50 protein-coding genes (1 of these 50 running past the window's edge) are annotated in these 57671 nt (G+C 58.3%); 45 read left to right on the top strand and 5 right to left on the bottom strand.

Annotation, left to right across the window (positions count from 1 at the left end; translation table 11 throughout):
* A protein-coding gene (locus FJD38_RS20780; RefSeq protein ID WP_146387262.1) for a TrbL/VirB6 family protein crosses the window boundary here: on the bottom strand, nt 1–2629 show its 5' end (the start). Its footprint begins 4868 nt before the window's first position; the window shows 2629 of its 7497 coding nt (coding positions 1–2629); it begins with the start codon at nt 2627–2629; its stop codon lies off the left edge, out of view.
* 131 nt (nt 2630–2760) lie between these two features.
* Entirely contained in the window at nt 2761–3546 is a 786-nt protein-coding gene (locus tag FJD38_RS20775; RefSeq protein WP_208727534.1) for an enoyl-CoA hydratase, read from the bottom strand.
* A gap of 145 nt (nt 3547–3691) precedes the next feature.
* Here FJD38_RS20775 and FJD38_RS20770 point away from each other — a divergent pair, with 145 nt between their 5' ends.
* The 18 genes from FJD38_RS20770 to FJD38_RS20685 all read left to right on the top strand — a co-directional run bounded on the left by FJD38_RS20770 (nt 3692) and on the right by FJD38_RS20685 (nt 21663).
* Nucleotides 3692–4477, top strand: coding sequence for an SDR family oxidoreductase (locus FJD38_RS20770; RefSeq protein ID WP_122784351.1), 786 nt, complete (start codon nt 3692–3694; stop codon nt 4475–4477).
* 54 nt (nt 4478–4531) lie between these two features.
* Nucleotides 4532–5518: a bifunctional MaoC family dehydratase N-terminal/OB-fold nucleic acid binding domain-containing protein gene (locus tag FJD38_RS20765; RefSeq protein ID WP_146387258.1), complete on the top strand. Its 987-nt coding sequence runs from the start codon at nt 4532–4534 to the stop codon at nt 5516–5518.
* Between the two features lies 1 nt (nt 5519).
* Entirely contained in the window at nt 5520–6653 is a 1134-nt protein-coding gene (locus tag FJD38_RS20760; RefSeq protein WP_146387256.1) for an acyl-CoA dehydrogenase family protein, read from the top strand.
* Nucleotides 6625–7044 carry a MaoC family dehydratase gene (locus FJD38_RS20755; RefSeq protein WP_122784354.1) on the top strand — a complete coding sequence of 140 codons (420 nt, stop codon included), beginning with the start codon at nt 6625–6627 and terminating at the stop codon, nt 7042–7044. The genes FJD38_RS20760 and FJD38_RS20755 overlap by 29 nt, the downstream gene beginning before the upstream one ends.
* A gap of 18 nt (nt 7045–7062) precedes the next feature.
* Nucleotides 7063–8241, top strand: coding sequence for a lipid-transfer protein (locus tag FJD38_RS20750; RefSeq protein ID WP_122784355.1), 1179 nt, complete (start codon nt 7063–7065; stop codon nt 8239–8241).
* On the top strand, nt 8242–9411 hold the full coding sequence (locus FJD38_RS20745; RefSeq protein WP_146387254.1) for an acyl-CoA dehydrogenase family protein: 1170 nt from the start codon (nt 8242–8244) through the stop codon (nt 9409–9411).
* Between the two features lie 188 nt (nt 9412–9599).
* On the top strand, nt 9600–10790 hold the full coding sequence (locus tag FJD38_RS20740; RefSeq protein WP_146387252.1) for an acyl-CoA dehydrogenase family protein: 1191 nt from the start codon (nt 9600–9602) through the stop codon (nt 10788–10790).
* Between the two features lie 11 nt (nt 10791–10801).
* Nucleotides 10802–11929: an acyl-CoA dehydrogenase family protein gene (locus FJD38_RS20735; RefSeq protein WP_146387250.1), complete on the top strand. Its 1128-nt coding sequence runs from the start codon at nt 10802–10804 to the stop codon at nt 11927–11929.
* A 37-nt stretch (nt 11930–11966) separates the two neighbouring features.
* Nucleotides 11967–13655: a class I adenylate-forming enzyme family protein gene (locus FJD38_RS20730; RefSeq protein ID WP_146387248.1), complete on the top strand. Its 1689-nt coding sequence runs from the start codon at nt 11967–11969 to the stop codon at nt 13653–13655.
* 86 nt (nt 13656–13741) lie between these two features.
* A complete protein-coding gene (locus FJD38_RS20725) occupies nt 13742–15124 on the top strand; it encodes a DUF1329 domain-containing protein (RefSeq protein ID WP_208727533.1) in 1383 nt (460 codons plus the stop codon).
* A gap of 388 nt (nt 15125–15512) precedes the next feature.
* Nucleotides 15513–16838, top strand: coding sequence for a flagellar filament capping protein FliD (fliD, locus tag FJD38_RS20720; RefSeq protein ID WP_122784361.1), 1326 nt, complete (start codon nt 15513–15515; stop codon nt 16836–16838).
* A gap of 8 nt (nt 16839–16846) precedes the next feature.
* On the top strand, nt 16847–17230 hold the full coding sequence (fliS, locus tag FJD38_RS20715; RefSeq protein WP_122784362.1) for a flagellar export chaperone FliS: 384 nt from the start codon (nt 16847–16849) through the stop codon (nt 17228–17230).
* Nucleotides 17214–17531 carry a hypothetical protein gene (locus FJD38_RS20710; protein ID WP_146387246.1) on the top strand — a complete coding sequence of 106 codons (318 nt, stop codon included), beginning with the start codon at nt 17214–17216 and terminating at the stop codon, nt 17529–17531. The genes fliS and FJD38_RS20710 overlap by 17 nt, the downstream gene beginning before the upstream one ends.
* A 3-nt stretch (nt 17532–17534) precedes the next feature.
* Nucleotides 17535–18614 (top strand): flagellar hook-length control protein FliK, encoded by a 1080-nt coding sequence (locus FJD38_RS20705; protein WP_146387244.1) that lies wholly within the window; start codon nt 17535–17537, stop codon nt 18612–18614.
* A gap of 60 nt (nt 18615–18674) precedes the next feature.
* A complete protein-coding gene (locus FJD38_RS20700; RefSeq protein ID WP_122784365.1) occupies nt 18675–19145 on the top strand; it encodes a flagellar basal body-associated FliL family protein in 471 nt (156 codons plus the stop codon).
* 8 nt (nt 19146–19153) lie between these two features.
* On the top strand, nt 19154–19888 hold the full coding sequence (locus FJD38_RS20695) for a FliA/WhiG family RNA polymerase sigma factor (protein WP_146387242.1): 735 nt from the start codon (nt 19154–19156) through the stop codon (nt 19886–19888).
* A gap of 1 nt (nt 19889) precedes the next feature.
* A complete protein-coding gene (gene motA, locus FJD38_RS20690) occupies nt 19890–20765 on the top strand; it encodes a flagellar motor stator protein MotA (protein ID WP_122784367.1) in 876 nt (291 codons plus the stop codon).
* Entirely contained in the window at nt 20752–21663 is a 912-nt protein-coding gene (locus tag FJD38_RS20685; RefSeq protein WP_122784368.1) for an OmpA family protein, read from the top strand. Before motA ends, FJD38_RS20685 begins: the two co-directional genes overlap by 14 nt.
* A 57-nt stretch (nt 21664–21720) precedes the next feature.
* On the opposite strand, the gene FJD38_RS20680 is transcribed toward FJD38_RS20685, so the two are convergent.
* The gene (locus tag FJD38_RS20680) at nt 21721–22515 is read right to left on the bottom strand and encodes a winged helix-turn-helix domain-containing protein (RefSeq protein WP_122784369.1); all 795 of its coding nucleotides are present in this window, start codon (nt 22513–22515) and stop codon (nt 21721–21723) included.
* 151 nt (nt 22516–22666) lie between these two features.
* Nucleotides 22667–23542, bottom strand: coding sequence for a lateral flagellin LafA (gene lafA, locus FJD38_RS20675; RefSeq protein WP_146387240.1), 876 nt, complete (start codon nt 23540–23542; stop codon nt 22667–22669).
* 407 nt (nt 23543–23949) lie between these two features.
* Here lafA and FJD38_RS20670 point away from each other — a divergent pair, with 407 nt between their 5' ends.
* The 6 genes from FJD38_RS20670 (at nt 23950) to FJD38_RS20645 (ending at nt 32059) form a co-directional block, all read left to right on the top strand.
* Nucleotides 23950–25110, top strand: a complete 1161-nt coding sequence (locus tag FJD38_RS20670) for a DegT/DnrJ/EryC1/StrS family aminotransferase (RefSeq protein ID WP_146387238.1) — start codon at nt 23950–23952, stop codon at nt 25108–25110.
* Entirely contained in the window at nt 25107–25328 is a 222-nt protein-coding gene (locus tag FJD38_RS20665; protein WP_146387236.1) for an acyl carrier protein, read from the top strand. The genes FJD38_RS20670 and FJD38_RS20665 overlap by 4 nt, the downstream gene beginning before the upstream one ends.
* A 3-nt stretch (nt 25329–25331) precedes the next feature.
* On the top strand, nt 25332–26372 hold the full coding sequence (locus FJD38_RS20660; protein ID WP_122784373.1) for a ketoacyl-ACP synthase III: 1041 nt from the start codon (nt 25332–25334) through the stop codon (nt 26370–26372).
* Nucleotides 26369–27124, top strand: coding sequence for an SDR family NAD(P)-dependent oxidoreductase (locus FJD38_RS20655; RefSeq protein ID WP_146387235.1), 756 nt, complete (start codon nt 26369–26371; stop codon nt 27122–27124). The genes FJD38_RS20660 and FJD38_RS20655 overlap by 4 nt, the downstream gene beginning before the upstream one ends.
* A gap of 775 nt (nt 27125–27899) precedes the next feature.
* The gene (locus FJD38_RS20650) at nt 27900–28544 is read left to right on the top strand and encodes a PglD-related sugar-binding protein (protein WP_146387233.1); all 645 of its coding nucleotides are present in this window, start codon (nt 27900–27902) and stop codon (nt 28542–28544) included.
* Entirely contained in the window at nt 28544–32059 is a 3516-nt protein-coding gene (locus FJD38_RS20645) for a glycosyltransferase (RefSeq protein ID WP_146387231.1), read from the top strand. Before FJD38_RS20650 ends, FJD38_RS20645 begins: the two co-directional genes overlap by 1 nt.
* Before the next feature lie 3044 nt (nt 32060–35103).
* On the opposite strand, the gene flgA is transcribed toward FJD38_RS20645, so the two are convergent.
* Nucleotides 35104–35769, bottom strand: a complete 666-nt coding sequence (gene flgA, locus FJD38_RS20640) for a flagellar basal body P-ring formation chaperone FlgA (protein ID WP_244302780.1) — start codon at nt 35767–35769, stop codon at nt 35104–35106.
* Nucleotides 35770–35999: 230 nt separating this feature from the next.
* On the opposite strand from flgA, the gene flgB reads away from it, so the two are divergent.
* The 21 genes from flgB to FJD38_RS20535 all read left to right on the top strand — a co-directional run bounded on the left by flgB (nt 36000) and on the right by FJD38_RS20535 (nt 56995).
* Nucleotides 36000–36356, top strand: a complete 357-nt coding sequence (flgB, locus tag FJD38_RS20635) for a flagellar basal body rod protein FlgB (protein ID WP_122785906.1) — start codon at nt 36000–36002, stop codon at nt 36354–36356.
* Between the two features lie 5 nt (nt 36357–36361).
* On the top strand, nt 36362–36790 hold the full coding sequence (gene flgC, locus FJD38_RS20630) for a flagellar basal body rod protein FlgC (RefSeq protein ID WP_122785905.1): 429 nt from the start codon (nt 36362–36364) through the stop codon (nt 36788–36790).
* Complete coding sequence (locus tag FJD38_RS20625) at nt 36790–37521, top strand: flagellar hook capping FlgD N-terminal domain-containing protein (protein WP_122785904.1); 732 nt, start codon at nt 36790–36792, stop codon at nt 37519–37521. The genes flgC and FJD38_RS20625 overlap by 1 nt, the downstream gene beginning before the upstream one ends.
* Nucleotides 37511–38698: a flagellar hook protein FlgE gene (gene flgE, locus FJD38_RS20620; RefSeq protein WP_122785903.1), complete on the top strand. Its 1188-nt coding sequence runs from the start codon at nt 37511–37513 to the stop codon at nt 38696–38698. Before FJD38_RS20625 ends, flgE begins: the two co-directional genes overlap by 11 nt.
* Nucleotides 38699–38707: 9 nt before the next feature.
* Nucleotides 38708–39433: a flagellar basal body rod protein FlgF gene (locus FJD38_RS20615; protein ID WP_146387227.1), complete on the top strand. Its 726-nt coding sequence runs from the start codon at nt 38708–38710 to the stop codon at nt 39431–39433.
* A gap of 19 nt (nt 39434–39452) precedes the next feature.
* A complete protein-coding gene (flgG, locus tag FJD38_RS20610; protein ID WP_122785901.1) occupies nt 39453–40238 on the top strand; it encodes a flagellar basal-body rod protein FlgG in 786 nt (261 codons plus the stop codon).
* Nucleotides 40239–40246: 8 nt separating this feature from the next.
* Nucleotides 40247–40909, top strand: a complete 663-nt coding sequence (gene flgH / locus FJD38_RS20605; RefSeq protein ID WP_122785900.1) for a flagellar basal body L-ring protein FlgH — start codon at nt 40247–40249, stop codon at nt 40907–40909.
* Nucleotides 40910–40975: 66 nt separating this feature from the next.
* The gene (locus FJD38_RS20600) at nt 40976–42028 is read left to right on the top strand and encodes a flagellar basal body P-ring protein FlgI (RefSeq protein WP_244302781.1); all 1053 of its coding nucleotides are present in this window, start codon (nt 40976–40978) and stop codon (nt 42026–42028) included.
* A 12-nt stretch (nt 42029–42040) separates the two neighbouring features.
* Complete coding sequence (locus FJD38_RS20595) at nt 42041–43087, top strand: lytic transglycosylase domain-containing protein (protein ID WP_146387224.1); 1047 nt, start codon at nt 42041–42043, stop codon at nt 43085–43087.
* On the top strand, nt 43084–44448 hold the full coding sequence (gene flgK, locus FJD38_RS20590) for a flagellar hook-associated protein FlgK (protein ID WP_146387222.1): 1365 nt from the start codon (nt 43084–43086) through the stop codon (nt 44446–44448). The genes FJD38_RS20595 and flgK overlap by 4 nt, the downstream gene beginning before the upstream one ends.
* A 23-nt stretch (nt 44449–44471) precedes the next feature.
* Nucleotides 44472–45377, top strand: coding sequence for a flagellar hook-associated protein FlgL (gene flgL / locus FJD38_RS20585; protein ID WP_122785896.1), 906 nt, complete (start codon nt 44472–44474; stop codon nt 45375–45377).
* 15 nt (nt 45378–45392) lie between these two features.
* Nucleotides 45393–46439: a hypothetical protein gene (locus tag FJD38_RS20580; protein WP_146387220.1), complete on the top strand. Its 1047-nt coding sequence runs from the start codon at nt 45393–45395 to the stop codon at nt 46437–46439.
* A gap of 249 nt (nt 46440–46688) precedes the next feature.
* Nucleotides 46689–47423 carry an SDR family NAD(P)-dependent oxidoreductase gene (locus tag FJD38_RS20575; RefSeq protein ID WP_122785894.1) on the top strand — a complete coding sequence of 245 codons (735 nt, stop codon included), beginning with the start codon at nt 46689–46691 and terminating at the stop codon, nt 47421–47423.
* A 27-nt stretch (nt 47424–47450) separates the two neighbouring features.
* Nucleotides 47451–48224, top strand: coding sequence for an SDR family NAD(P)-dependent oxidoreductase (locus FJD38_RS20570; protein WP_146387218.1), 774 nt, complete (start codon nt 47451–47453; stop codon nt 48222–48224).
* Between the two features lie 40 nt (nt 48225–48264).
* Complete coding sequence (locus FJD38_RS20565; protein ID WP_146387216.1) at nt 48265–48894, top strand: nuclear transport factor 2 family protein; 630 nt, start codon at nt 48265–48267, stop codon at nt 48892–48894.
* Between the two features lie 9 nt (nt 48895–48903).
* The gene (locus FJD38_RS20560; RefSeq protein ID WP_146387214.1) at nt 48904–49977 is read left to right on the top strand and encodes an alkene reductase; all 1074 of its coding nucleotides are present in this window, start codon (nt 48904–48906) and stop codon (nt 49975–49977) included.
* Nucleotides 49974–51836 (top strand): long-chain-acyl-CoA synthetase, encoded by a 1863-nt coding sequence (locus FJD38_RS20555; protein WP_146387212.1) that lies wholly within the window; start codon nt 49974–49976, stop codon nt 51834–51836. The genes FJD38_RS20560 and FJD38_RS20555 overlap by 4 nt, the downstream gene beginning before the upstream one ends.
* Entirely contained in the window at nt 51829–52914 is a 1086-nt protein-coding gene (locus FJD38_RS20550) for an MBL fold metallo-hydrolase (RefSeq protein WP_146387210.1), read from the top strand. The genes FJD38_RS20555 and FJD38_RS20550 overlap by 8 nt, the downstream gene beginning before the upstream one ends.
* Before the next feature lie 80 nt (nt 52915–52994).
* Nucleotides 52995–54644, top strand: coding sequence for a DUF1302 domain-containing protein (locus FJD38_RS20545; protein WP_146387208.1), 1650 nt, complete (start codon nt 52995–52997; stop codon nt 54642–54644).
* A 195-nt stretch (nt 54645–54839) separates the two neighbouring features.
* Nucleotides 54840–56051 (top strand): thiolase family protein, encoded by a 1212-nt coding sequence (locus FJD38_RS20540; RefSeq protein ID WP_122785887.1) that lies wholly within the window; start codon nt 54840–54842, stop codon nt 56049–56051.
* Nucleotides 56052–56056: 5 nt separating this feature from the next.
* The gene (locus tag FJD38_RS20535; RefSeq protein WP_146387206.1) at nt 56057–56995 is read left to right on the top strand and encodes a bifunctional OB-fold nucleic acid binding domain-containing protein/MaoC family dehydratase; all 939 of its coding nucleotides are present in this window, start codon (nt 56057–56059) and stop codon (nt 56993–56995) included.
* Nucleotides 56996–57671: the final 676 nt, after the last annotated feature.

The raw sequence follows: 57671 nt of genomic DNA, 5'->3' as shown, positions 1-57671 counted from the left end.
GTAACATCGTTGCCGGCTGCTCATGCTGTCGAAGGGATTTAGACAAGCCTGTATTTAAAGCGATGTGTTCTCTATCACTTTCTTCATTGCCGAGATCAATTGCACTGTCCGCTATAGAGTGTTCATCGAGGTTGACCGCAGCGTAAGCTTCTTCATGAGGTGCTGCCTCTAAACGTTGTTTTCTGCTCTGGTGTGCCTTCCAGGCAAACAGGATGCCTAGCCCTAGCGAACCCGTGGCGGAAGCGCCCCATGCTATGGGCACCACTTTAGAGGGCTGCGCATTGGAACCGGCGGCCAAACCGTAAATAGCACCTGCCACGGAGACTGTGGCCGCGGCTCCGATTGTTAGACCTGTTGCAGTGACCGCTCCAATCACAGGTGCAGCACCAACGGTGCCGATACTTGCAGCCCCTACACCCAAAAACAGTAATTGTTGGGCTGGCGTCAAGCGCATTTCGCCCATACCACCGCGCATACTGTTTTGCAGTGAGCGGGTAACGCTGCCTATGAATGGGCTGATGTAGGTTGCCGTGGCCGCTGTCATTCTTAGCCCAACGAAAAACGCTTTTGCTATTGCGCTGGGTTGTGCCTTGAGTTCTTCAAGGACGGCGGGGCCGAGCATTGCAACGGGTATACCGGCCAGCCACTGTTGCGCGACATGTTCTACTTTTTCGCATAGGTCGATGGTTTCGCCCGACTCAATGGCCCGCAGGCTATAGAGGCGGATTAAAAGGTTGATCAGCCACTTGATCTGCTGCCCGGGCTCAATCGGTGGCAGGGTTTTCAATAATCTGTACAGCGGTGGCATAAGCGGGAGCCAGGGCAACGCCTGATCGAAAGCCCAGAGTGCACGTTCCCCTGCAAAACGATTGATGTGATGGCGTATTTCCTCGATCGCCATTTGACCTAACACTTCTTTGCCCGAACGCAGGTTCCACAGAGTGCGAAGCATCATCAGGTGCGAAATCATTCGCGCCAGCCAAAGACCTATATCGACTGCTTTCTGTACTTTGTTCGGCAAAAAGCGGCCGGATTGATGCAATACCTTTATGAGACTTGTCATTGCCAACTGGGTTTCGCTTATAAAAGCCGCCCAATCGTCGTCCTTCCATGACAGCGCGATGCGTGTGACTTGATCGAGCACTTGCTGGATCAGACCCTCTGGTAAATCCGCTGCTGTGTTCAGGGCCAGTGCCAATTGTGAAGGCTTTTTTTGCATATCCCTTTTAACCGCGTTCGCAATCAAGACGGGCAGTTGGTGCCAACCGCTCGCTTTTAATTCCTGCCAGAGTTGTTGGTCCGGCACGCGGGACAGCGCGCGCGCTATTTTTAATTGGCCCACGATGTGACTGATCATCCCGACCAGTACATCCGATGCACTGGGCAACGCAAGGAGCTCCAGAGCACTTTTTTCAGCAAAATCCAGCCAGCTCATGTGCGGGTCAGTCAGGCGCATAAGCATGTTGAACCCTGCTTCCTGACTGGCGGAGCCGCGTAGCACGGCTCTGATTCTGGTCAGAGGCTCGGCCACGCTCTCGCCCAGAACGCCGCCTTCAGATTTGAGTTGATCGACAAATACCTGACTGGTGAAGTGATCAATGCTCAGTAAGGCTTTTCGCAGGCCAGAAGGATCGGCTTGACCTTCTTCTGGTGTGTCCGCTCTGAACTGAGCGGGCTGCACCATCGCATACACTTTAAATAGCCCTTGAAGGGCTGACGGCACGTAGTGCTCGATAAGTGCGAGGGCTTGATCATCTGCCAACACGTTCATGAGAATGGCGAATTTTGTCTCGACCGCGTCAGCCTCCTTGAACTGGATGAGATGATGTTTCAGGCGCCGCTGCGTTTCACTGTGTGTGGGGTCTGCGGGATCTGCGGAGCTCTCGAAGTAGAGCTGCAACTGCGCGTACAACGCTTGCCCCTGAACCACAAAGTTATTCATCCAGTCGGGAAGGAAATCGCCTTCCACAAGATCCTTGACTATGGCTTCAGGTGATTGCCATGACACTTTGGATAAGCGCTCTATCCAGAGAGTCCAGTCCTTAAGTGATGCAATCAACGTGCGTAACGGGCTGATAGAACTCGGGTCGGCCAATGCTTGAACAGCTGGGTTGTTGAGCAGGTGTTCTAGATGCTCGAGCGTGAGGACGCTGCGTTTGAATACAGTGCTGCCCGCTCCACCCAGATCAGTGACGATGCGCAGTAAAATTTGGACAAGCGCAATCTCATCTTTTATCTGGGGAATTTTATTTTTTTGAATTTCAAGAAAGGCAACGATCCGGGCGCACTTATCGATCATCGACAGCGTTGCGTCGAGCAAAACCCCTGACAGTTCAGTGGCGTCACTCAGTAATTCAAACTCCTTGGCGTATCGCTCTTTGATGGCGGCCCATAGGCTCTCCAGCATGACTTGAAAGGCGTGTTCAAGCATGTGTGACGAGATTGATTGCCAAAAGGCTTCGTCTTGACCGTTGATGCCCTCGCTGTGGGTGCCAGAGGTGAGGGGGGCACCCATGAATACAACGGGCGCTCTCGATTGCTGTGTGTGTTCACTAACCGGCTGCGCGGCTGTTGTAGCCTGTGCGGCAGTATTCGAGGGCTGCTTTGTTTCATGGGTAACCGCTGGCATGTCGTTCAACCCTGAAGGCTTACAGGTCTGAATCAATACACAAAAGCGTAGGACATTTATTATGTTTTATTGAGCGAATATGAACCTTTTTGAATCTATATGACCGCTGGTAGTCTGGAATATTACCCAGGTCAGTTCCCGTTAAACTTGGCGGTACGCTTTTCAATAAAGGCCTGCATCCCTTCCTTCTGGTCGCGCGAGGCAAACAACAGCGCGTTGGCCTTGCGTTCCAATGCCAGGCCAGTCTCCAGCGGTGCATCCACACCGGCCAGGATCACTTCCTTGATTTGCTCAGCGGCCAAAGGCGGCATGGCGGCGATCAAGGTCGCCAATTTCAGCGCATGGGCTTGTACCTGCCCATCCTCGACCACATCACTGACCAACCCTGATATCCAGGCTTCTTCAGCGGTGATGGGTTGCCCGGTCAAGGCCATGCGCATGGCTTTCGCTTTACCCACTGCCCGCACTAAACGTTGGGTGCCGCCAATGCCGGGCATGATGCCGATGCGGATCTCCGGCTGGCTAAACTTCGCGCTGGTACCCGCCACAATAATGTCCGCCAGCATGGCCAATTCGCAGCCGCCGCCATAGGCATAACCACAGACCGCCGCGATCACCGGTTTGGGGCAGTGCTGAATCGGCGCCCAGACCCGTTCGGTATGACGTTGGTAAATGTCGATTGGCCCCACACCGGCCATGCTGTTGATGTCGCCTCCTGCGGCAAACACGCTGTCCCCACCGGTCAGCAGGATGCAGCGCACCTCGGGGTTTTCGGCCAACTCGGTGAAGTAGCGAGAGAGCAAGGCTTGCAGCTCAAGGCTCAGGGCATTGGTGGCCTGCGGGCGGTTAAGGCGCAGCAGGGCTACGCCCAGGGCCGGAAACTCCAGTAGTACCGGCGCAGCAGTCGGGTCAGACATGTGGGTCCTCATTGAGCAGGGGGCTGTCAGCACAGCCTGTGCTGGAGTGTTGCGTTCACACGCGCGCGCTTCATCGTCCGTTCAGACGACGAGCACCCTGAGCGTAGCCCCTAGAGTGGCTCTATCAGTAGAAGAGGAGCGTGTCATGGGCCAACTCTCAGGGCTGGACTACAGCGGTAAGGTGGTGCTGGTTACCGGCGGAACCAAAGGTATCGGGGCAGGGATCGCCAGCAGTTTTCTCCAGGCCGGCGCGCAGGTGATTGTGTGTGGCAGGGCGGCTCCTGAAGTGTTGCCTCGGGGCGGCGCCGCGCAGGCGATTTTCATGGCGTGTGACGTGCGTGATCTGGATTCGCTCAAGGCATTGTTTGACGGTATTCGCGCTGATTTCGGCCGTCTTGATGTGGTCATCAACAACGCGGGTGGCAGCCCGGCGGCCGAGGCTGCGACTGCTTCGCCGCGCTTTCACGAAGGCATTATCCGTCTCAATCTGATCGCCCCCCTGAATGTCGCGCAGCAAGCTAACGCCCTGATGCAGCAGCAGGCCAGCGGCGGTTGCATTGTGTTTATCGGCAGTATCAGCGCTTTGCGCGCATCGCCCGGCACAGCCGCTTATGGCGCGGCCAAGGCCGGTGTGCTGGCCCTTGTACAGTCACTGGCGGTGGAATGGGCACCCAAGGTGCGAGTGGTCGCGGTCAGTCCGGGGCTGGTTCAAACCGAGCAATCACACCTGCACTACGGCGATGAGCACGGCGTTGCCGCGGTCAGTGCCGGGATTCCCGCCGGGCGCATGGCGCTGCCCGAAGACATTGGTAACGCTTGCCTGTTTATCGCTTCGCCCATGGCCGGATATGCCAGTGGCTGCAATCTTTTGTTGCACGGGGGCGGTGAACGTCCGGCTTTTCTGGGTGCCGCGCAGAGCGCAGTGCATTGATCGACCTTAAGCGGCGACCAGTGGGTTGCCGTTCTCTACACGCAGGAGACGAACGTGGCTGATTCTCAATTGCTAACCGACGTGCGCGCCCTGGTGGGGCGTGAATATGGTCGCGTCTACGCCTGGGACGAGGTCAACGCCCCGATGATTCGCCAATGGTGCGAGATCATGGGCGTCGACAACCCGCTGTACACCGATGCGGTCACGGCCGCTAACAGTGAACAGGACGGGCTGGTTGCACCACCGGCAATGTTGCAGGTCTGGTGCCTGGAAGGCTTTCATGCCAACAACTACCCGCCGGGCTCGACCACGGAAAATCCGTATGAAGTGCTCAAGCTGATCGAGAGTTACGGCTATCCGTCTGTGGTGGCGGTCAACTCTGAGCTGACTTTCAACCGCAACTTGCGTCCGGGCGAAAAGCTCTACTACACGACGCGTCTGGACTCGGTGGGCGACGAGAAAACCACGGGGCTGGGCACCGGCTTTTTTGTCACCCTGGTGATGAGTTATTTCGTCGAGCACAAAAGTGGCGACGAGGCGGTGGGCGAGTTGCTGTTCCGCGTCTTCAAGTTCCGCCCGGCCAAGGATCACAGTGTCAAGGCTGAGCCGGCCAAGGCGGATGCCGCGCCCGTGATCAAGCGTCCTAAACCGGGCATGAGCGATGACACGCGGTTTTTCTGGGAAGGCTGCGATGCGGGCAAGTTGCTGATTCAGCGCTGCACCCAATGCCAGACCCTGCGTCATCCGCCCGCACCGGTGTGTATCGAATGTCACTCCTTTGATTGGGACAGCGTTGAGGCCAGTGGCCGCGCCAGCCTGTATTCATTTGTGATCATGCATTACCCCGAAGTAGCGCCGTTCGATCATCCCAATCCCATTGGCTTGATCGAGCTTGAGGAGGGCGTGCGTCTGGTGGCGGGGCTGGCGGGTGTAACCCGTGAGGACCTGCGTATCGGTCAGGCCTTGCAGCTTGAGTTCCAGACCTTTGACGGTGAAATGACCTTGCCGATGTTCCGGCCAGTCGCCGAGCAGGGGGCATAGCATGGATTTTGAATTAACCGAAGAGCAGCTCGCGATTGCCGAAATGGCTCAAAGCGTGTTTGCCGACTATTGCACCGATGACCGTTTGCGTCAGTACGACACGCGCGATCAAGCCTATATGGAACCGTTGTGGCAATTGTGCGTGGAGACCGGTTTGCAGGCCTTGGCCATCCCGGAGCAGCAGGGTGGCAGCGGGCTGGGCATGACCGAGTTGATGTGCGTGCTGGAGGCGCAAGGGCGTGCACTGGGGCAGGTGCCGTTGTGGCGCCATCAGTTGACCGCCGCAACCTTGGCACAGTTCGCAGACCCGGCCTTGCAAGCATGGGCTGATGACGCGGCGGCGGGACGTACCCTGCTGACCCTGGACTTGAGCGGGCTCAACACTGCTCACGGAATGACACTGCACGCTCAGCCGGTTGAGGGCGGATGGCGTCTGAGTGGGCGAGTCGGTGCCTTGGCACTGGCGCAACAGTCTCAGGCTGCTTTGCTGCTGGTCAACGCTGAAGGTCAGCCGCGTCTGGCGTTTGTCGAACTGGCCGCGAAAGGGATCACCCATATACCTGGGCGTTTGACCCACGGCGAAGGGATTGCCGATCTGCATATTGACGGGCTGCCCATTACTGCCCAGCAGTTGCTCCCGGTAGCCGCACTGGACTGGCTGGAGCCGCGCAGCACGGCGGCTTTGGCGGCATTGCAGCTGGGCGTCAGCGCCGAACAGATTCGCCGCACGGTGGAGTACGTCACCGACCGCCGCCAGTTCGACCGCAGCATTGGCAGTTTTCAGGCGGTGCAAATGAGCATGGCCAACGCCCATATCGCCCTTGAAGCGTTGCGCAGTTGCTTGTGGCAATTGTGCTATCGGCTCGACGCCGGTTTGCCTGCGCCGAGCGAAGCACTGGCCACCGCTTGGCAGGCCTGTGAAGCGGGCCATGTGATCGGGCATAACGCTCAGCACGTACATGGCGGTATCGGCGTCGACCTGACGTACCCGATGCACCGTTTTCTCTACTGGAGCCGCGCGCTGGGCAGTGCCCTGGGCGGATCGGCAGCAAGCCTTGAACGCCTCGGCGATTGGCTGAGCCATAACGACAAGCTGGGATGGAAATATGACCTTGAAGAACACCAAGCGCTTTGATGACGTACGCCCCGGCGAAGCACTGCCGCCTCTGGCGATCCCGATCACCGTGGGGCTGGTAACGGGCGGCGCGATTGCGACCCGCGACTATTTCCCTGGTCACCATGACCTCAACGCCGCACAAGCGCTGGGTTCACCGCATATCTTTATGAACATCCTGACCACCAACGGTCTGGTGCAACGCTTTGTCGAAGAGTGGGCCGGCCCGGCAGCGCGTTTTACGTCGCTGAAAATCAAGCTCGGTGCACCTAACTACCCCGGCGATTGTATGACCTTCAACGGCGCCGTGACGGGCCAGGATGCCGCCACCCGCACGGTGGAAATCACCCTCAGCGGCAAAAATTCCATGGGCAACCACGTGACCGGTACGGTCGCGCTGGTTCTGCCTTGATAGCGGGAGACAGCACACATGACGCAATCGTCACTTTCCGGTAGCGCCGCCATTGTTGGTTTGGGTGCCACTGAATTTTCCAAGAACTCTGGCCGCACCGAGCTGCGCCTGGCCATGGAAGCCACCCTGGCAGCGCTTAAAGACGCCGGCATTGATCCCAGTGAAGTTGAAGGGTTCAGCTCGTACTCCGTGGACAAAGTTCCGGAATACGAAATTGCCCGCCTGCTGGGTTGCAAAGACGTCAAGTTTTTCTCCCAGGTGCCCCATGGCGGAGGTGCCGCCTGTGCGCCGATCATGCATGCCGCGATGGCCGTGGCGACCGGCGTGGCCAAGGTGGTGGTGGTCTATCGCGCCATGAACGAGCGTTCGTGGTATCGCTTCGGCAGCGGCAGTTACGGCTTTGCCTCCACCCCGATTTTTGAAAACGTCAATTACGGCTGGTACATGCCCCACGGCTTGCATACACCCGCGTCCTGGGTCGGCATGTTTGCCCAGCGATATATGCACACCTATGGCGCGACATCAGAAGATTTTGGCCGCGTGGCCGTGGCCGTTCGAGATTTTGCCGCGACTAACCCGGCGGCGTTCTTTTATGGCAAGCCCATCACTCTGGAAGAGCATCAGGCGTCACGCTGGATCTGCGAGCCGCTGCACTTGCTTGATTGCTGCCAGGAATCGGATGGCGCGGTGGCGATGGTGATCACCTCGGCCGAGCGCGCCAAAGATCTGCGCCAAAAGCCGGTGATGATCAAGGCCGGTTCTCAGGGGATTACCTCTGGCCAGCAAATCATGACCTCGTTCTACCGCGATGACATTACCGGGCTGCCAGAAATGGGCGTAGTGGCCAAAGAGTTGTATCGCCAGTCAGGCCTCGGCCCAGAAGCCTTGCAGACGGCGGTGATCTACGACCACTTCACTCCGTTTGTATTGCCCCAGCTTGAAGAGTTCGGCTTGTGCGAGCGGGGCGAAGCCAAGGAATTTATTCGCGCGGGGCACCATGCCCGAGGTGGCAAGTTCCCGATCAACACCCACGGCGGGCAGTTGGGCGAGGCCTACATCCACGGCATGAACGGCGTGGCCGAAGCCGTACGGCAAGTGCGTGGCAGTGCCGTCAACCAGGTGGACAGTGTCGAAAACGTACTGGTCACGGCCGGTACAGGCGTACCCACCAGCGGTCTGATTTTGGGAGCAGCCTGAATGTACGTCGACCTCACGCCCGAGCAACACGCCCTGCGCCATAAAGTGCGCGACTACTTCCAAAACCTGATGACCCCTGAACTGCGTGATCAATTGCGCGGCAAGGAGGGCGGCGAACTGTACCGCGACACCATCCGCCAGATGGGCCGTGACGGCTGGCTGGCCGTGGGCTGGCCCAAGGAGCACGGCGGTCAGGGTTACGGCCCTACCGAGCAATTTATCTTCTTTGAAGAGGCCAATATTGCCGGGGCACCGCTGCCGTTTGTGACCATCAGCACCGTGGGGCCGGCCTTGATGGCCCACGGCACCCAGGCACAGAAAGCCAAATTCTTGCCGGGCATTGCGGCAGGCGAAATCATTTTTGCCATCGGTTATTCCGAGCCGGATGCGGGCAGCGATCTGGCGGTGCTGAAAACCACCGCCCGGCTTGAGGGCGACACCTTCGTGGTGAATGGCAACAAACTCTGGACGTCGGGTGCCGAGTCGGCCGATTACATCTGGCTGGCTGCGCGTACCGATCCGGAACGGCCTCGGCACAAGGGCGTGTCGATCCTGATTCTGGATACGCGCGCCGAGGGCTTCTCGACCACCGTTATCCCGACCACCAGCAATCCGACAGCGGCCACCTATTACGACAACGTGCGGGTGCCCTGCGACATGCTGGTGGGTGAGTTGCACGGCGGCTGGAAGCTGATAACTGCGCAACTGAACCACGAGCGTCTAGGGTTGGGCGCCTGGTCCGACAAAGTGGTCGGATTGTTTCGCCGGGTCTTGATGTGGGCGCGCGAAGCCGACGAAAACGGTGTCAAGGCGACTGACAAAGCGTGGGTTCGGGCGGGTTTGGCGCAGTGCTATGCCCGACTCGAAGCGATGCGCCTGATCAATCTGCGCATCGCCGCCGACCTGGAACATGACCGCATGGACGTGGCGCTGGCGTCGACCACCAAGGTGTATGGCTCGGAATCGGCTATCGAGATCCTGCGTGTGCTGAGCAACATCGTCGGTGCCAACGGGCTGGTGCGCGGTGGTTCGCCTGCTTCGCTCATGCAGGGCGAACTGGAGTACGAAGTACGTGCCTCAGTGACCTTGACCTTTGGGGGTGGCACCAACGAAATCCAGCGTGAGCTGATTGCCCAGTTCGGCCTGGGCATGCCGCGAACCCAGCGCTGAGCGATACCGTCTTTAGCCCCGTAGCAGCGGTCGAGTAGAACGAGGCCGCGTCCGACTGCTCAGCAGTCGCAGACTGAGGCTCCATGGTGGTTCAGGCATACCGAATAGTCAGGGTTTGCGAGGACTTCGTCCCCGGACGCAGCCTCGTAAAACTCGGCAGCTGCTACGACTTCATCACAGGTAATTACATGAGCGCGATTGAACAGTTCAGAGAGCAGACCCGCAGTTGGCTTGAGGCCAATTGCCCGCCATCGCAGCGTAAAGCCATCCCTGAAGGGGAGTTGGTCTGGGGAGGCAGTGACGTCGAGTTTCCCAATGCTGACGCCCGGCTGTGGTTCGAGCGCATGCGTGACAAAGGCTGGTTCTGCCCAGACTGGCCGCAAGCCTACGGCGGTGGCGGCCTGAGTGCAGAATATAACGCCGTGCTTGAAAGCGAGCTGCGGCGCCTTAAATGCCGCCCGCCGCAAATCAATCTGGGCATCTGGATGTTGGGACCCGTGTTGCTGGAATTCGGCACCGAAGAGCAAAAACTCAACCTGTTGGCCCCGATGACCCGTGGTGAAGTGCGATGGTGCCAAGGGTTTTCCGAACCCAATGCGGGTTCTGATCTGGCCAGCCTGAAAACCACTGCCCGGGATGAGGGCGATCACTTTGTGGTGGATGGCAGCAAGATCTGGACCTCTTACGGTGACAAGTCGGACTGGATGTACGCATTGGTCAGGACCGATGGCAGCGCCAGTAAGCACGCGGGCATTAGCCTGATTGTGCTGGACATGAAAAGCCCCGGTGTGAGTGTCGCGCCGATTGATTTGATCAGTGGTAAATCGGCGTTTTGCCAGGTGTTCTTTGACGGCGTGAAAGTGCCAAAAAGCCAGTTGATTGGCCCCTTGCACGGCGGCTGGAACCTGGCCAAGCGCCTGTTGCAGCACGAGCGCAAAGCCATGTCCAAGTTCGGCGAGTTCAGCTTGCCGACGCATTTTCACCTGCTGCCGCTGGTGCAGGAATACCTGCCCGAACCCGCCGGGTTAAGCGAGTCGGCATTGGCAGCGCGGGCGGTGGCCTGCGCGATGAACGAGCACAGCTACAACCTGACAGTGCAGCGCATGGGTGAAGAAGCCCGCGCCGGGCAAGACGTCAGTGGGCTGATGTCGATCATGAAGCTGGTGCACACCGAACAGGAACGCGACAAGTTTGAGGTGCTGCTGGATGTCATGGGGGTGAATGCGCTGGGCTGGGACAAGGCGGCGTTTACTCCACAAGAACAGGCGATTACCCGCGGTTGGTTAAACAGTTTCGCCCTGACGATTTCTGGCGGCGCGTCGGAAATTCAGCTCAATGTGATCGCCAAGCGGGTCTTGGGCCTGCCTGAAGTCAAGTAAGGATCCAGACCATGAACCTGCTTTATAGCGAAGATCATCGGCTGTTGGCCGACAGCGCCCGCGAGTTTCTGGCGGCGCGCAGTCCCGTATCCCGCCAGCGTGCCTTGCGTGACGAGGGCAGTGAACTCGGCTTCGACAGCCAGCTGTGGCAAGAGGCGGTAGCACTGGGCTGGAGTGCGATCCCATTCCCCGAAAACCTCGGCGGACTGGATTTCGGCTGTATGGGCCTGGGCCCGATTTTTGAATCCATCGGCAGCAACCTCAGTGCTTCACCGTTGCTTTCAAGCGTGGTGCTGTGCGGTTCGCTGTTGCACTTGCAAGGCAATGCGCAACAGCAAGATCGCTGGCTGTCGGCCACCATCAGCGGCGAGCAACGCCTGGCCCTGGCACTGGACGAGCGCCCACGGCACAGCCCCGCGCAGTTGGCGGTGCAGGTTGTAGCCAATGCGCAGGGGTTCTGTCTGAACGGGCAAAAAACGTTCGTCATAGACGGGGTAGGGGCTGATGGCTATCTCGTTGTTGCGGGCAATGCGCAGCAGGGTGTCAGCCTGTTTCTGGTGCCAGCCGATGCGCCGGGTTTAAGTGTCGAACCCTTGTCGCTGATTGACTCGCGTAACCACGCGCACTTGCAACTGAATCAGGTGCAGGTCGGGCCGGATGCCCTGTTGGGCGATCCTGGCTCAGCCAGTGCAGCATTGACCATCGCACTGGATCGCGGCCGTGTGTGTCTGGCTGCCGAGATGCTGGGCATGGCTGAAAAGCTGTTCGCCTTGACCCTCGACTACCTGAAAACCCGTGTGCAATTTGACGTCGCCATTGGTTCTTTTCAGTCCCTGCAACATCGTTCGGCCCAGCTCTATGTGGAGCTGGCGCTGGCCCGTAGCGCAGTGATGGCTGGCTTGGCAGCGCTGGACGATGCCGACTTGAGCGAGGTAGAGCGTCAGCGGCTGGTCAGCTTGGCCAAGTGGAAGGCCGGGCTGATGGCCGTGAAAGTAGCCAATGAGGCCGTACAAATGCACGGCGGTATTGGCGTCACCGACGAGCTGGATGTCGGTTTGTTTCTCAAGCGCATCCGTGTCGCACAAGCGTGCCTGGGGGATGCCGAATATCACTGCGAGCGCTATGGCGCACTCGCTTAAACCTGTGGGCATTGGTTCGAGTCAGGAGAATAACAAGATGAAACTTGAACAATGGCAGAGCGCCTGGGATCAACTGATTGGTCCCGGCTCGCCCTATGAAGTACTGACACCTGTGGCCGGCGGCCCCAAGCACTTTCGCCACAGCGCTCCAAACCTCTGGGCTGCAATGGACGCTGGCCGGGCCCACGCGGATCGCGAATTTCTGGTGTGGGAGCAACAACGCCTGACCTTCCGACAGTTTTTTGATCAGGTCGATCGTCTGGCGGGCCAACTGGTGCACCGCTTTGGCGTGCGCAAGGGCGACCGTGTGGCAATCGCCATGCGTAACCAACCGGCCTGGCTGGTGGCGTTTGCTGCGATCCAGCGCTGCGCCGGTGTGTGTGTGCCCTTGAACAGCTGGGGCCTGCGCGACGAGTTGTTCCATGGGTTGCAGGACAGCGGGACGCAACTTTTACTGTGCGACGAGCCGCGTCTGCAACTGCTCAAAGATGACCTGCGCGAACAAGGTTTGGCGACGGTTGTGGTGGGCATGGATGCCAACCAGCCCCGTGACGAGCACTGCCAGCGTCTGGAGGACCTGCTGGCCGAGCCGCTGCAGGATGCGCCGGTACCGACCATCAGTGCCGATGACCCGGCGATGATCCTCTACACCTCGGGTACCACCAGCCTGGCCAAAGGCGTGCTGTCGACCCATGGCGCGGTGTGTCAGGCCTTGGTGGCGCTGGAATTTCAGGGCGTTTTTTGCGCGGTCAGCTCGCCTGAGCGCATCAGCGTCGTGATCAACAGCGGTTATGCCCCCACGACTTTGATGGCGGTGCCGCTGTTTCATGTCAGTGGTCTGCACGCCCAGTTTTTGCTGGCCTTGCGCGGTGGTCGCCGTCTGGTGCTGATGTACAAGTGGGACGTGGAAAAAGCCTTCGACCTGATCCGCGACGAACACTGCACCCAGTTCAACGGTGCGCCGGTCATGATGCAGCAACTGCTGACCTCGCCACGCTTCGGCAGTGCCGATACCCAAAGCCTGTTCGGCCTGGGTCTGGGTGGGGCTGCCCCCTCGGCCAGTCTGTTGGCGCACTTGACCCAACGCAAACCCGAAGCCGTCGGTGGCAGTGGTTACGGCCTGACCGAAAGCAACGGCATTTGCGCAGCCATTGGTGGAGATCAGTTTGTCTATAAACCGGCGTCGGCGGGCTGGCCGTTGCCGATTGTCGATGTGCGCATTGGTGAAAGCCCGCAGCGTGCACTGCCTGCAGGCGTCAGCGGGCTGATTTGGGTGCGCTCGCCGACCCTGATGAACGCCTACTGGAACTTGCCTGAAGCCAGTGCCCAGACACTCAATGACGGTTGGCTCGACACCGGCGATATCGGTCATCTTGACGAGGAAGGTTTTCTTTACATCACTGACCGCGCCAAGGATTTGATCAACCGTGGCGGCGAGAAAATCTCCGCAGCCGAGATTGAGTCCTGCGCGTGTGAAATGCCCGGCGTGATTGAAGCGGCAGCCTTTGCCGTACCGGACGATGTACTGGGCGAAGTGGTGTTTGTGGTGGTGCGCGGCAACCCAGGCGACTGCCCCGACCGCGAGGCCGTGCGTGGTTATTTTGCCCAGCGTCTGGCGAGCTACAAGGTGCCAGCACAGATTCATGTGCAACACACCCCGTTCGCCCGTAATGCGTCGGGCAAGATGCTCAAAGGTTTGCTCAAAGAAGTGCTGGTAACGGCCTGATTAGTCTTTGTGGACGATGTGCTCGCCGGTGGATGGCGAAGAATGAACCCATACCCAGCAAGCCTTATTCGCGTAGGAGGCAATACATGAAAATAACAAGAACAGGCGTAGTGCTCGCAGCCACCCTGGCCGTCAATGGACTGGTCATGGGGTCGGCATTCGCTCAGGTATCGCCCGCTGAAGCGGCCAAACTGGGTAAAGAGCTGACCTGTGTGGGGGCTGAACAGGCCGGTAACGCGGCGGGCACCATCCCGCCTTACACCGGTAAATACCTGGGCGAAGTGCCGGGTTGGAACCACGTCAAATTCTCCGGTGACCAGCCGGTTGATCCCTATGCCGCTGAAAAGCCCATTTTGGTGATCACCGCGCAGAACATGGACCAATACGCCGACAAGCTGACAGAAGGCCAGAAAGCACTGTTCAAGCGTTATCCGGCCACCTACAAGATGAATATCTACCCCGGCCACCGTGATTTCCGCTACCCGGATTATGTGTGCAAACGGGCGATGAGCAACGCCTTGAATGCCAAGCTGGTGAACGATGGCATGGGTTTCGAAGGGTTGGGCCAAGTGCCGTTCCCGATTCCGAAAAACGGCATGGAATTGCTGTGGAACCATCAATTGCCTGCGCGTGCCTGGACCGAAGAAAAAACCAGCGATCTGGCCTCTGTCTTGCCTAACGGCAGCATTGGCTGGGGCCGTGCATACGCCCGTAACTTGTCCCAGGCCAACTCGCCAGAAGTTGAGCCCGTGACCTCGGGCAAGATTCAGGCAATGAGTAACAACATGACCCTCAAGCCTGCGCGTGACAACGGCACGCTGAACATCGCCCACGAACCCTACAACTTTTCCACGGACCCGCGTCAGGCCTGGACCTACAGCCCTTCAACCCGGCGCGTGCGCCAATTGCCGGGTTACGGGTATGACCAGCCGATGATCGGCACCAACGGCACCATGACCGTCGACGAAGACCGTTTGTACAACGGCTCGCCGGAGCGCTTTAACTGGAAATTGGTGGGCAAGCGCGAAATCTACATTCCGGCCAATGCCTATAAGCCGAACGCAGGTACGGTCAAATATGCCGACATGCTGACGCCTAACCACCCCAATCCGGATTTGATGCGTTATGAACTTCGTCGTGTCTGGGTGCTTGAAGCGGATCTGAAAGAAGGCTACCGCCATGTGTATGGCAAGCGTGTGCTGTTTCTCGACGAAGACACGTGGAACTCGGTACTGGCTGACAACTACGACGCCCGCGGCCAGTTGTGGAAGCACGCGATGATCAACTATTACTACCACCCGGACATGAGTGCCTGGCAGGCCGGCTCGCAGTTCTTTATCGATTTGAACTCGGGTCAATACACCGGCTACGGCATGACCAACGAAGCGAAGAAGGGCCCGATTCTCAATGAGGGTAAATTCACTGCCGATCAGTACACCGCCGACGCTGCACGGGCGATGGGGCGCTAAGGCAAGGCCACGCTGCAAACGGTAAGCTGCAAGCAAGATCAAAAGCCCTGTCGGTTAGACGGGGCTTTTGCGTTTTCAGGGGTGAACCGCAACCCCTGAAAAGTCTGCGCTCTACGCCCGAGCTCGCCTGGGCCCACTCTGCCTCCTCTGGGGGCCCTCAATTTCCCCTCTTCAAACTTCTGCCCTTAATCAATCCCCGCTTTATGTCGCCTTTGAATCCTACTGAACTTTTGAGCTGAATAATCCGGAAACAACCTTTCCGGCCCACTCAAGCCCTCTGCGTGAAAACGGAAATCCTGCTTCACAAGAACAAAAAATACTTCATATAAAACAACACGTTATCTATTGGCACCGGTTTTGCTAAATAGCAATTAAGGAGAGCACGTACATGGCTATCGATACCGACTACATCCAGGCTCAGGCAAAACTTCTCGCTGAATATGAAGTTCAGCGCGAATTAGCGCAGGCCCAGCGTAACGAGACCAAATACAAGGCCCAGCTGGAAGCAGTCACCGCCCTGGATGCAGCGCTCAAAGCCTTGGGCAATGCGATCAAAAGTTTCAAGGGCACCGACAAAAGCATGCTGATCAATGCGGCGACCTTCAGCGCTGAAGGCATCGCCAGTGCCACGGTTGGTGCCAGTGCCAAAGAAGGCAGCTATCAGTTCTTTGTTGAACAACTGGCGAGTCGGCATCAGGTCGCCGTCAGTGGTCTGGGTAATGATGCTGCCGACTCGGGCAACTTGTATATCAAGCAGGATGGCGTCGAGTTTGCCGTCGATCTCGCCGCTGCGGACAGTAACGGCGATGGCGCACTGTCCCAGGAGGAGCTGGCTTCGGCGATTAACAATCACCCGGATAACGAGGGGGTCAAAGCCACGCTGGTTCGCAGCGGCGGTGAGGTGACCATGGTTTTGAGCGCCGAAGAAACAGGCGAGCAGTACGCCATTGAAATGCGCACAGATGCCGCAGGCAGCCCGCTGGAAACCAGCCTGGGAAACACCAAGGAATTGTCCAAAGCCCAGGACGCCATTGTCTATCTGGGCGCAGACGCCAGCGGCATGAAGCTGCAGCAAAGTTCCAACACCTTCAAGGACATGATCGAAGGCGTCAGCCTGACGTTCAGCAAAGTGCATGAGGCGGGGGACGAGCCGCTGACCGTCAATATCAGCCGTGACCAAACAGCGACCAATGACAAGCTCAATGAGTTTGTCACTGCGATCAACACGATGTTGAGCACCTTCGATGATTTGACCGGTTCGGGAGGTGAGAACGGCGAACGCGGTGCGCTGGCGGGTGACTCCAGCATCCGTGCCATTGAGGCCATGCTCAACTCGGTACTGCGCACGCCGTTTGGCGGCGTCACGTTGATGGAGTTTGGTGTGGTGGCAGGGGCGGACGGCAAGCTCAAGGTGGATACCAAAGCCTTCGAGAAAATGCTGGATGCAAACCCGGACGGTTTCGAAAAACTCTTTTCAGGCGCGGGAAATCTGCTGGAAAGCCTCGATAAAAGGCTCGGCACTTATACCAGCGGCAGCACCGGGGCCATGAAGGCGCGCAAGGATAATCTCAATAACCTGCTGCAACGGGTCGACGAGAAATACGAGGATCTGGATATCAAATACCAGAATCACTATCAGCGCTATCTCAAACAGTACACCCAGTTGGCGCAGGTTATGGCGGCGATGGAACAAACCTTCAGCATGTTCGGATGATCTGAAAAATGAATGACGGCTATGACAGCTACCGCGCAATCGACCTCGACACTCAAGTGTCTTGCGCTTCGCCTTATCAATTGGTGCTGGTGCTGTTCGATGGGCTGCTGGATGAGTTGTCTCGCGCCCGTGGACACATTGAAACCCGGCATTACGATCTCAAAGGGCAGTCGCTGGAGAAGTGCATGAACATCATCAACGCGCTCAATAGCACGCTCGATCATGAGCAGGGCGGGGAGCTGGTGATCAGTCTGTCGCGTCTTTACGACTATTGCCTGCATCGGCTGGTGGAGGTCAGCGCCTCGTTGTCCATCTCCGGGATCGATGAAGTGATGCACCTTCTGGAGCAGATTCGCGAAGGCTGGGAGGGTGTCAATGTTGCTCGAAGCTGAATTCAATCGTCTGGCCCATCTGCAAAAGCTCCTCGCCGAAGGCCTGGCTAAGGAAGACTGGGTGCGCATCGGGGAGGTCGACGGGTTGATCAGGCAATGCCTTGAGCGCTTGCAAAACGCCCAGCCCTTCAACGATGAAACTCGACGCAAACTGGCTCCGCTCAAGGCGTTGCACGGTCATGCCTTGCAGGCTTGCGCGCGCGAATGTGCGCGCTTGAGCCAGATGCTGGCAAACCACACCGAATATGCAGAAGCACGTCACGCCTATTCATTGGCAGACAGCCTGCAAGGAGTGAACTAGGCCATGTCCGCATCGCTTTCTTTACTCGGTGGTTTCAGCCCGCTGGCGGCGCAACTCGGGCCTGACGCTGGGGTGGAAGGTGCTAGTGAGGCGCTGGCGCAGTGGGTCGATGTCATACAAGCGCCCGAGCTTGAGCTGCCATTACCCTTGATTGAAATGCCAGCCGGGCAAGCGCAGGCACCCGATCAAGCGGAGCAAGCGCCCGCTGTCGAGCTGCTGGCGGATCCTCAGCAATGGCTGCTTATGATGCTCAATCAGCAAGCAGTCAACGTGCAGGCCCGCGACTCAAACGCAGCGGCTGCACCGCCGCTGTCTTCTGCGCGTGTGTTGACGCGACTGGCAGCAGGTGCCGGTGTGATGCAGGGGTTAAACGAACCGTTGCCACTGCCTGATGCGCCCTTGATGCCGGGTCGCGCAAAACAGGCTGAGGGTGAGCGTATGGCGTTATCGCTTGATAGCCACGTTTTGACAGCAGGACGAGGGGGCGCGCCAGCGCCCGTCATGACTGCTGCAACCGCCGTAATCAACGCACTCGCAGAGGGGCAGGGGGCAGGCTTGTCGAATGCAGGGGCCGTGAGTGCCGAGCAGGTTGATGCGACGGTGACACAACCCGTCCTGACAGGCTCGACCGCCACATCGGAGCCTGTTCTTGAGCGTGGGCTCAAGTTGGTCGCCCCTCAAGCACGCTGGGGTGAACAGATGCTCAATGCCTTGCGTGAAACCGTTGAAATCCAGGTTCAGCAGCGCTTTCAGCAGGCCACTATTCGTCTGGATCCGCCAGAGCTGGGCAGCCTTGAAATTTTTATCAGTCATGAGTCAGGTCGCTTGAGTGTCCATATTTCGGCCGCCCAGACCGAAGTTGCCCGCTTGCTCGCGCATTCCAGTGAGCGCATGCGTCAAGAATTGGTGCAGCAGAATTTGCTTCACGTTGACGTGCAGGTTTCGAGCGACTCTCGAGGGCAGTCGTCCCGAGAGCAGGCGCGCCAGCAGCATGAACCCGCCATTGCTCAGGCAATAGAAGACGCACAGATGCCTGACAGTGTGCCCAAAGGATATGGCAGTGACGTGCTTGTCACGGTTTAGCCGAAGAAGTGGCGTTTGCACCCCGCCCAAATTGAACTTCATGTGGAGTGAGAGACTGCTATGTGGATGCCGCGTGTCATTTTATTAATCGTGGGGCTGAACACGGTCATCACTCTTGGGAGTGTGGTGTTTGGCTATCTGTACTTGCGCCCTGACAAGTCTGCGGGTGTTGAGCATGAGCAACAGGCGGGTGAGGCTCCGCTTGTTCAAGATCCGGAGAACTACGTGTTTTATCCGGTAGAAAAAATTGTCGTGAATCTGCGAGGTGAGGACCGTGAGCACTACTTTGTGCTCGACCTTGCATTGCAAGGGGATGCCAAACAGTCAGTGAGCGCTTTTAAGCAGGCCGACCTGCTGGTACGCAACGCAGTGGTCGGCTCATTGTCGACGCTGCCGTTCATTCAGTTGCGGGCTTTGTCGCTCATCGATTTGCAGTCACGTCTTGAGGCCGATCTGCGCAAGAGTTTCAGTGCCAAAGGGCTGGACATACCGTTCACGTCGGTGTTGGTCAGCAAGATGCTGGTGCAGTAATTGCCCTCATGAATAGCGAACGTTTGGCTGATTACGGCCCCGATGCAGGCGACTCTTGCTCGGTGGTGATGGCGCCTGAAGCAGAACAGCAGTGGCTGGTGAATTACCTTCCGCTGGTCAAGCGGATCGTCAATCAATTGTCTCTGCAAACCAGTCAGGTACTGGATCGAGAAGACATGGAGCAGATTGGCCTCATGGGCTTGCTTGAGGGGCTGCGCCGTTATGGCGTGCCCGATGAGCACTTTGCACGGTTTGCGGCGATGCGAATTCGTGGCGCCATTCTTGATGAGTTGCGCAGGCTCGATTGGCGCCCGCGGCAAGTGCGCCAGCAAGCTCACAAAACCCGGGATATTTTGCGCAACCTGACGCGTCAACTGGGTCGTCAGCTGCGCGATGAGGAAGCCTTGCAAGCCACCGGGCTTAGTCCTTCGCAGTTTCAGGCTTACTTGCAAGCTGAAGCCGGGGAGGCGCTGGAGAGCCTTGATGCTTTGTTGCAGGACACCAGCAGGGACTTTCATAACGGCGCTGCCAGTGTCGAGGCGACCGTGTGCAGCCAGCGCATGTTGACTCAGGCGCTGGAGCAACTGAATGAACGTGAGCGCCTGGTATTGACGCTCTACTACTTGCACGAGCTGAACCTGAAGGAAATCGGCCTGGTGCTCGAAATCAGTGACGCGCGCGTGTGCCAACTGAGCAAGCAGGCCATCGATAAAGCTCGAGCCTTTTTAACCAAGAGTAAATAACGTGCAGAAACTGTTAGGTGCATTAATCATTATCGGCTGCGTGCTGGGCGGTTTTGTGATTGCCGGCGGGAGCATGTCCGTGTTGTGGCAGCCCTCGGAAATGCTGATTGTGGTGGGTGCTGCTCTGGGTAGCATGATTATTGGGAACCCCAAGGAAGTGCTGCTCGAAATGTGGGTGCAGGTCAAGGGGGTGTTCTCCTTTCGCCGTCGCGGCGAGGCGTTTCAGCGCGAGTTGCTGATGCTGCTGTATGAGCTGCTCGAAACCGTCGACATGGGTGGCCTCAAAGCACTCGATGCACACATTGAAGAGCCGGACCAGAGTGATCTGTTCACAAAATACCCGCTGATTTTGCAAGAGAAAAACCTGATGGCTTTTATTGCCGATAATTTCAGGTTGATGGCCATGGGCAAAATCAGCGCCCATGAACTTGAAGGTTTTCTCGAGCAGGAACTGGACGCCATGCACGAGGCTTTGCTATTGCCTTCGCGCTCGTTGCACAAAGTGGGCGAAGCCATGCCCGGGTTCGGCATTTTGGCGGCGATCATGGGCATCATCATCACCATGGACAGTATTGGTGGGTCGGTGGCTGAGATTGGAGCCCACGTGGCAGCAGCCCTGGTGGGTACATTCCTCGGGATTTTCTTCTGTTATTGCATGATGGAGCCGCTGAGCAATGCAATGGCCCAGCGCATCAGGACCGAGTTATCGGCTCTGGAGTGTGTGCGCACGACCCTTGTCGCCCATGTGGCCGGCAAGCCAACCTTGTTGGCGGTCGATGCGGGTCGCAAGTTGATTGAACAGGACGTCAAACCGGCCTTCCAGTTGCTCGAAAGATGGGTGACCAGTTTTGAGGACGGACGCAATGAGGACGCGTGAAGACAAACATGACCCCATTATTGTCAAGCGTCGCAGCAAGCGGGGGCATAACGAAGACCACAGTGGCGCCTGGAAAGTAGCCTTTGCCGACTTTGCTCTGGCGATGATGGCGCTGTTTATGGTGCTGTGGGTTATTCAGCCGCAAGCCGACGCTGAACGCATTGCAAAGGTTGTGCTGGCTTCGACGGTCATAGAAGGAGGGGCAGGGGTTTTTGACGAGGTCAGTCGAGTTCCCGTGGCATTCGACAGTGCCCCGGAGTTTGATGCGGTGCCCCGGCCCCAGGAAGTTCGCTTCAATGCCCCCCGCTCAGGGGATGTGCAACGTTATGACAGCGAGCCAGAACTGCAAGCGTTGGCCAAGCTGATGGCCTTGTTGGCTGAGCGCACGGATGCGATGGCCAATCTCGAAGTGCATGTCGTGCCCCAGGGCTTGAGAATTCTGATCAAGGATGATGACAAGCGTTTTATGTTCGAGCGTGGCAGTGCGACGCTTGATCCACACTTTCGTACCTTGCTGACGGCTCTGGCGCAAGAGCTGGCCAAGGTACAAAACAAGTTGATTGTCAGTGGGCATACCGATGCCGCCCCGTACCGTGACTCACGCGGTTATGACAATTGGAATCTCTCAGGTGAAAGGGCCTTGCAGGCTCGAAGTGTACTGGTGAACGCAGGGTTGCCGGCTCACGGTATTTTGCAGGTTTCGGCGCAGGCCGATGTGATGCCTTTGCGACCTGAGGAGCCTCTGAGCGGGGCTAACCGGCGGATTGAGCTGCTGGTACTGACCGAACAGGCTGAAACCCTGTACAGGCAGTTGTTCAGCGAAAACTTCGCGCGCTATTCCCCCGGGGCGGTTGACTATGTACAACCCGTTACTGAGCCCGCGGACAAACCTCGCTAACCTTCCCCAAGACACTGCGCAGCCGTTTGGCCGCGCAGTATCGCTAGGCCCTCACCTTCAATGGATGGGCTGAGTGACCCCTTCTATGCATTCACGCAGCTGTGTGTCGCTGACGGTGTGAAGCTCATTGTCGTTCAAACTTATATAGTTCGCGCCGGCTTGGCCTGAGCAATAAATATGATAGGTCTGATCATCGATTGTCACGATCGACAGTTCCATCGGATTTTTACTCAAGCTTACGAGCCGTGTACTGAGCCCGTGCGTCAGGTTGATAAGTTGCTTGAGTTGATCTTTCTTTGTTTCGACAAAGGTCACCGTGTGGCCGCCCATGATGTGCAGGCTGGCAAACAACTGACTGGGATGTGAGGTCAGGATGTAGCCCACAAAACCCGCTGCCGCCATGGCCCTGAGTGTCCATTTACGCTGGATTTCAGCGCGCGAAATCGCTAGCAATGAAGATGCGTGATCTGTGCCAGCTTGAGGTTCAGTGTTTGATCCATTGTTCTGGTCCACAACGAAGGCAGGATTGAATCGATATCCGCGCCGTGTGACGGTCTGAATGATCTTTCGATCTTTTTCATCGCCCAAAATCTTGCGCAAGGTATAAATCTGCTGATTCAGGCTCCCCTGGCCGACGACCCGGTTGGGCCAGGCGTAGGCGGTCAAGGTATCGCGATCAATCATTTCTCCCGGCTCTTGCATCAGGCGGGCAAGCAGCCGCCCACCCGAAAACCCTAAATCTATGATTTGTCGATTAGCGTTTTTGTACAGTGTCAATGTACAAAGCGCAGAGCAGAAAAATGCCAGGCAATCGCCGTGTCCGGTCTTTAAGTTCGCGGAGAGTGTGTTCATCAGGGGTAAGCTTCTCTACGATTAAGTCAGAGAATTTTCCCGAGCTGGATGTAAGAATGATGCAGGACGTTTCTTCTTTTGATGTAAACCATGAGCTATTTACCAAAAAAAACGCCCTTGATTGCAAGGGCGTTTTCTTTTTGCGGGCGGTTTAGCCCAGCAAGGACATTACCAGGCCAGGCATCTGACCGGTTTGCTTGAGCATGGAGATACCCGACTGCATCAACATCGAGTTTTTGCTCATCATGGCACTTTCACTGGCGAAGTCTGCATCCATGATGCGACCCCGGGCCATCTCGGTGTTGTCTTTCATGTTGGCCAGGTTGTTGGCGGTATGGGCCAGACGGTTGATGTTGGCGCCGAACTGGCCACGTAGCTCACCGACGTCTTTCAACGCTGCGGACAGTACGTCGATCTGAGCATTGGCAGCGCCACTGGTGCTGATTTCAGTACCTGGTGTGCCGGAAGTGGTGTAGTTCGAGGACAGGCCGTCCAGGGTGGTGCCCAGGGCGGACGATTGTGCTGTGACGTCCAGGGTCAGTGTTTCAGCAGCGGTCGCACCGATTTGGAAGCTGACAGCGGTACCGAATTTGCCAGTGGTGCCGTCCTTGCCGAACAACTTCTCGCCTGCGTAGGAGGTGTTGTCCATGATGTTGCCGAGTTCTTTACCCAGTTCATCGTACTCAGCCTGCATGGCTTTACGATCGTCGTCGCTGTTGGTTCCGTTGGCAGACTGTGTGGCCAGGTCTTTCATGCGTTGCAGGATGTCGGTCATCTCACCGAAGGCGCCATCGGCGGTTTGCAGCAGCGATGAAGCGTCGTTCACGTTACGCCCGGCTACTGCCATGCCTTTGGTTTGAGCGTTAAGGCGGGTGGCAATTTGCAGGCCTGCAGCATCGTCAGAAGCGGAGTTGATTCGCAGGCCCGTACCCAGGCGTTGCTGGTTAACAGCCAATGCATTGTTGGTTTTGTTCAGGTTGGTCTGAGTGAGCAACGATGAGTAGTTGGTATGAATGGTAAGAGCCATGGGTCGGTATCCTTGATTGCACTAAGGTGAATGCAGGCGCTGAGTGCCCGCTCCCCCTAACAAGGCGACGCACTATTTATGAGCCTTAAGTTTTATTTGTACATTTTTATAATCCAGGCCTTCACCCTCGTAGTGAGAGGAAGTGTGATTTCCCTATGCCCGGCAAGCGGGCGGTTAAAAGAGGAAGGCATCAGCACTTTGTAAGGATTGCTAAGTTATTAAACTTCTTTTAAATCATGTACTTATGATTAGTTATTGAAGTTGGCATGACGTCTGCAATTCCACGTATATACCCGTTATGACTGTTCACGTGAGTGCCCGTTATTGGCGAGCAGGCAGGCACACATCGGAGGCGTTTAACAGTTGACGGTATATCCGATTTGCACGCTCATTCGAAGTCAGCGCTCATGAATAAAGACCTGTATGTCAGCAGCCCACTCTTGCCTGAACTGGATGATTTTATTCCTTATTTACGCACTATCTGGCAGAGCAAACGCTTGACCAATGCAGGGCCTTTTCACCAAGCCTTTGAGCAAGCGCTTGCGGATTACCTGGGCGTTGAGCATCTATCCTTATTCAACAATGGCACCACCGCGTTAATGGCCTCGCTGCAAGCCTTGGCCATTGATGGAGAAGTCATTACTACCCCTTACACCTTCGCAGCCACGGCCCATGCACTGGTGTGGAATCGGTTAACGCCGGTGTTTGTCGATATCGACCCGCAGACCTTCAACCTTGATCCAGCCGCTATTGAAGCAGCGATCACCCCGCGTACCCGCGCGATCTTGCCCGTGCACTGCTATGGCGTGCCGTGCGATGTCGATGCCATAGGGGAAATAGCCCGGCGTTATGGTTTGCGGGTGATCTATGACGCGGCCCATGCCTTTGCTGTTCGGGACGGGCAGGGCAGCGTGTTGCGTCATGGCGACATGAGTATTTTGAGCCTGCATGCGACAAAGGTGTTCAACACCTTTGAAGGTGGCGCGATCATCAGTCCGACGCTGGAGACCAAACGCTTGGTGGATCAACTGCGTAATTTTGGTTTTGTCGATGAAACCACGGTGGTCACCTGCGGCATCAACGGAAAGATGAACGAAATCAGCGCCGCCGTGGGTCTGTTGCAACTTACCCAGATTGATGCAGCACTGCACAAGCGCGCCACACTTGATGCGTTGTACCGCAAGCGTCTGGCCTGTGTGCCCGGCATTACGCTGTGCCGTGAAGCCGCCAACCACGGTTACTTCCCTATTTTGATTGAAGATGCCTATCCACTGAGTCGTGACCAGCTTTACGACGCCTTCAGGCAACAGCAGATTTTTACCCGCCGTTATTTCTACCCGCTGGTCACCGACATGGCTGCTTATCGCCAGCATCAGCAGGCCGGTGTCGCAGCCTTGCCTGTGGCCAATCACGTTGCCCAGCGAGTGATTTGCCTGCCCCTGCATCCCGATTTAAGCCTGAACGATGTTGAACGTGTGCTGGCCGTGATCTGTACGGCTTCATCTGCCGCCCTGCGTTCTCGCGCTACGCCTTTTTCTGTGTCTGATTTGAAGAGACTGCAACCATGAGCACTGAAGCCTTTATCGCCAACTTTATTGATGCCACCGATTTTCAGGTGCCTGTCGACATTACGCTGGACACCCCACTGTCTGCTCTGCCCGAGTGGGACTCCCTCGCTGCGTTGGGGGTCATTGTGATGTTTGACATGATCTATAACAAAAGCCTCACCGGCGAAGACCTGTATGCCGCCACCACGGTGGGTGATTTGTACCGCAGGGTGGGTTGAGCCATGCCTCAGTGCACCTTGCAACACGTCCGCTTTAGCGGCATGGCCACGTGTGTGCCCAAAACCCGCGTCTCCAACCTGGTGGATTGCAAGCCGCAACTGCGCGCTGAGCGTGAGCGACTGGTGCGTAACATCGGTATCGAGTTTCGCCGCGTGGCTCCCAGCTGGCAGTGCTTCTCGGATTTGGCCTTTGACGCCGCGCAGACACTGCTCGACGCCTTGAATTGGCAGCGCAGTGAAATTGATGCGTTGATTGTGGTCACCCAGTCCCCGGATTATCGGGCGCCTGCCACCGCGATCATTTTGCAAGATCGCTTGGGTTTGCCCCATTCAACGTTGGCCTTTGACGTCAACCTTGGCTGCTCTGCGTATCCCTATGCGTTGCACCTGCTGGGCTCGATGATTGCCAGTGGCAGTGTCAAAAAAGGCCTTGTGTTGGTCGGTGACTGCACCTCCACGCCCAACGATCCATTGTTCTCTGATGCGGGCACTGCGACAGCGATGGAGTTCGACGCCCATGCGGCGCCCATGTACTTCGACCTGAACAGTGATGGCAGTGGTTACCAGGCCATCATTCTGCCAGTGGGAGGCCACCGTGAGCCGACCGCCATCGAGCACCTACTGCCGCACCGTCAGGACCCGCAAGCGCTTTGGCGCCGGCCTTTAGACCTGATACTTGATGGCCCGGCAGTGCTGACCTTCTCGACGCAGCGCATCCCGCCTGCGGTCGAAAAATTGCTGGAGTACGCACAGGTGAGCAAGGAGCAAGTGGACTACTTCATCTTCCACCAGGCTAACCGGATGATTAACGACACATTGCGCAAAAAACTTGAATTGCCCGTCGAAAAGGTGCCCAGCAGCCTGCGCGACTTTGGTAACACCAGCGGCGCGTCTGTGCCGTTGACCATGACCGCACGCCTCCATGAACAGCTTGAAAGTGGGCCTCACCGCTTGCTCATGAGCGGTTTCGGGATTGGTTTGTCGTGGGCGACATGCCTTGTGGACATTGACGGCGCGTGCTTCCCGGCATTGATTGAATCATGAGTGCCTTCAACCCCTTCAGCTTGCAGGGCAAGCGTGTACTGGTCACGGGGGCCAGTTCTGGATTTGGTCGAGCGATTGCCTTGGGTTGCGCGAGCATGGGTGCAGAGGTGATTGCTACAGGGCGAAATGTTGAGCGTCTACATGAAACGCTTGAGCAACTTAACGGCCTGTCATCCCTTGGCCACCGTGCGGTCATCGGCGACCTGACCGAACCGCATGACCGAGCTGCCTTGGTGGAGACACTGGGCCAGATACACGGGGTGGTGCACAACGCGGGCACATCCGTCATTTGCCCTACGCGGCAGATGTCCGAGCAGCACCTGCGTGACTTGCATCGACTCAACGTGGAGTCGCCCATGATGCTGACCCAGGCGATGCTTCGCAAAAACCTGATAGCGAATGACGGAGCCATCCTCTTTATTGCCTCGATTGCCGCGTTTCAAGGGGTTCCCGGCGTAGGGGCTTATTCAGGCACCAAGGCCGCGGTTATAGCGATGGCGCGTTGCCTGGCGCTTGAAGTGAGCAAACGCCGGATACGGGTCAACTGCCTGGCGCCGGGGTTAGCCAACACCCCTTTATTGGAATCCCTGCGCAAATCGCCGGCCTCGGTGAGTGAACAACTGGCGAGTTACCCGTTGGGATTTGGCGAGCCGGAAGACATCGCCCATGCCGCAATTTTTATGTTGTCCGGGGCAAGCCGCTGGATAACGGGTGCCACGTTGGTGATGGATGGAGGGATGAGTGTGCGTTAAAGCGCGAGCCGCTTGTGATCCAGCTTTTGATCCAGCTTTTGATCCAGCTTTTGATCTGGTTTTTGATCTGGCTTTTGATCTTGATCTTGATCTTGATCTACCGCCCCTTTCGGGAGGCCGAGTGGAGGTTCTGCGGAGTGGGTCGACCGGCATGGATGCCGGGAGAGCTGCGATCGGGCCATGGATGGCCCGTCGCAGCGTGCCCACGGAGCGGGACCGGAGTGAGGGGCACCTGAGCGCAGCGAGGGCCGTACGCAGGGGCAAGGCCTTTTTGCTTACTTTTGTGGCTGTTTGACAAAAGTGAGCCGCCGTAAGGGCGGAACCCGTAGATAGATTTAACGCATTCAATGGATATGTACACGGGCCTATTAAAAGCTTCGAGTACATATCCATTACTAGCGTCTAGTTGAAGTTATGGTTTCGCCCTTACGGCGAGGTACTTTTGTCAAACAGCCACAAAAGTACCCAAAAAGTCCTTGCCCTACCATACGGCCGAGCTCGCCTAGGCTCGCCCGGTGCCCTCTCTCCGGCACTGTTATGGGGGCACGCCGCGACGGGCCATCCTTGGCCCGATCGCGGCTGGCTCGGCGTCCTGCCTCGCCACCCCCATAACAGCACCTGCGTTCAGCCTCCTGTGATGGGCCCCAGTGTCGTTCCCACTGTTTCGGTGGCGGCAGTGAGATCGTTTTAAAAGCGAAAAGCGAAAAGAAGAATTAACGAAACATCCAACATCGTATCGACGGCTCGGTACTCGGGGGCCCTTTCAGGAGTGAACATGAAGCAACTAATCATCGTGGGCGGCGGCGGGTTAGGGCGTCAGGCCCTGACCCAACTGGTCGCCGACTCCGCCCATGGAACGCAATGGCTCATTGCAGGCTATCTGGACGAACGAGGCCCAGACGCAATAGCCACCAACAGCGATTACCCCTGGCTGGGCTACCCAAACACATTCTGTCCTCAACCACTGCATGTGTTCATCAGTGCGGTAGGCAACCCTGCCAGCCGCCGCCTGCAAGTCGAGCCCCTGTTAGCCAAAGGGGCACAGTTCATCTCCATACGCACGCGCTGCCAGCTGGATTTACGCACCAGCCACGGCGCGACCTTCTTTGGTTATGACGTCAGCTTCGGGGTGGATTGCCGTGTGGGTGAGCATGGCTTTATTGAGCAGCAAACCCTGGTCGGCCACGACGTGACGATCGGCGATTACGTCCACATCAGCCCTCGCTGTGTGATTGCCGGCTACGTCACCATCGGGCATGGCGTGGTGATCCATTCCGGCGCACTGCTGGCACGAAACATCAGCGTCGGCGATGGCGCTGTGATTGGCATGGGCGCCGTAGTACTGCGCGATGTGCCAGCAGGCGCAACCATGGTTGGCAATCCAGCCAACGTTGTGTTTATCAAAAAAGGAACGAACTGATGCCTTGCCGTCCACTCGTCAGTGTTGTGATTCCCGCCTATAAACCGACCTGGTTCGAAACCGCATTGCTCAGTGCCTGCCAGCAAACGTATGAACCCCTGGAAATAATCGTTTGCGACGACAGCGCAAGCCCGTTGATAGCCAGTGTCGTGGAGCGGGTAGCGAAAACAACGGCTATTCCTATTCGCTACCAACATAACCAGAACGCTTTGTTTGAATTGCATAACACTGTCGAATGCATTCGGTTGGCACGCGGTCATTACGTCAAGTTTATTCACGACGATGATGTGTTGCATCCCGATTGCGTTGAGCAGTTGGTCGCGGTCATGGAGGCCAACCCAGGCATTTCAATGGCCTCGTCGCGGCGTACCCGTATCGACAGTGACGGGCAGCCCATCCCCGACATTCTGGCCACGACACCGCTGTTCCCGATGGATGTGCAGCTTGACGGTAAAGAGCTGGTCTCATGGTTGGTCGATCACACCCTGAACTTTATTGGCGAACCCAGCTGTGTGTTATGCCGTCGGGAAGATCTGGTGGCGTTCGGTGATCAGTTGATGTCGCTCAATGGTCACGGGATTGAGTGGGTGGGGGACTTGAGTCTTTACGTCAAGCTTTTGCAAATGGGCAATCTTGCCTTGTTGGCCAAACCGCTGTGCATGTTTCGGGTTTCAAGCGAACAATTCAGTCAGCAAGGCCGCGACTTGCCGGGCATTGGTAATCAGGGGCATGACACCTTCCGCGAGCAGATTCGGGCGTTAGGCTGGTACCAGGAAGCAGCCGGTACACGGCGGGTGCGGGTGGCTGAGCTGGGGTGCGCTGACAACGTGGAATCGGTGGACATTTATCAACGACTGATGGAGGTCCGTGGGGGCGTGATCAGTCAGGCGCAGCAGCGTGACTGGAGAGCTGCACGGGTGCCCAGCCCTTTGCAGGCGCGGCTTATCGAAGAGCGATTGGCGCATTATAAAGGCGGGCCGGGCATTGCCGTAGTTGTGCTTGATCGCGCAGGCGATGCGCAAGCGGTAGAGGCGACGCTCAACAGTCTGGCATGCCTGCGTACCCGCTATGGGGCGGCTCAGGGGTATGTGATAAGCCCGCGGATGTGCCGGGAGCCGGTGCACGCGGACGTTGAGTATTTCGAGCGTCAGTTGCCTGATTTTATTGCCCAAATCAATGCGCTCGTCGAGCAGACTCAATGCGCTTGGCTGATGCTGGTGGACGCAGGTGACCTCCTGACACCCTGCGGCCTGCTGATATGCGGTCTGGAACTGCTGGAGGATCCGAATTGCCGGGCCATTTATGGTGATGCGTGGGTGCAGGAAGCTGAAGGTGCGTTGAGTGCAGCATTGCGCCCTGACTTCAATCTGGACTACCTGCTCAGTCTCCCGGGCATTCTGGCGCGTAATTGGCTATTGCGTTGTAAGGCGGTGCGGGTTGCGGGTGGCTTTAATCCGGAGTACGCGGGCGCACTCGAGTTTGAACTGATTCTGCGCATGATTGATCAGCGTGGTTTGGTCGGGTTCGGTCATGTAAGCGAGCCATTGGTCATCAACCAGAGCCCCTGTCTGTCCGATAGTCCGCATCTGGCTGCAGCCTTGATGACCCACTTGCATACACGCGGGTATGGGCAGGCAGAGTTGACCACCCCTCGGCAAGGGCATTTCAAAATCAACTATGGTCACCCGCAACAACCCCGGGTATCGATCGTGCTGGTACTGGCAACGGATCTGCAGGCCATTCAGCGATGCTTGATCAGCCTGCTGGAGTACACCCGATACCCGAATTACGACGTGGTGTTGGTCGACAATGCCTGTGCCCACCCGGATGCAACGCAATGGATGCAGGGCATCAAAGCGTTGATGGGGGATCGTTTGCAGGTGATTGCTGCGCCACGGCCACTGACACATGCAGCGGCCATCAACCTGGCCGCCGGGCACGCCCGGGGCGAATACTTGCTGTTGCTGCGGGCAGATACCGTGCTGATGCAAAGGCAATGGCTTGATGAACTGCTCAATCATGGACAACGCCCTGAGGTAGGTATTGTCGGTGCCAAGGCGATATCGACGTCACGCCAAATCACTCACGGCGGGATTATTCTTGGCCTTGAAGGTCACGCCGGCCATGCCTTTGTCGGGCAACCCATGAACTCGCCGGGATACATGAACCGTTTGTGGGTGGAGCAAAACTACAGCGCGGTCTCGGATGTCTGCTTATTGATTCGCAAGGCGGTGTTTGACGGCGTAGGCGGGCTGGACGTGCTGGCCTTTGCACAGGGTGGCGCCGATGTGGATCTGTGCTTGCGGGTAGGGCAGTCGGGTTACTTGACCGTATGGACACCACATGCGGCGGTCATCAACGATTTTGCCCAGCCTGCAATCCCGGAGTCTGTGCGCGAAGTCTTTCAACAGCGCTGGGCCGTATTGTTGGCCAGCGATCCTGCCTATAACCAGAACTTGTCATTGAACGATGCCGGCGGTTTCAAGCTGGCCGATGCCCAGTTGTCGTGGCGACCTTTGGCCTGGAGGCCGATGCCGGTGATTCTCGCGCAGCCGTGTGATGTGCACGGGTGCGGTCACTATCGGGTCATTCAGCCCTTGAATGCCCTCAAGCGTGAAGGGGTGGTTGAGGGTGCCTTGACGTATGGCGTGCCGAGTGTGTTGCACCTTGAACGTTATGCGCCGGACACGCTAGTCATGCAGCGTCCTCTCAGGGAGGCCGATCTGGCAGCCGCACGGCAGATCAGTGCATTCAGCCGAGCTTTCAAGGTGTATGAACTGGACGACTATTTACCCAATCTGCCTGTCAAAAGTGTGCACAAGGCGCAAATGCCCAAGGATGTGATGCGTTCGCTGCGGCGTGGGTTGTCTTATGTGGATCGTTTCGTCGTATCCACTGAGGCGCTGGCTGAAGCGTTGAGCGGTTTTCATCACGATATTGTGGTGGTTAACAATCGCCTGGACATGGGCTGGTGGGGTGAGCTGCCTGTCAGTGCGCGGAGAACCTCAAACAAACCGAGGGTCGGCTGGGCAGGCGGCGCGGGGCATACCGGCGACTTGGAAATGATCGTCGACGTGATCAAGGCACTGGCAGATGAGGTGGACTGGGTGTTTATGGGGATGTGTCCTGACAAGCTGCGCCCTTATGTAAGGGAGTTTCACCCCGGCGTACGGATTGACCTGTACCCGGCGGCGCTGGCCCGGCTTAATCTGGACCTGGCCGTGGCCCCGCTGGAAGATAATCTGTTCAACACCTGCAAAAGCAATCTGCGGCTGTTGGAATACGGCATGTGCGGCTATGCGGTGGTGTGCAGTGACAGTGTGACGTATCGCGGGGATTTGCCGGTAACGCGGGTCAGGAACCGCTTTCGCGACTGGGTGGACGCCATTCGCATGCATGTTCACGACCTTGATGCGACTGAGCGGGCAGGGGATGCCTTGCGCGACCGGGTGCGCAAGGACTGGATGCTTGATGAAATCGGCCGAGAGCAATGGCGCAGAGCCTGGCGGGTATAGCCCTTGTAGCCGCTGACGAGGAACGAAGGCTGCGTTCGGCGGCGTAGCCGTCGTAAACCCTGACACACCGAGTCGTCCCATCTTGCGACCGCTGCGCGCTCGATCGCAGCCTCCGGCAGCTGCTACAGGTTTACGTGTGGCTGCGAGCATGGTGTGTAGCCGTCGTAAAACCTGACACACCGCGGTGTCCCATCTTGCGACCGCTGCGCGCTCGATCGCAGCCTTCGGCAGCTGCTACAGGTAAATGTGTGGCTGCGGGCAGGAGCGTAGCCGTCGTAAACCCTGACACGTCGAGGCACCCCATTTTGCGACCGCTTCGCGCTCGATCGCAGCCTTCGGCAGCTGCTACAGGTAAATGTGTGGCTGCGAGCATGGTGTGTAGCCGTCGTAAAACCTGACACCCCGAGGTGTCCCATCTTGCGACCGCTTCGCGCCCGATCGCAGCCTTCGGCAGCGGCTACAGATCAACGTGTGGCTGCGGGCATGGCGCGTAGCAGCTGACGAGGAACGAAGGCTGCGTTCGGCGGCGCAGCCGTCGTAAACCCTGACACACCGCGGCGTCCCATCTTGCGACCGCTTCGCGCTCGATCGCAGCCTTCGGTAGCGGCTACAGATCAACGTGTGGCTGCGAGCATGGCGCGTAGCCGCTGACGAGGAACGAAGGCTGCGATCGGCGGCGCAGCCGTCGTAAAACCTGACACACCGCGGTGTCCCATCTTGCGACCGCTGCGCGCTCGATCGCAGCCTTCGGCAGCGGCTACAGGTTAACGTGTGGCTGCGGGCAGGAGCGTATCCGTCGTAAAACCTGACACCCCCGAGGTATCCCATCTTGCGACCGCTGCGCGCTCGATCGCAGCCTTCGGCAGCTGCTACAGGTTAACGTGTGGCTGCGAGCATGGCGCGTAGCCGTCGTAAAACCTGACACCCCGAGTCGTCCCATCTTGCGACCGCTTCGCGCCCGAACGCAGCCTTCGGCAGCTGCTACAGGTTAGCGTGTGGCTGCGGGCATGGCGCGTAGCCGTCGTAAAACCTGACGCCCGCGTCATCCCATTTTGCGACCGCTTCGCGCTCGATCGCAGCCTTCGGCAGCTGCTACAGGTTAGCGTGTGGCTGCGGGCATGGCGCGTATCCGTCGTAAAACCTGACACCCCGAGTCGTCCCATTTTGCGACCGCTTCGCGCCCGATCGCAGTCTTCGGCAGCTGCTACAGGTTAGCGTGTGGCTGCGGGCATGGCGCGTAGCCGTCGTAAAACCTGACGCCCGCGTCATCCCATCTTGCGACCGCTTCGCGCCCGAACGCAGCCTTCGGCAGCTGCTACAGGTTAACGTGTGGCTGCGAGCATGGTGTGTAGCCGTCGTAAACCCTGACACACCGAGGCGCCCCATCTTGCGACCGCTGCGCGCTCGATCGCAGCCTTCGGCAGCTGCTACAGGTAAACGTGTGGCTGCGGGCATGGCGCGTAGCAGCTGACGAGGAACGAAGGCTGCGTTCGGCGGCGAAGCCGTCGTAAAACCTGACACACCGAGTCGTCCCATTTTGCGACCGCTTCGCGCCCGATCGCAGCCTTCGGCAGCTGCTACAGGTTAGCGTGTGGCTGCGAGCAGGAGCGTAGCCGTCGTAAACCCTGACACACCGAGGCGTTCCATCTTGCGACCGCTTCGCGCTCGATCGCAGCCTTCGGCAGCTGCTACAGGTTAGCGTGTGGCTGCGGGCATGGCGCGTAGCCGTCGTAAAACCTGACACACCGCGGTGTCCCATTTTGCGACCGCTGCGCGCTCGATCGCAGCCTTCGGCAGCGGCTACAGGTTTACGTGTGGCTGCGGGCAGGAGCGTAGCCGCTGACGAGGAACGTAGGCTGCGATCGGCGGCGAAGCCGTCGTAAACCCTGACACACCGAGGCGCCCCATTTTGCGACCGCTTCGCGCTCGATCGCAGCCTTCGGCAGCTGCTACAGGTAAACGTGTCGCTGCGAGCATGGCGCGTAGCAGCTGACGAGGAACGAAGGCTGCGATCGGCGGCGAAGCCGTCGTAAAACCTGACACACCGAGGCGTCCCATTTTGCGACCGCTGCGCGCTCGATCGCAGCCTTCGGCAGCTGCTACAGATCAACGTGTTGTTGCTCGCAGGCGCGTAGCAGCTGACGAGGAACGAAGGCTGCGATCGGCGGCGCAGCCGTCGTAAAACCTGACACACCGAGTCGTCCTATTTTGCGACCGCTGCGCGCTCGATCGCAGCCTTCGGCAGCGGCTACAGATCAACGTGTGGCTGCAGGCATGGCGCGTACCCGTAGTAAACCCTGACACACCGAGTCGTCCCATCTTGCGACCGCTTCGCGCTCGATCGCAGCCTTCGGCAGCTGCTACAGGTTAGCGTGTGGCTGCGGGCATGGCGCGTAGCCGTCGTAAAACCTGACACACCGAGGTGTGCCATTTTGCGACCGCTGCGCGCCCGAACGCAGCCTTCGGCAGCGGCTACAGGTTAACGTGTGGCTGCGAGCATGGCGCGTAGCCGTCGTAAACCCTGACACACCGAGGCGTCCCATCTGCGACCGCTGCGCGCTCGATCGCAGCCTTCGGCAGCTGCTACAGGTTTACGTGTGGCTGCGAGCATGGCGCGTATCCGTCGTAAAACCTGACACCCCGAGGTGTGCCATTTTGCGACCGCTTCGCGTTCGATCGCAGCCTTCGGCAGCGGCTACAGGTTAGCGTGTGGCTGCGAGCATGGCGCGTAGCCGTCGTAAAACCTGACACACCGAGGCGTCCCATTTTGCGATCGCTTCGCGCTCGATCGCAGCCTTCGGCAGCTGCTACAGGTTAACGTGTGGCTGCGAGCATGGTGTGTAGCCGTCGTAAAACCTGACACCCCGAGGCGCCCCATCTTGCGACCGCTGCGCGCTCGATCGCAGCCTTCGGCAGCGGCTACAGATCAACGTGTTGTTGCTCGCAGGCGCGTAGCAGCTGACGAGGAACGAAGGCTGCGATCGGCGGCGAAGCCGTCGTAAAACCTGACACCCCGCGTCGTCCCATCTTGCGACCAGCGCGGATTAATAGGTGCTGCTCACCACTCCGACGCCTGTCACTTGAGCTTCAATGATTTTGCCGCTGGTTACATTTTTGACCCGAATCACGTCGCCTTTGCGGCCATCAGTCAGTGCTTCGCCTTCAGTGTTCGCCTGGATGGCGCCATGACGGGCCTGCATGGTCACCCGCTGACCACGACGCACCAGCCAGGGTGAGGTCAACATCTCCTGAGTCAAAGCCTGATCGGCGCGAATTCGACGCTTGGCACTCAAACCCTCGACTTGGTCGGTCCGGTTGAAATACGCCTGATCCTGCTTGCCCAGCGAGACTTCGCGCACTGTCAGCATCGCCTCGGAGATGGGCTCTTCACGTTCAAGCACTTGAGTCGCCACTACGGCCCTGATGAATACCGTTGCCTGGGCTGTGACGGTGATGGATGAGGCAGGTTGCCCGGCGCACGTCAGACGGACGCGCTTGCGACCCAGCACCGATGATGGCTGTTGTTCAGCCTCGACCTGCAACGGTTGCGGGCACGTCAGGCCCGGTAAGTCGGTGGGCAGAGCAAATACTTTTTGCGTGAATCGAAGCCCTTGCCAGCCTTGATCGGCGGCTCTTTCGCTGAGTCGCTGGGTGAAGTATCGACGCACGCCATCGTCAATTTGCGCCCTGTAGGTGTCATCCGCACTCATTGCTCGGGGCACCGGCAACAGGCCAATCAGGCTGGCCACCGCGAAGGCGGAAATTACAGTTCCGCATCGTTGAGCGAGGCGTCGAAAAGGCGGAAGTGATACGGCGTCAGATCGGTCTCGTGATTTCATAAAAAGTCTTTTAAATCAATGGTCTGGAATGGGTTCTGCGACTAGGCACAGTTCCTGCAATTCATGCTTGCGAGCTGAACATTGATGAAAGGTGTCGGGTAATGAGTATACGGATAGAAGACGCGATGGGGGTGCACATGCGCGCACTGGGTTTGCACATGCAACGTAGCGAGATTCTGGCTGCAAACCTGGCCAATGAAGACACGCCCGGGTTTCAGGCGCGGGATCTGGACTTTGCCGCCGAAATGCGCCAGCGCGGATCGTCACCCTCGCTGGCTGAAGGGTTCGGCGCTCAACTGAAGTACCGCGTGCCTGCTCAGCCCTCTCAGGACGGCAACACGGTGGAGTTGAGTGTGGAACAGGCAGCCTTTGCCAAAAGTGCAGCTGATTTCCAAACCAGCCTGACGTTTCTTTCCATGAAATTTCGAGGCCTTAAACAGGCCATCGAAGGACGCTGATCATTATGGCTTTTGACGCTATTTACAAAATCGCCGGCTCTGCGATGAATGCCCAGACCGTGCGACTGAATACGGTCGCCAGCAACCTCGCCAATGCCGACTCTGCAGCGGGCAATGCCCAGGATGTTTACCAGTCGCGCAAACCGGTATTTGCCGCCCTGTATGGCAACGACCAGTTGACGCGCGGTGTCGGCATGGGTGGGGCGCATGTTCAGGTACTGGATGTAGTGGCCTCGGGCCGCGAGCCGCAGAAGCGTTATGAACCTGACCATCCTCTGGCAGACCGCAGCGGTCATGTGTTCTACCCCGACGTGAACGAAATCGAAGAAATGACCGACATGATGTCGGCCACCCGCAGTTTTGAAACGGGGGTCGAAGTACTCAACCGGATCAAGAGCATGCAGCAAGGGCTGCTCAAACTGGGAGAAGCCTGATGAGCCAGATCCAGAACGACACGCGCAATACGCCGCCACCCGGTGATCAGGTCAACGGCAACTCTGACTCCGATGAAATACAGAACACCTTCATTCAATTGATGGTGGCGCAGATCCGCAATCAGGACCCGACCAAGCCGGTGGACAGCAGTGAATTCCTCAGCCAGTTCGCGGCCATGTCTCAGGTTCAGAGCCTGGAAAAAATGTCGGCATTGACGCAAAACAACATGGTGTTGCTGGAGAACCTGCAATACCTCAGCGCTGCCAGCCTGGTGGGGCAGATGGTCAAGGTTCGGGTGGAAGAACTGGATCTCACCGACCAGAAGGTCGAGGCCCAGATTGAACTGGAACACAACGCCAACGAGTTGGTGGTGACCCTCACCGATGAAAACGGTGTCGAGACTGAAATTCCATTGCCAGCCAGTGCACCGGGGCGGGTGGAGTTCGAAATCGACCCTGTAGCGCTGGGGCTCAAGCCCGGCAAGTATGAGATTGAAGTCAAATCCAACACGGACGAGAGCTTTGTCGTGGAGGCAAAGGGCAAGGTCAACAGCGTGCGCCTGAGCACTGACGGGCCGGTGTTGAATATCGCCGGTGTGGGTGACGTGCCGTTCTATGAAATTACTGAATTCAGTGAAGCTTCAATGCTCAGCAACCTGATGCTGCCCGGGCAAAACCCGGGGCAACGCTCCCTCAGCCAATCGATACAAGGCCCGCGCCATGAGTTTTAACATTGCACTTACCGGCTTGAATGCTGTGACCGAACAGCTCAACACCATCAGCCACAATATCGCCAACGTGGGCACCACCGGTTTCAAGTCGTCGCGTACCGAGTTCGGCAGTTTGTACTCGGGCACTCAGGCCATGGGGGTCAGTGTCTTGGGCCATACCCAGAGCATGAGCCTGGGGGGCGCGCACGTAGGCACGGGTGACAGCCTCAACCTGGCCATTTCGGGCGGCGGACTGTTTGTCACACGCAGTGCCAGCGGCGATATCAGCTACACCCGGGCCGGCGCATTTGGCAAAGACAGTGATAACTACCTGGTGGATGCCAGCGGTCAGTATTTGCAAGGTTACACCGTTGATGCGGCGGGCAACTTGCAGGTCGGTACGGTGGGCGATTTGCGTTTGCAGACCGGCAACTTGCCTGCCAAAGCCACCGACGGCATTGAGTTTGTCACCAACCTGGATGCAGGCAAGGACCCGGTCACGGTCACGCCGTTCGATCCGGACAACCTTGACTCCTATACCGACAGTCAGACCACGGCGGTGTATGACTCCCAGGGCAAACAACATTCATTGACCCAATACTTCGTCAAAACCGGGGACAACACCTGGGAAGTCCATTACGCCGTGGATAAAACCATCGTAGGTGGCCCTGAACCGATGGTTTTCGATGAGCGCGGTGGTTTAGTCACGCCGTTGGGCCCGGTGAATATTTCGTTTCCCCTGGCCGGTGTCGAGGCCATGAGCATTGACATCAACTACACCCGCAGCACCCAGAGCGCGTCGGACTTTGTGGTGACGACCAATGACCCAAGCGGTTATGCCGCAGGTGAAAACACCGGTGTGACCGTTGAAAAAGACGGCATGGTCTACGCCACCTACAGCAATGGCGAGCGACTGCTGCAAGGGCAAGTGGTTTTGGCCAACTTTGCCAACCCCAACGGCCTGAAAAACGAAGATGCGACTCGCTGGAGTGCCACGGGCGAGTCGGGCAACCCGCTGATAGGTCCTCCGGGCACGGGATTGTTTGGCGAGTTGACAGCCGGTGCGCTGGAAAGCTCCAACGTCGACATGACCCAGCAATTGGTCGGGCTTATGGAAGGTCAGCGCAACTATCAGGCGAACAGCAAAGTGCTGTCCACTGACAAGGAACTGACGCAAGTGCTGTTCAACGCTATCTGAGGCTGACCCATGGACCGCTTGGGCTATACGGCAATGACCGCCGCCAGTCGAACGATGACGGCGCTGAGTGTGCGCTCCAACAATCTGGCCAATGTCAACACACCGGGTTTTCGTGCCGACCTTGAACAGGCCGTGAGTGTGCCGGTTCAAGGGTACGGCTATGAAAGCCGGCATCTGACCAAGGTTCAAGGCAACGGCGTGAACATGGCGCCCGGTGCGCTGATGGCCACAGGCCGTGATCTGGATTTCGCCATCAAGGGTGCAGGTTTGATCGCCGTTCAGGGCGACGAGGGCGAAGCCTATACCCGCCATGGCAGTTTGCAGGTTGATGCCGACATGCAGTTGACCATCAACGGTCGCGCAGTGCTGGGCGAGGGTGGTCCGATTCAGTTGCCCGAGTTCGACACGGTGCACATTGCTGCCGATGGCCGAATTTCGGTATTGCCCCGTGGCGAGCCACTGATGGTCGAAGTGGACCAGATCAAACGTGTCGACCTGACGGCCGGCCAATTGCAAAAAAACAGTGCCGGTTTGCTGGTGACACTAGACGGCGCTCCGGCGGCGGCAGATGACAACGTCGTGCTGGCCGCAGGCTTCCTGGAGGCCAGCAACGTCTCGGCGATTGACCAGTTGGTGGGCACCATGAGCCTGAGCCGGCTGTTCGAAACCCAGGTCAAGATGATGAAAGCCGCCGAAGACTTGTCGTCGGCGGGTAATAGCATTATTCGCGTTTGATACTTACAGGACATATCCCATGAGCTCTGCACTCTGGATCAGCAAAACCGGGCTTGCCGCCCAGGACAAGGCCATGTCCACCGTCGCCAATAACCTGGCGAACGTTAATACCACCGGTTTCAAAAGCGATCGTGTGGTGTTTGAAGACTTGTTCTACACCATTGAAGTGCCGCCCGGCGCCCAGGCCGATGCCGTCAATACGGTGCCGTCGGGTATCCAGTTGGGCAGCGGCGTGCGAGTGGTGGGCACGCAAAAAGTCTTCACCGAAGGCAGCACGCAAACCACGGGGCAACCCATGGATCTGGCCATCAGCGGGCCTGGGTTCTTTCAGGTTGAGTCTGCCAATGGCGATATTTACTACACCGAAAGTGGTCAGTTACAGCTCAATGCCGAAGGCATGCTGGTGAACACCCAGGGCCTGCCTTTGTCTCCGGCCATCGAGCTGCCGGTGGGCCATAAAAACTTCAAGGTGGGCACCGACGGCATTGTCACCGCCGAACTGCCGGGCGGTGCCGGCCCGGTGGAAATTGGCCAGATCATGCTGGTCAATTTTGCCAACCCGTCCGGGTTGCAGGCGTTGGGCGGCAACCTGTATCAGGAAACGGTTGCCAGCGGTGAGCCGGTCGAGGGCATCGCCGGTGAGGATGGCCTGGGCGTCATCAAGCAAGGCCAACTGGAAGGGTCAAATGTTGAAGTGGTAGAGGCCATGGTTTCGATGATGGCCATTCAGCGTGCTTATGAAGCCAACGCCAAGGTGCTGGATGCCTCATCCGGCATGTTGCAGTTCCTTAATCAGACGGTCTGAGCAGTTCAATGCGTAATTTCATCCTGTGCGCGCTGGGGGTGGCCCTTGCCGGTTGCCAAAGCCTGTCGGAGTTGTTGCCCGACGAAGACTCCAGCGCTTATGAGCCTTTGCCTCTGGATTACAGCGTACCGCCTGCCAAGGGTGGCGGGCTTTATCGCCCCGGTTACGCAGGCTCGTTGTATCAGGACAAACGCGCGTTAAGGGTCGGGGACATTCTGACCATCGTCCTTGATGAGTCGACTCAGTCGAGCAAAAGCGCAGGCACCAGTTTTGGCAAATCCTCAAGCATCGGCATTGATACCCCCACCGTGCTGGGTAAAGCCTATTCCGGTCTGGAAACTCAGGTGGATGCCGAGCGCGACTTCAATGGATCGGCCAAGAGTTCGCAGCAAAACACCCTGCGCGGCTCGATTGCCGTGACGGTACACAAAGTGCTGCCCAACGGCACGTTGTTGGTCAAAGGTGAGAAATCATTACGCTTGAACCAGGGCGACGAGTTCATTCGTCTGGCCGGGCTGGTACGTCTCGATGACATCAACCGTTACAACCAGGTGTCGTCGCAGAGCGTGGCCAATGCCCGGATTTCCTATGCAGGGCGGGGTGTACTCAATGACAGTAATTCGGCGGGTTGGTTAACCCGTTTTTTCACCCACCCCATTTTCCCCCTGTGAGTGGAAAGCTTATTTATGCGATGCGCGCTGCTAACCCTGTTGACGTTCTATAGCCTCTTGTCGCACATGCCGGCGTTGGCTACACCCTTGATGGACCTTGTTGATGTTGAGGGGGTTCGCGCCAATCAGGTGATCGGTTACGGCCTGGTCGTGGGCCTGGATGGCAGTGGCGATAAAAGCCAGGTCAAGTTCACCAATCAGTCCGTGGCCAACTTGATCAAACAGTTCGGCATTAACTTACCGCCCAATGTTGACCCCAAGCTTAAAAACGTCGCGGCGGTCACAGTGACGGCGTCGATCCCGCCGTCTTACAGCCCCGGGCAAACGGTGGATGTCACCGTGTCTTCGCTGGGCGACGCGAAAAGCCTGCGCGGTGGGCAGTTGCTCATGACGCCGTTGCTGGGTGTGGACGGTGAAGTCTATGCACTGGCTCAGGGCGCGCTGGTCGTGGGCGGGGTCAAGGCAGAAGGGCGCAGTGGTTCCAGCGTTGCGATCAATAGTGCCAACACCGGTTTGATCGCCAACGGCGCCACCATCGAACGCATGATTGCCAGTGACTTCAGTGAGCGCAGCGAGGTCATGCTTAACCTGCGCCAACCCAGTTTTCAAACGGCCAGCCACGTGGCTCAAGCCGTCAACCAGCAGTTCGGCGCCGGCACCGCCACTGCCTTGAGCGGGACGCAAGTGTCGGTGCGTGCGCCATTGCCGAGCAACCAGCGCATCAGCTACATGGCCCTGCTTGAATCCATTGATGTGCAAGAAGGCCGAACGCGCCCCAAGGTGGTGTTCAACAGCCGTACCGGTACCGTGGTGGTTGGTCAGGGCGTACGTGTCAAAGCCGCCGCCGTGAGCCACGGCAACCTGGCCGTGACGATCAGCGAAACCCCGCAAGTCAGTCAGCCCGGCGCATTGTCGGGCGGTCAAACGGCGGTGGTGCCGCGTTCGGATGTCTCCGTCAATCAACAGCGCAACCCGATGTTCGCCTGGCCGGACGGTGCCGATTTACAGAGCATCATCAAGACCGTCAACAGCCTGGGTGCGACTCCGGATGATGTGATGAGCATTCTTCAGGCACTGGAAACCGCCGGTGCCCTGAATGCCGAACTGATCGTGATTTAAGGGCGATAGACCATGAGCATTCTCCCATTCTCACCACAGCGTCACATCGCGCCCAAGCCAACTCAGGACATTGCCGTCGCGCGTCAAGCTCGTCTCGAAGCCGCTGCCGAGCAGTTCGAAGCGATGTTTTTGCAGCAGATCCTCAAGCAAATGCGCAAGGCGGGTGATGTGTTGTCAGACGGCAGCTCAATGCGTAGCCGCCAAGGCGATACCCTGCGCGAGATGCATGATGAAGCGCTGGCCCAAACCCTGGCGACGCATCGGCAAACGGGCATCGCCGACCTGCTGGTCAAGCAGTTGTCGCGGGGTGAGGCCGTGGTGGCGGACCCTGTGCACGCCGGGCATCGGGACATGCCACCGACGCCTGCCGCGCCCCAGATGGCCGACAGCCTGTTTACCCCGATTGTGAAGACCTGGCAGCGCGGCGTAGACACCGTGACCCGTGGGGCAACCACGCTCATGGCACTGGTTGAGCGCGTGATCGCCCACGAGTCATCCGGGCAGGTGGCCGTCATATCGTCCAAAGGTGCGCGCGGGTTGATGCAGTTGATGCCGGACACCGCCCGGGAAATGGCCCAGGAACTGAAGGTGGAATTCAACGAGCAGCGCCTGATCACCGATGGCGCCTACAACAAGCGCCTGGGCGTCGCCTATCTGGACAAGCTGCTCAAACGCTACGAGGGCGCTACCGTGCTGGCCGTAGCCGCCTATAACGCAGGGCCGGGGCGCGTGGATGAGTGGCTGAAGGTCAACGGCGACCCGCGACAGGGTCAAATCAGCGTCAGCCAATGGGTGGAGCGCATTCCGTTCGCAGAAACGCGTAACTACACCCGTTCGATTCTGGCGGATCTTGAGCGTCCGGCGGTGCCGCTGGCGGAGGCTGTTAGGCCGTCAACCTCCACTGATTCAGCCATTAGCAGAATCGGCCTTAAGCGCATGCCCGATTCAGTCGCTTTAGAAGACCAAGTCGCTACTTCCATTATCAGCACTGCGGGTGCATTCAGTTCTGCGGCGTTTGCCCCGAACATGCGTCTGGTGCGCAAGGAGATTGAATCGTGAGTTTGATGAGCCAGATTGGTTACTCCGGAATGAATGCCGCGCAAATTGCGCTCAACACCTCGGCGCAGAACGTAGCCAACATGTTCACCCCCGGCTACAGCCGGTTGACTGCGCAGATGGGCTCGCTGGCCGGCACCAGCAATCAGCAGGTCGGCGGCGGCGTGGCCGTCACCAACGTGCGGCGCATGAGCGACGACTTCAAAACCCAGCAACTGTGGCGGGCGACCACCGACATGCAGTATTACCAGGCCGGGCAAGACTATCTCAGCTCGCTGGAAGGTGTCATGGGGGGCGAGGGGTCAAACATCAGCACCGGTCTGGATAACTTTTATGCAGCCCTGAGCGCCGCCAGCGACAGCCCCGGCGACATACCGCAGCGTCAGCAGGTATTGAATGAAATGCGCAACCTGAGCCAGCGTTTCAATGGCCTCAACAGCAGCATCAACAGCCAGCTCGATGCACTGCATGCACAGCGCACGGCCATGGGCACCGAGATCAATGGACTGGCCGACAACCTGGCGTTGCTCAACAAAAAAATCGTCGAAGCCGAGTCCACCGGCGGTGACAGTTCGGCGTTGCGCGATCACCGCGACTTGCTGGTAGGCGAACTGAGTAAATTCACCGATGTGCGCGTCAATGAAGCCCGTGATGGCTCACTGACCATTTCCCTCAATAATGGTCAGCCGCTGGTATCGGGCAGCACGGCTGGGCAGTTGTCCGTCACCACCAACGCAGCGGGCGAACAGGAAGTCTCGTTGACGTTTGCCGGCAATACGTTCCCGCTCAGGCAGGACAGCCTGGGCGGTTCGTTTGGCGGGCTGTATGACGTTGAACACAACAACTTGCTGCCTGCCCGCGAAAGCCTTGTGCAAATGGCCGAAGAACTGACCCGGATGGTCAATGACACGCTGGCCACCGGCTACGACCTCAACGGCAATCCCGGTAAACCGCTGCTGACGTTCAACGCCGGCAGCAGCAACCTGCTGCAAATGAATGACGTGACGCCCGAAGAATTGGCGTTTTCCGGGGTGCCCGGTGACAACGGCAACAACCAGGTGCTGCTGGCCCTGATCGAGTTGAAAAACAAGAAAGTCACCATCGGCGGCAGTGAAGTGACCCTCAGCGAAGCCTACAGCGGGATGCTCGGGGACGTGGCCAGTGCCAGCCGGCAAAACCAGGCTGACCTCACATCCGCCACCGCGGTTGCGGTAGAAGCCCAAAGTCAGCGCGATGCGGTCAGTGCCGTCAGTGACACCGAAGAAGCGCAAATGATCATGGAATACAACAAAGCGTTGCAGGCCAACATGAAAGTCGTGCAAACGGCCAATGAGTTATTCGACACCATCCTGGCTTCCGTTTAAACCCGGCCACAAGGCGTACCCCTATGCGAATCAGCAACGCGCAAACCAGTGCGATGATGCACAACAACATGAACCGCAACAGTCAGGCCATTGCCCAGTTGCAAGCCCAGATCGGCAGTGGCTTGCGCATCCAGAAGCCCTCTGACGATCCGATTGCCAGTGCCCGTCTGCTGCGCATCCAGCGTGAGCAATCGAGCCTGGGCCAGTACAACGAAAACATTGGCAAAGTGTCCGACAACCTTAAATTGCAAGAGACCTATGTGCAGTCAGGGTCGGATGCCATGGGCAGCATTCGCGACCTGCTGCTGTGGGCGGGTAACGACACCAATAGCCCTGAGGATCTGTCTGCCATCGCCACCCAGCTGTCCAGTCTTGAAGACAGTCTGGTCAGTTACTTCAACGCCAAGGACGAAGCCGGGAACTATGTGTTCTCTGGCACGCGCAACGATGTGCCCGCTGTCACCTTTGACCCGGCCACAGGCACCTACAGCATGACGGGCAACGATGAAGAGCGTCAGGCCGTAGTCGGCAATGGCGTGCTGATCGGTGATAACGTCACGGCCCAGCAGATGCTCGGGGCTGATGCGGACTTCCTCAATGACTTGCACAGCCTGGTCGACAGCCTGAAAAACGCGCCCGACGACCCGGCCACCCGCCAGCAACTCAAGGACACCCTGGAGCAACTGGATGTGACCCACGGCCACATGATGGGTGCGATAACCGACATGGGCGGTCGCCAAAACACACTGACCCTGCTTGCCGAAAGCAATGCCGACGTGTCCCTGGCCAATCAGAAAGTGCAGGGCGACCTGTCCCAGCTCGACATGGGCGGCGCCTTCCTGGCGGTGCAGGCTTATGAGCTGTCGATGCAGGCCAGCCAGAAAGTGTATAGCCGCATGGCAACCATTTCTCTGTTTGACCTGATGTAAGCGGGAAGGTCAGTCATGAAAGTTGTCAACGAGCGTTCGACCCTTGCGGCGTATGACCTGGGCATGCGAGCGCAGGCCCAATCGCGTGACACCGCAGCGCCACGCATCAGGCAAGCGGTCACGCAAGGCGCTGCGCCCCGTCAGCCGGGCAAAATGGCTGACCTGAGCCTGCAATTGAACCGCCAGTCCTCGGCCCTGCAATCCGCTCAGCTTTACCTGAGCGAAGTGGCCGAACACATGACCGGGCTGAAACGCGACGTGGGGCGTAATTTGGCCGCCTCGTCCAAACATGTAGCCCCTGATATTGACGTGATTGGCCGTTCGGTTGCTCGCCTCAATGACTTGCTTGATCAGCGCAGCCGCTTATCGTCGGCCAGTCTGGATGCCGAGTTAAACCTCAGCCTGCAAGCGCCGTTGCGCAGTCGTTTCAGCATCAAGGGGCTTGAATCACTGCACAGCGTACTCGCCTCTGGCAGTGAGGCGTTGTTGTTCAATGCGGGTCGGCATCTGCCGGGCCCCGTTGCTGTGGTACTGGATGACGGCATGAGTGAGCGCCAGTTGCTGCAACGCTTCAACGCCAGCCTGGCTCAGGCGGGTTTGCATGTTGAAGTCATTGATCAGGAGGCACTGCGTTTTTCGGCGGCGGACAGTCAGTGGCAGCGACTCAAGGGCCAACTGTCCATCCAGGGTGAAGACAAACTTTTCGCCAAGACCGGGTTTACCCGTGTTGACGTCCAGGAACACAACCTTCTGGGCACACCTTTGGTGGTGCCCGTCGCCGCTGAGCGTCGGCCCATGCGCGAGCTGCTCGAAACCGTTGATAAAGGGTTGTCAAAGATCAAGGACGTGCTTGAGCAGCTTAACGCGCGTCAATCCCAGTTGATGGGCCAGCTAGGGCGCCACGAAAGTCAGGAAGAAAAGCGCTGGGCCCATGACTTTACCGCGCGTGTATTCAGCCTCAAGGGCGAGCAGGCCAGTGATTATTCCCGCGTGGCGCAGGTGGTTCGCTGTCAGGCGAATATTTCGCGGCCCACTGTGCATGGGTTGATGAGCGGGGTCTAAACCCCGTTCAAGGGTGTTGCGACGGCCACGTCGCCCCTCGCAGCCCAGGTTCCTCATCAGCCGATAGCCGAGCAAGCGCGTCCGCGAATTTCAATCTGGCATTTCAACTTCAGCCGCACACATATGCCTAGGCAATCCTGTGCTTAGTCTTATCGGACGATGTTCAGCTTTTTCTCGCAGTCAATGATTGCTCCCATACACCGCTCACACCTTAAGAGCGGGGCGCACTCTGGCTAGCGGGAGATTTCTATGAAGTTGCTGAATAAAGTGGCGTTCGTGACAGGGGCCGGGCAAGGCATGGGGCGTGCGATTGTGCGTCATTTCGCCGAGCAGGGCGCACGGGTAGTGGCGGCAGATATCAATCTTGAAGCCGCTCGCCAAACCATCGAAGGGTTGGGCGACAACGCACTGGCCGTGAGCTGCAACGTGGCCGACAGCGCCTCGGTAGCGGCCGCAATGGCCGCCACCCATGAGTGTTTTGGCAGCCTTGATGTGGTTGTCAACAATGCCGGTATCGGTTCCATCGATGCCTTCGCCGAGACCCCCGACGAGCACTGGCAGCGCGTCATCGGCGTCAACCTGACCGGCACTTTTTTCTGTAGCCGCGAAGCCGTCAAGCTGATGCTCAAGGCCGCCACGCCCGGCGTCATTATCAATATCTCCAGCACTTCTGCCGTCACCGGTGAAGGCCCAAGCCATTACTGCGCCGCCAAGGCCGGGGTCATGGGGCTTACCCGCAGCATGGCCCGTGAACTGGCCAGCAATGGCATTCGCGTGAACACCATTGTTCCTGGTCCGACCAACACGCCAATGATGGCCGACATCCCCGAAGACTGGATGCAAAGCATGCTCAAGGCCATTCCGTTGGGCCGCATGGGTGAAACCGATGAAATCGCTCGCGTTGCGGCCTTTTTGGCCAGTGATGATGCCAGTTTTATCACCGGGCAAAACCTCGCGGTCAATGGCGGCATGGCCTTTATCTAAGCGCAGCAGATGGGTGGGGAGAGCGTCATGGGAACTCGTTTAAACAGCAAAGTAGCGTTTATCACCGGGGCCGGCTCAGGCATCGGCGCGGCCACAGCCTTGCGCTTTGCCGAGGAGGGCGCGCTGGTCGTGCTCTGCGGTCGACGCATCGAGCCACTGGAAGCCGTAGCGGCACAGATTCGTGATGCCGGTGGCCGTGCTGAATGCGCCGTGGCCGATGTCAGTAATGAGGCCGCTTATGTAGCAGCCATCACGGCAGCGGCAGAGCGCAATGGTCGTCTGGATATTTTGGTCAATAACGCGATGGCTTACAGCTGGGGCGCAATTGACAGCACCTCGACGGCTGACTGGCACTCCAACTTCGCCACCACCGTGGATGGCACGTTCTGGGGCACACGCACGGCGATGACGCTGATGCGCGCCCAGGGCAGTGGTTCGATCATCAATATCGCGTCGATCTGCGGCCTGTTCGGCACGCCGTGGATGGCCGGTTACTCAGCCGCCAAAGCGGCCGTGATTAACTTCAGTCGAGCCGCCGCCAGTGAAGGCGCGAGCCACAACATTCGCTGCAATGTGGTGATTCCCGGCGTGGTCGAGACCCCGGCCACCGCAGGCATGTTGACCGATGACAAAACCCGTCTGAATACCGAAAAACTGATCCCGCTCAAACGTGTCGGCCAACCGGTGGAAGTGGCTAACGCCATTCTGTTTCTGGCCAGCGATGAAGCCTCGTACATCACCGGGGCCAGTCTGCCGGTCGATGGCGGCCGAAGCAGCGAGTTGTACACCGTACTCGAGTAATCAGTTCGGGCATTTAAAGACCGCTTTAAGGACACCGCATATGGAACAGAACGCCTTGCTCGCCCGTCTTGACCGGCTGGAGTCGATTGAAGAAATTCGCCAGCTGGCCGGCAAATATTCATTGTCGCTGGACATGCGTGACCTCGATGCCCACGTCAATCTGTTTGCCGAAGACATTCGGGTCGGGCGTGAAAAAACCGGGCGGGCGCACCTTAAAGCCTGGGTCGACAGCACGTTGCGTGACCAGTTTCACGGCACCTCCCATCACCTGGGCCAGCACCTCATCGAGTTCACCGACCCCGATCATGCCGTGGGTGTGGTGTATTCCAAGAACGAGCACGAGACCGGCCCCGAGTGGGTGACCATGCAAATGCTCTATTGGGATGACTATGAGCGCATGCAGGGGCGCTGGTATTTCCGTCGTCGCCTGCCGTGCTACTGGTACGCCAGCGATCTCAACAAGCCGCCGATTGGCACGCAGAAAATGCGCTGGCCGGGACGCGAACCCTACGCAGGCACCTTTCACGATCTGTTCCCGTCATGGCACGAGTTCTGGGCCAACCGCCCGGACAAGGATCAGTTGCCGCAGGTGGCGACGGCGGCTCCGGTCGAACACTTTCTTGCCACCCTGCGCCGTGGGGCTGGCGCGCCGAAGATCCGCGTGCGCTAAGGAGCCACTATGAGCATTTTGTTTGAACCTGTGCGGTTGGGTGAGCTTGAACTTGCCAACCGCATTGTCATGGCGCCCATGACCCGCAGCCGCGCAGACGATCGGGGTGTACCGACCGCTGAAATGATCGAGTACTACCGCCAGCGGGCCTCGGCCGGCCTGATCGTTGCCGAAGGCACTGCGCCTTCCGCCAGCGGTCTGGGCTATTGCCGCACCCCGGCCATTTACAACGCCGAACAGATGGCCGCCTGGAAGGCGGTGACCGACGCCGTGCACGGCGAAGGTGGGTTGATCGTGTTGCAATTGATGCACGTGGGCCGGGCGGCGAGCGCGCTGAACAAGCCCGCAGGCGCGGCAACGGTGGCCCCTTCAGCCATACGGGCACGCACGCAGCTGTTTACCGACCGCGCAGGAATGGTCGACACCGACGAGCCGCAAGCGTTGTCGATAGAGGATATTGAGGCGGTGGTCGGCGACTATCGCCAGGCCGCCTTGAATGCCCGCGCGGCGGGTTTTGACGGGGTTGAACTGCACTGCACCAGCGGTTATTTGCCTATGCAGTTCATGGCTTCGGGCAGCAACCTTCGCGATGACCGCTACGGTGGCAGCGTGCAGAACCGCATGCGTTTCCCCACTGAGGTGCTGACCGCAATGGCCTCGGCCATAGGTTCAGGCCGTGTGGGCCTGCGGCTGTGTCCCGGTAACCCTTTCAATGACATCGAAGACAGCGACCCACTGGCCACGGCCGAAGCCCTGTGCCGGGCGGCCGAGCCGCTGAATCTGGCGTACGTGCATATCATGCGCTCGCCATTGAGCGAACTGGATGCCTTCGCCTTGGCCCAGCGCAATTGCAGCTCCGGGCTGATTTTGAACGATGGTTTTGATGGCGCTTCTGCACAAGCAGCGTTGCAGGCCGGGCAGGGCGAGGCGGTGTCGTTTGCGCGGCACTTCATCGCCAACCCGGATCTGGTCGAGCGCTTGCGCCACGGCTTGCCCCTGGCCCGTTTCGATCGCAAGACCCTGTACTCGTCCGGCCCAGAAGGCTACAGCGATTACCCACTGGCCGAAGCGGTGGCGTCATGAATGACATGTCCCGTATTGCTTCTTTGGCACAGTACAAACAACAACCCGTGCCGCGCGAACAGACCCAAGCGTTACTCGATCTGCGCTCGGCTGCCAGCGCCCGGATTAAACCGGCTGACCGCTACACCCTGGCAGATCGCCTGGAAGAACAGGCGCAGCAGTTTGCTGAACGTACATTCCTGATTTACGGCGATCAGAGATTCACCTACGCACAGGTCGATGCACAGGCCCATCGCATGGCCCATGTGTTTTATGCCAAAGGCTTGCGCCCCGGTGATGTGTGCGCGATTGCCATGGAGAACCGCCCGCAGTTTTTCTTCTGCTGGTTTGGTCTGGTCAAACTGGGCGTGGTGGTGGCGTTTATCAATACCCAAGTCAGCGGTAAACCTTTGGCTCATGCCTTGCTCACAACGTCGGCCAAGGCGCTGGTGGTGGGCGAGGAGTGCCTGAACAATATATTGGGCACCGAAGGCTTGCCTGAAGTACCGCTGTGGCTCATTGAAGATGCGCAAAACCCCTATGAAAGCCTGATGCCGTCTCGGGTAGACGTCAGTCTGGCTGCGCAGATAGCCGCCGCGCCTGTCATGCCGTTCTCGAAAGACATTCGTGCCGGTATTACCGCTGAAAGCACGACCTTGCTGATTTTCACTTCCGGCACCACCGGTTTGCCCAAAGCGGCGCGCTACAGCCATATGCGCTGGATGTCGTCCGGGGACGTGATGGAAGTCACCATGGGCGCAACCAGTGATGACGTGTTTTATTGCTGCTTGCCGCTTTACCACGGCGCTGCGGCGACATCGGTGACGTCCACCGCATTGCGTTGCGGGGCTAGCATCGTGGTACGGCGTAAATTCAGCGTGCGTGAATTCTGGCTGGACGTGCGCCGCCATCAGATCACGGTGTTTCAGTACATCGGCGAAATCTGCCGCTACCTGCTGAACCAGCCCACCCATGATGGTGAACGCGAGCACAGTTTGCGCTTGATGCTTGGCGCCGGGCTGACACCCGAATCCTGGCAACGCTGGCTGGAGCGCTTCGGCCCGATTCAGGTGTTTGAGGGCTGGGGAGCGACCGAGGCCAACGCCAACGTGATCAATGTCGACAACTACATCGGTTCGTGTGGCCGTGTGCCGGACTGGAACCGCACCAACCTGCGCCTGGTGCGCTATGACGTTGAAAGCGACAGCCATCCACGGGACGAACAGGGTTTTTACCAGCTCTGCAAACCCGGCGAAGTGGGCGAGGCGATGGGCTTTATCATCAATCATCCACACATTGGCGGCGGGCGCTTCGAGGGATATACCAGCGAGGACGCCACCGAAAGCAAGATCCGCCGCAACGTGTTTCAGGAAGGCGATGCGTACTGGAGTTCGGGCGATCTGCTGCGTTACGACGATGATGGCTATTGCTATTTTGTCGACCGTATCGGCGACACCTATCGCTGGAAAAGCGAAAACGTTTCGACCCTTGAAGTGGCAGACACGTTGGGTGATTTACCGGGCCTCGAACTGATCAATGTGTATGGCGTGCAAGTACCGGATCACGAAGGTCGGGCGGGCATGGCAGCGATCCTCATGCAGCCCGGACAGGTGTTTGACCCGCAGGCGTTTTATGAATTGACCGAAGCCCGTTTGCCGCGTTATGCCGCGCCAATGTTTGTACGGGTTTGTGCGGCGGCAGACCTGACCAGCACCTTCAAGCTGCGTAAGGTTGATTTGCAGCGTCAGGGCTACGCCCCTGATTTGTTTGCCGACCCGTTGTTCGTGCGCGATGAAAGTACCCGTACTTATCAGCCGTACTCGCTGGACGTGTTGGCGCGCGCCGGTTTGGCGCCCTTTGCAGGCAGTGGCCATGAGTAACCTCGACGTACACGGCCATGAATGGCGTGACGGTCTGCGCTATCCGTGGCCGCAACCGCCTGCCCATGGCCAGGTGCAAGAGGTAGCAGAGGGGGTGTTGTGGCTGCGCATGCCACTGCCCTTTGGCCTGGACCATATCAACCTGTATTTGTTACGCCACGGCGACGGTTGGGTCGCGGTCGATACCGGCCTCAACAGCGATCAGTGCCGCGCAGTCTGGGAGCAGGTATTTGTCGACGTGCTGGGCGGTCTGCCACTCAAGGCAGTGATTTGTACGCATTTTCACAGTGACCACACGGGGGTGGTTGGCTGGTTGGCCGAGCGGTTCTGTTGCCCGGTGCTGATGACCTTGGGTGAGTTCGATGCCTTGCACCACGGCCCGCCTAAATCCCGCGAGCCTGAGTGGGCGTTTCTCGACTTCTATCAAAAAGCGGGGTTCACGGCTGAGCGCGCCGCCGCATTGTTGCCGCTGATTCAGGGTGAGCATTTCAGGCCGCAATTGACCGCCAGTTTCACCCGCATCAGCCACGGCAGTGAGTTGACCATTGGCGGGCGCCGCTGGCAGGTGGTGATGGGCAACGGCCATTCGCCCGAGCATGCCTGCCTGTATGCCGCCGATGACGGCCTGCTGATCTCGGGCGACCAGGTGTTGCCACGTATCACTTCAACCATTTCTGTGTATGTGCCTGAGCCAGAAGCCAATCCGCTGCGGGACTGGCTGGACTCTATCGAGCGCCTGCGGGTGATCCCCGACAGCGTGCTGGTGTTACCGGCGCACGAGCGGCCTTTTTTCAACCTTCACCTGCGCCTGGATCAACTGCGCGACCACCATCTCAATCATTTGCAGCAGTTACTGGACGCTTGTGAGCAGCCATTGACCGGGCTGGAGATGATGGCGGTGCTGTTTAAAAAGCTGTCAGGTCGTTTTGACGAGTTGATGGCAGTGGGCGAGACCTTGGCTCACGCCAATTACCTGATGGCCGAGGGGGCGCTCGTCCGTGAGGAACAAGGAGGGTTGCACCGTTATCGGCGGTGCGCGACAGGAGTCGTGAAGTTCGACCCGCTTCAGATGTTTTGAGCCGGGGCTATGCGCCGTGCAATGCAATGACGCTTGAACCCATCGAGGCGGCCATCGGGTCGCTAATCAGGAGAGCCAGTGTGATCAATAAAAACAACAATAAAAGCTTCCAGTTCACCGGCCTGGCAGTTGCCGTGGCGCTGGTATCCAGCCCGGCGTGGGCGGGGGAAACTATTGAGTTCGAGGATGGGACAACCATCGATTGGTCTGTCACCACCAGCTATGGTATCGGCATGCGTCTGGGGGATCCGAGCAATCGCCTGATGGGTATCAACGTCGATGATCCGAACCGCAACTTCGATCAGCACAGCCTGACCACTAACCGGGTAGGCGCCCTGGGCGAGATGATTTTGCGTAAAGACAACTACGGCGCCGTGGTCCGCGCCAGTACCTTCTACGACGATGTCTACCACCGCAAAAACGACAACGACTCACCCAGCACGGTCAACAAAACCGGCGATAACGATGAATTCACCAGCCAAACCCGCTACTTCAGTGGCGGCCGCACGCGCTTGCTCGATGCCTATGTGTTTGGCGGCTGGCGCTTTGACAACGACACCATGCTCGACGTCAAGGCCGGTCGACACATCGAATCCTGGGGCGAGAGTCTGTATTACCCTGGCGTCAATGGCGTACAGAACCCGTCCGATGCGGTGAAAGCGGCGCAGCCGGGGGTTGAGGTCAAGGAAGTGTTGCTGCCGGTGGGCCAGTTCTCGGCGTCCTACCGCATCAACCCGCAGTTCACCTTGGGCGGCTATGTGCAGTATGAGTGGAAGGGCACCGAACTGCCGCCTGTGGGCAGCTACCTGTCAACCTCTGATGTGATTGGCCCGGGCCGTGAGTTTATCCTCGGGGCCAACGGTTCACGCATCAACTACACCGGCACCGATGAACCCCGTGACAGCGGGCAGTGGGGCGCACAAATCCGCTTCCGGCCGATCAGCGACATCGAGCTGTCGCTGTTCCATGTGGTCTACCACGACAAAAACCCGGCCACCGCCCTGGTAGGCTATCAGCCGCTGGCCTTGGGCAATGGCCAGTACGCGTACACCACCAACGGCTATAAGGTGAAGTACTTCGAGGACATCAAGCTGACAGGACTCAGCGCCACCACCAAGATTGGCGAATACCAGTTGGGTGCGGAGTGGTCATACCGTGATGGTGCACCGGTGATGGTCAATACCGGACTGGGCCCTGTGCCCACTCGCGGCAAAGGCCAGCAGCTGCAATTCTCGGGCATGCGTATTCTGGGTGATCGCCCGTGGGCCAGCCAGACCACGCTGACCGGTGAAATCGTCACCGTGCGCGTGGACGATGTGGATGACGTGTCGGGCGCGCCAAATCTGCTGGGGCTGCCGATTGCCCCGCCGTATGCAGGCGCGATCCAGCCGTCGAATGACTACACCTATAAAACCTCGTCAGCGTGGAAAACCCGCTCTTCCAGTGCTTACACCGTGGGTGCTTCCTTCAGTTATCCGGGGGTGTTTCAGGGCTGGGATCTTGAAGTGCCATTCACCTTCTCCAACGTCTTCAGCGGTGCGGCACCGATGTCCGGCACGATTGCCGGGGTGGCCGGTGATCGTCGGCTCAGTGCGGGGACCACGTTCAAATACCTGAGCAACCTGGAAATGTCGTTTAAGTACATCGCGTACCTGGGCTCGCCGGATCCGATTCATCGCCCGTTGGCAGACCGTGACTACGCCACGTTCTCGATGAAATACACGTTCTGACGCGGGGTTTGCATAACCTGTAGCAGCTGACGAGCTTTGCGAGGCTGCGTTCGGCGGCAAAGCCGTCGTGAAACCATTTGCGACGATTGCATCGTCGAACGCAGCCTCGCACGACTCGTCAGCTGCTACGAGCATGACCGCTTCCCTGATTGACCGACTGCAGCGTTATGAATTGACTAGAAGAGAGAGAAACCTATGGGTCTTAAAGGTCACGCGGCCATTGTCGGCAGCGCTCAATACAAACCGGAAAAATACGCTACGGCCCCGCGCATGTTCCATCTCGAACAAGTTGCCGACCTGGCTGCACAGGCCTTGCGCGATGCCGGGTTGAACGCCTCGGATCTCGACGGACTGGTGATCAACGGCCCGCATTTTCACGAAGCCTCAGTCTTTGTGCCCGCCATGGCCGCTGAGTACCTGGGCTTGCGCCTTAACTTTGCCGAAGTCGTCGACCTCGGTGGTTGCACCTCTGTGGGCATGGTCTGGCGTGCTGCCGCAGCCATCGAACTGGGCCTGTGTCAGGCCGTGCTCTGCGTGCTGCCCGCGCGCATGGCGCCGCTGGGACCGGATGAAGACCCGAGCTGGATGGCCCGCGCCATGCGCTTTGGCGGGCACAGCACGGCTTTCGGTGCCCCTGAGGCCGAGTTCGATCTGCCCTACGGCCACATGGGCCAGAACACGGGTTACGCCATGATTGCCCAGCGTTATGCCGCTCAATATGGCTACGACCCGCGTGCGCTGGCCAAAATTGCCGTTGACCAACGCACTAACGCGCAATACAACCCGCAAGCCATGTTTTACGGTCAGCCGTTGACCATCGAACAGGTACTGGCCAGTAAAAAAGTGGCTGACCCGCTGCATGTACTGGAAATCGTCATGCCGGTGGCCGGTGGCGCGGCATTGATCATCGCGTCCAAGGAAGTGGCTGCGCGGGCGCGTAAACGTCCGTCGTATATCACCGGCTTTGGCGAGCATCTGGCCTTTAAATCACCGTCTTACGCCGAAGACATGGTGAAAACCCCGATAGGGCCGGCTTCGCGTCGGGCATTCGACATGGCCGGGCTCAAGCCTAAAGACGTCGATGCCGCGCAAATCTACGATTGCTACACCATCACGGCCTTGCTGACCCTGGAAGACGCGGGTTTCTGTGCCAAAGGCGAAGGCATGAGTTTTGTCCGCGAGCACGACCTGACCTGGCGTGGTGATTTCCCCATGAACACACACGGTGGCCAGCTCAGCTTCGGTCAGGCGGGCTCGGCTGGGGGCATGTCGCAAGTCATCGAGGCCGTTACACAGATTGCCGGTGAAGCGGGTGAGCGTCAGCTTTCACGTTGCGACACGGTATACGTCTCAGGCACCGGTGGGGTGATGAGTGAGCAGGGCGCTTTGATCCTTCAGGGAGCATAAATCCAATGTCAAACAACAAACCCATGCCGATCCCGACCGAGATTTCTGCACCATTCTGGGAAGGCTTGAAGGCCGAACGCTTACTGATTCAACAATGCGATCACTGCAACCACTGGGTGTTCTACCCGCGTCGGCATTGCCCGTCTTGTCTGGCCCATGCACTGACCTGGCGTGAAGTGAACGGTGCCGCCACGCTGTACAGCTACACCGTGACGCGCATTGCCACACTGCCGGACTTTGCCGACGAAATGCCGCAAATACTGGCGGTGATCGAGTTGGAGCAAGGTGTACGGATCAACAGCAACCTGGTGGGTCTTGACGAAACCGAAGTGAAAATCGGCATGGCGTTGCAGCCAGTGTTTGCCGAGGTGGATGCCAAAGGTACACGGCTGTTGCGCTTCACCGGGCTGGACAAAGACCCGATTGCCTTGCAAGGCGCGCGCAGCCAGCCTGAGCCTGTTGTGAGTGAAAAGAGTACCGTGCGCCAGATCGCCCTCAGCGACACAGCGGCCTTGCAAGCGTTAGTCAGCGACACGTTCAGCGGATGGAGCAATCAAGTGGTAGTCGATCAAGAATTGATCGATGCGTTTGCGCAGTTGTCGGGTGATGATTACTGGATACACACCGACCCTGAGCGGGCGCGCAAGCAAAGCCCGTTTGGCGGCACCATCGCCCACGGTGCGCTGGTGCAGATTCTGCAATCGCGCATGCAATTGAATCTGGGGTATGAAATCACCGGGTTCAGCAACATGGTCAACTACGGTTCGGACCGTTTACGCTTCCCGGCGCCGGTGCCAGAGGGTGCGACCATCCACTCACGAGCGCGGGTCAAGCGTGTCGAGCAGGTTAAAAGCGGAACGCAATTGACCCTTGAACTCAACACCCATGTATTGGGCAGCGAACGTCCGTCAGTGATCAACGAACTGGTGATTTTGTACATGTAATACCGGGGCACAGGCAACGCCAACAATCTCAGTGGCTGACAAGGTACCAAGGCTGCGATTGATGGCGTTGCTGTACCGAACTCTTTGGATTAATCGAGTGATTGGCGATGGATCTATGAAGTTAGCGCCACCGATCGCAGCCTTCGTTCCTCGACAGCGGCTACAAGAGCGTAAGCGAGCTTTTGATCTGGCTTTTGATCTGGCTTTTGATCTGGCTTTTGATTTGCCGCCCCTTCGGGAGGCCGAAAGGAGGTTTCGCGGAGTGGGTCGACCGGCATGGATGCCGGGAGAGCTGCGATCGGGCCATGGATGGCCCGTCGCAGCGTGCCCACGGAGCGGGACCGGAGTGAGGGACACCTGAGCGAAGCGAGGGCCGTACGCGGGGGCGGAAGCGTTTTGGTTACTTTGCCGCTTTTGCAAAGTGACACGCCGTAAGGGCGTAACCCGTAGAACGTCTTAATACACCCAATGGATATGTACGCAGGCCAATTAAAAGCTTCGAGTACATATCCATTGGATGCTTTTAACTGGAAGAAAGGTTTCGCCCTTAGAGGGTGTTTACAAATAAAACGCTGATAACATGCGACCAACATCGTATTCGTGGAAGCCTGTCAGTGGCCAACATCAAAATTAGACCTGAGCACGAAGTGCTTCTGGTTCAAATAGTTAAATCTGA

The organism is Pseudomonas saxonica, assembly GCF_007858365.1.
Lineage (GTDB): Bacteria > Pseudomonadota > Gammaproteobacteria > Pseudomonadales > Pseudomonadaceae > Aquipseudomonas > Aquipseudomonas saxonica.
Note: the sequence above shows the minus strand (reverse complement) of the source record. Positions and strands in the feature narration are given on the sequence as shown.

Bases quoted from the DNA above. Each gene is read 5' to 3' on its own strand.
- FJD38_RS20775 (WP_208727534.1), bottom strand. From the start codon at position 3,546: ATGTCTGACCCGACTGCTGCGCCGGTACTACTGGAGTTTCCGGCCCTG.
- FJD38_RS20770 (WP_122784351.1), top strand. From the start codon at position 3,692: ATGGGCCAACTCTCAGGGCTGGACTACAGCGGTAAGGTGGTGCTGGTT.
- FJD38_RS20760 (WP_146387256.1), top strand. From the start codon at position 5,520: ATGGATTTTGAATTAACCGAAGAGCAGCTCGCGATTGCCGAAATGGCT.
- FJD38_RS20755 (WP_122784354.1), top strand. From the start codon at position 6,625: ATGACCTTGAAGAACACCAAGCGCTTTGATGACGTACGCCCCGGCGAA.
- FJD38_RS20750 (WP_122784355.1), top strand. From the start codon at position 7,063: ATGACGCAATCGTCACTTTCCGGTAGCGCCGCCATTGTTGGTTTGGGT.
- FJD38_RS20745 (WP_146387254.1), top strand. From the start codon at position 8,242: ATGTACGTCGACCTCACGCCCGAGCAACACGCCCTGCGCCATAAAGTG.
- FJD38_RS20740 (WP_146387252.1), top strand. From the start codon at position 9,600: ATGAGCGCGATTGAACAGTTCAGAGAGCAGACCCGCAGTTGGCTTGAG.
- FJD38_RS20735 (WP_146387250.1), top strand. From the start codon at position 10,802: ATGAACCTGCTTTATAGCGAAGATCATCGGCTGTTGGCCGACAGCGCC.
- FJD38_RS20730 (WP_146387248.1), top strand. From the start codon at position 11,967: ATGAAACTTGAACAATGGCAGAGCGCCTGGGATCAACTGATTGGTCCC.
- FJD38_RS20725 (WP_208727533.1), top strand. From the start codon at position 13,742: ATGAAAATAACAAGAACAGGCGTAGTGCTCGCAGCCACCCTGGCCGTC.
- fliD (WP_122784361.1), top strand. From the start codon at position 15,513: ATGGCTATCGATACCGACTACATCCAGGCTCAGGCAAAACTTCTCGCT.
- fliS (WP_122784362.1), top strand. From the start codon at position 16,847: ATGAATGACGGCTATGACAGCTACCGCGCAATCGACCTCGACACTCAA.
- FJD38_RS20710 (WP_146387246.1), top strand. From the start codon at position 17,214: ATGTTGCTCGAAGCTGAATTCAATCGTCTGGCCCATCTGCAAAAGCTC.
- FJD38_RS20705 (WP_146387244.1), top strand. From the start codon at position 17,535: ATGTCCGCATCGCTTTCTTTACTCGGTGGTTTCAGCCCGCTGGCGGCG.
- FJD38_RS20700 (WP_122784365.1), top strand. From the start codon at position 18,675: ATGTGGATGCCGCGTGTCATTTTATTAATCGTGGGGCTGAACACGGTC.
- FJD38_RS20695 (WP_146387242.1), top strand. From the start codon at position 19,154: ATGAATAGCGAACGTTTGGCTGATTACGGCCCCGATGCAGGCGACTCT.
- FJD38_RS20685 (WP_122784368.1), top strand. From the start codon at position 20,752: ATGAGGACGCGTGAAGACAAACATGACCCCATTATTGTCAAGCGTCGC.
- FJD38_RS20680 (WP_122784369.1), bottom strand. From the start codon at position 22,515: ATGAACACACTCTCCGCGAACTTAAAGACCGGACACGGCGATTGCCTG.
- lafA (WP_146387240.1), bottom strand. From the start codon at position 23,542: ATGGCTCTTACCATTCATACCAACTACTCATCGTTGCTCACTCAGACC.
- FJD38_RS20670 (WP_146387238.1), top strand. From the start codon at position 23,950: ATGAATAAAGACCTGTATGTCAGCAGCCCACTCTTGCCTGAACTGGAT.
- FJD38_RS20665 (WP_146387236.1), top strand. From the start codon at position 25,107: ATGAGCACTGAAGCCTTTATCGCCAACTTTATTGATGCCACCGATTTT.
- FJD38_RS20660 (WP_122784373.1), top strand. From the start codon at position 25,332: ATGCCTCAGTGCACCTTGCAACACGTCCGCTTTAGCGGCATGGCCACG.
- FJD38_RS20655 (WP_146387235.1), top strand. From the start codon at position 26,369: ATGAGTGCCTTCAACCCCTTCAGCTTGCAGGGCAAGCGTGTACTGGTC.
- FJD38_RS20650 (WP_146387233.1), top strand. From the start codon at position 27,900: ATGAAGCAACTAATCATCGTGGGCGGCGGCGGGTTAGGGCGTCAGGCC.
- FJD38_RS20645 (WP_146387231.1), top strand. From the start codon at position 28,544: ATGCCTTGCCGTCCACTCGTCAGTGTTGTGATTCCCGCCTATAAACCG.
- flgA (WP_244302780.1), bottom strand. From the start codon at position 35,769: ATGAGTGCGGATGACACCTACAGGGCGCAAATTGACGATGGCGTGCGT.
- flgB (WP_122785906.1), top strand. From the start codon at position 36,000: ATGAGTATACGGATAGAAGACGCGATGGGGGTGCACATGCGCGCACTG.
- flgC (WP_122785905.1), top strand. From the start codon at position 36,362: ATGGCTTTTGACGCTATTTACAAAATCGCCGGCTCTGCGATGAATGCC.
- FJD38_RS20625 (WP_122785904.1), top strand. From the start codon at position 36,790: ATGAGCCAGATCCAGAACGACACGCGCAATACGCCGCCACCCGGTGAT.
- flgE (WP_122785903.1), top strand. From the start codon at position 37,511: ATGAGTTTTAACATTGCACTTACCGGCTTGAATGCTGTGACCGAACAG.
- FJD38_RS20615 (WP_146387227.1), top strand. From the start codon at position 38,708: ATGGACCGCTTGGGCTATACGGCAATGACCGCCGCCAGTCGAACGATG.
- flgG (WP_122785901.1), top strand. From the start codon at position 39,453: ATGAGCTCTGCACTCTGGATCAGCAAAACCGGGCTTGCCGCCCAGGAC.
- flgH (WP_122785900.1), top strand. From the start codon at position 40,247: ATGCGTAATTTCATCCTGTGCGCGCTGGGGGTGGCCCTTGCCGGTTGC.
- FJD38_RS20600 (WP_244302781.1), top strand. From the start codon at position 40,976: ATGCCGGCGTTGGCTACACCCTTGATGGACCTTGTTGATGTTGAGGGG.
- FJD38_RS20595 (WP_146387224.1), top strand. From the start codon at position 42,041: ATGAGCATTCTCCCATTCTCACCACAGCGTCACATCGCGCCCAAGCCA.
- flgL (WP_122785896.1), top strand. From the start codon at position 44,472: ATGCGAATCAGCAACGCGCAAACCAGTGCGATGATGCACAACAACATG.
- FJD38_RS20580 (WP_146387220.1), top strand. From the start codon at position 45,393: ATGAAAGTTGTCAACGAGCGTTCGACCCTTGCGGCGTATGACCTGGGC.
- FJD38_RS20575 (WP_122785894.1), top strand. From the start codon at position 46,689: ATGAAGTTGCTGAATAAAGTGGCGTTCGTGACAGGGGCCGGGCAAGGC.
- FJD38_RS20570 (WP_146387218.1), top strand. From the start codon at position 47,451: ATGGGAACTCGTTTAAACAGCAAAGTAGCGTTTATCACCGGGGCCGGC.
- FJD38_RS20565 (WP_146387216.1), top strand. From the start codon at position 48,265: ATGGAACAGAACGCCTTGCTCGCCCGTCTTGACCGGCTGGAGTCGATT.
- FJD38_RS20560 (WP_146387214.1), top strand. From the start codon at position 48,904: ATGAGCATTTTGTTTGAACCTGTGCGGTTGGGTGAGCTTGAACTTGCC.
- FJD38_RS20555 (WP_146387212.1), top strand. From the start codon at position 49,974: ATGAATGACATGTCCCGTATTGCTTCTTTGGCACAGTACAAACAACAA.
- FJD38_RS20550 (WP_146387210.1), top strand. From the start codon at position 51,829: ATGAGTAACCTCGACGTACACGGCCATGAATGGCGTGACGGTCTGCGC.
- FJD38_RS20540 (WP_122785887.1), top strand. From the start codon at position 54,840: ATGGGTCTTAAAGGTCACGCGGCCATTGTCGGCAGCGCTCAATACAAA.
- FJD38_RS20535 (WP_146387206.1), top strand. From the start codon at position 56,057: ATGTCAAACAACAAACCCATGCCGATCCCGACCGAGATTTCTGCACCA.